This window comes from Flavobacterium psychrotrophum (assembly GCF_003403075.1).
GTDB lineage: Bacteria > Bacteroidota > Bacteroidia > Flavobacteriales > Flavobacteriaceae > Flavobacterium > Flavobacterium psychrotrophum.
In genome coordinates, this window is sequence record NZ_CP031557.1 from 2,248,256 (window position 1) to 2,305,926 (window position 57,671).

Sequence of the window (57,671 nt, forward strand, 5' to 3'; positions counted from 1 at the left end):
CTGCCCTTTGTCCAGGCAATATATCTCAAAAAAAACACCGTTAGTATCTGTTGCCGTGCGGTATAAAATTTCACCTGAACCCACAAATTTAACAAGGTTTGATGCAAGTTCTGAAACTACGATGTCAATTTCACCGGTTTTTTGTGAACTGAAACCGGCAGCAACAGTAAGGTTATGAATTTCACGTTTTACAAAAGAAACATAGCTTTTATCTTCAATCCTATAACTGTAAAACGTATTATCCATTCTTCCATTTTATTATCGTTACCGTTGTTCCTTGTCCAACGGCAGATTGTATATTAAATTCATTAACCAGCCTTTTAGTTCCCGGCAGCCCTAATCCAAGGCTTTTACCGGTGCTGTAACCGTCTTTCATAGCAAGGTCAACATCGACAATACCAGGCCCTTTATCACTAAAAATAAGGCGTATTCCAGGCTGCCTGCCATCATTTACTGATTCTATACCAACTATGCCACCGCCACCATATTTCAGCAGGTTACGCACTAGTTCGCTCGCTGCTGTAATAAGTTTTGTCTGGTTCAGTATCCCCATACCAATTTTTACAGCAGCTTCTTTTACCTTGTTGCGAAACGGAACTACATCCTGCTCTCGCACAATAACAACATCTTCCTTATTCAGTATCGTTGTCATCATGGGTATCGCTTTCATTGTCACTCAATATTATTTTGGAACGCAACAGCTCCATACCTTTTTCAACATTAAGTGCCGTAGATACCCCTGTAAGGGTTAACCCAAGCTCAACCAAAGTTATGGCAACCGCAGGCTGCATGCCCACAATGACCGATTCTGCGCCCATTATTTTAGACATTACTCCAATATTACCCAATATCCTTCCCATAAAGGAATCAATGATGGAAACCGAAGAAATATCAATAAGTACGCCCTTGGATTCATGCTTTTTTACCGAATTAACAAGGTCTGTTTCAAGGTTTTCGGCCAACTGGTCATACAAATCTACCTGTATGGTAACCAGTAAAAAATCGCCCATTTTTAAAATAGGTATTCTGTCCATTTCTATCGATTAATTATTTTCTTTTAGTAACCTGAATTTGCAACATGTGGAAAGCTGTTTGCAGCGCGCTCGCCAATGTAGATTTAGTCATAATACCTGACAGGTCGATTCCTAAATGCACTACTATCTGGGCAATTTCCGGCCTTATACCGCTAATAATACACTCAGCACCTAAAAGACGCGTGGCGCTAACGGTTTTAATAAGATGTTGTGCAACAAGGGTATCTACTGCAGGAACTCCGGAAATGTCAAGTATCGCTATAGTGCTGCCAGTTTCTACTATCTGTTGTAACAGGCTTTCCATAACAACCTGCGTCCTGGCACTGTCAAGGGTTCCAATAATAGGCAGGGCCACAATACCATCCCAAACCCTTATTACCGGGGTTGAAATTTCGGTAATTTCATCAGTTTGTCGCATAATCACGTCCTCACGCCCTTTAATAAAGCCTTCAAAAGTTAGTACTGCCATATTATCAATGATCTTACTAATTTTAAGACTATCAGTATATAATATTGCAGGTTCTGAAATATTCTGGGATAAGATTTCTAAAAGCGCTTCCTTGAATCCAAACATATAAAGGGCGGTTTCCCGTGGCGAAAAGCCCTGTTTAGCACGCGAAACGGAAATACCCATAAGTACTTCGTTAACTTTTTCAAAGGCATCGGCATTTCTGTCTTCAAGTGTGGCAGTATTTATGGAACTGAGAAAAGATTCTACCAGTTCTTTAGAATCATCAATCTGGTCGTCTACATTAAAATACCCTTCATCCTCCTTTTGTTTAGTTATCCATAAATCAAGGATAGCCCCGCCATTGCCTTTTAAAATCTCAATTGTAGTTTTTTCCATTATGTATGTTTGATTGTATAAGGATTTAATACCAAATATAAGGAATTTGGCGGGAGGCTGCGTCATGAAATTATGAATATTTCTTACAACTTACACACCTGTATTTAGTAACACAGTAATATAGAGCAGATATAGTCAAACTATTGAAGCTAACTAGGGAAGACTATCGCTTGGTCTTCCCCAATTTATGTTAAGGATATCGAAAAAGCGATTATTAAACCCTCCATTAAACGTACATTTAATATAACAGAATTGGCCCGATCCAATGCTATATGGATAAACTCCAGTGACGGTAAGATTGTAGTGCTAACCTAAAATCCCAAATAACAACAATAATAATCTATGTTACAACCCGAAAATATACTGTGCCGTGAGGATAAAAACTGTAAGGATTCTAATGACCGTTTCTTTGCCGATGTTCTTGACGGACTTCAAAGCATTCCTAAAACATTAGAGTCAAAATACTTTTATGATGAGAAAGGAGATGTCCTGTTTCAACAAATAATGGGCATGCCTGAATATTATCTTACCCGGTGTGAACTGGATATTTTTAAAAACCAGACAAGATTATTAAATGGCTATATAGCGGCAGATAATTCACCTTTCGACCTTATTGAATTGGGCGCCGGCGATGCTACAAAGTCATCGTATTTGTTAAAAAATCTGGTCGAAACAGATACAGACTTTACCTATATGCCTATCGATATTTCCGGAAATATACTTTCTGTACTCAATAAACGATTAACTGCTGAAATACCTGGCCTGGATATCATAACCCTTGAAGGGGAATATTTCGATATGCTTGAGCAAGCCACACATATTTCTGCACGAAGAAAAGTCTTAATGTTTTTGGGAGGCAACATTGGCAACATGGAAAAAGACGAAGCCTTGTCGTTTTGCATGAAACTTAGGGAGTATTTAAATCCGGGTGATATTTTGCTGATTGGTTTTGACCTTAAAAAGCATCCGCAAACCATATTAGATGCTTATAATGATAAGCAGGGTATAACGGCAGCTTTTAACCTCAACCTCCTCACACGTATCAACCGCGAACTTGGCGCAAATTTCGATATTCAGGATTTTGAACACTATCAAAATTACGATCCGCTTACAGGCGCCTGCAGGAGCTATCTGGTCAGCCTTAAAAAGCAAACTGTGATTATTGATGATAAAGTAATTAACTTCGAAAAAGATGAAGCCATTTACATGGAAGTATCCCAAAAGTTTTCTAAAAATGATATAGCCATGATGGCAGAGGAGTCCGGCTTTTATATAGGCGGAGCTGCTTATGATAATAAAGGGTGGTTTACCGATTCAATATGGATTGCTAAATAATAATTTCAATGGAAAATAATACCATACACCTACTAACTCCTGAAAAGCTTTTACAGCGCTACAACAGCGTACGGAACCATACTGAGGTAATTTGTAAACCTCTGGAAATAGAAGACTATGTAGTACAACCCATTGCCGATGTGAGCCCTCCGAAATGGCACATGGGGCATACTACATGGTTTTTTGAAACCTTTATTCTTTTACCTAATTTCAAGGGGTACAGGGAATTTAATCCGCAATACAATTTTGTTTTCAACAGCTATTATGAAAGTGTCGGGGCACGTATTTTACGTACCGACCGGGGCAACCTCAGCCGTCCGTCAATTACTGATGTGTACCGATACAGGGCGTATGTAGATGAACAAATGGAAGTTTTTTTAAACAAGGGTCTTTATGATGATAAGCTTTTAGCATTGATTGAACTCGGCCTGAACCACGAACAGCAGCACCAGGAATTATTATATAGTGATATAAAATACATACTGGGGCACAACCCTCTTTTCCCTGCCTATACAGATGGAAATGTTTTTCAGGAATCGTTAGTAGACGACATAAAGTATGTTGACATTAATGCCGGGATATATGAAATAGGATATAAAGGTGAAGGCTTTTGTTTTGACAATGAGCTGGGCAGGCATAAGGTATATCTCGATACATTTCAGATAGCCAGCTCACCTGTAACCAATGCTGAATATCTTGATTTTATTATTAACGGCGGATATACTGATTTTCGTCATTGGCATTCGGAAGGCTGGGAATGGGTGAAGCAAACCGGAACCAAAGCGCCGCTATACTGGCATGAGGTTGATAACCAATGGAAATATTATACCCTAAATGGTATTAAGGATGTTGATCTTTTAAAACCCGTTTGCCATATTAATTTCTATGAAGCGTCTGCCTTTGCTTCCTGGAAAGGAATGCGCCTGCCAACCGAAGCCGAGTGGGAAGTAGCATCCGGGTTGTTTAACTGGGGCGAACGGTGGGAATGGACAAACAGTGCTTATCTGCCATACCCCGGGTTTAGTAAAGAACCGGGTGCTATTGGCGAATACAACGGTAAATTTATGGTAAGCCAAATGGTGTTGCGTGGTGCATCTGTAGCCACACCGGCGGGGCATAGCCGTAATACATATAGAAATTTTTTCCATCCGAAGCACCAATGGCAGTTTACCGGTATACGCCTGGCAAAATAAGTAATAATACTTTATCTTAGTAAGCCATAAACTGGCTAATCGATGGAATTTAATTTTGATGAAATAACAGACCGAAGAAACACCAATTCTATAAAATGGGATGCTGCTCCCTCTTCTGATATACTGCCAATGTGGGTAGCCGATATGGATTTTAAAGCTGCCCCTGCAATTATAGAAGCGTTGCAAAAGCGTGTTACCCATGGTGTTTTTGGCTACACACAAATGCCTTCCCGTTTTTATGATGCTATTATTAACTGGTGGCAAACACAACACAATTTCAGCCTTCAAAAAGACTGGGTAATACCCACATCCGGTGTTATTCCTGCCCTATCTGCTATTATCCGGTCATTGGTAAATAAAGGTGGTAAAGTAATCATACAGCCACCCGTGTACAATCACTTTTACACAACGCTCGAAAACTGTGGCTGTGAGGTTTTGGAAAATAACCTAATTTACAGTGATGGCAATTATTCTATAGATTTTAACGACTTGGAATTAAAGGCTTCAAATACGGATGCAAAGTTACTTTTACTCAGCAATCCTCACAATCCGGTTGGGAGAGTATGGACGTTTGACGAATTACAGAAAATTGGAGATATATGCCTCAGGCATAATGTAATCGTAATTTCTGATGAAATACATGCCGACCTTACATTAAGGGGTTTCAAACATACACCTTATGCATCAATTGGTAAAAAATATGCTAATAATTCAATCACGTTAAGCTCACCCAGTAAAGCCTTTAATCTTGCAGGATTGCAGGTGGGATACCTCTTTACAGAAAATGCGGGCTTCAGGGAACAGATTCAAAAAACGCTGTTAGTTCAGGAAATGGAACTGCTTAGCCCTTTTGCTATTGAAGCACTTATTGCAGCTTATAACGACGGCACACAATGGCTTGATGCTGTAAAAGTATATCTATATGACAATTACCTATATCTAAAATCATTTGTTGAAGAACAACTGCCACAGCTTAAAGTTATACCGTTACAGGCTACTTACTTAGTGTGGCTTGACTGTTGTAATATCCCGGAACCAGCTTCAACACTAACCGAAAAATTATTAAATGAGCATAAGCTTTGGTTAAATGCTGGTAGTATGTATGGTAGTGTAGGAGCGCATTTCTTGAGGATTAATATCGCCTGCCCCCGTCAAACATTGAGGGAAGGGTTGGGCAGATTGCTCAAAGCTTTCAGTTAAGTTATGCATTTTTAATTTACGATATTAAAGCAACATATGGTCGCAAAATCATCTAACAACAAAACCCAAAAAGAAAACTGATAAAAGTGCTTCAAAAAATACTTTGCTTTAACAGATTTTAAATTTACTTTTTTAAGTACTCAAGTTAATGCAGATTTAACTATAATGTCTTTTTCATCAGTATATCAGTCTGTTCCTCATCGCCCATTTTAAATATATGTGTGTCAAAAGCAACAAAGCCATTCTTTTCATAAAAACGTACCGCCTTTGTATTTTGTTCCCATACACCCAGCCATATAAATTCTTTATTTAACTGCCTTGAAATCTCCAGTGCTTTTTCAAAAAGCACTTGTCCGACCTTTTTTCCATGGAAATCCTTCAACACATAAATACGCTCAATCTCAAGGGCACTATTACCCTGAAGTTCTGTCTGGGCTTTTCCTGTGTTTAGTTTTAAGTAGCCTACCGGGGTATCCTGTTCATAAGCAATAAAGAAATAAGATTCAGGATTGGATAGCTCATGTTCTATTTTTTCAGCACTGAAACTTTTTTCAAGGTAGTTTTGGATTATTTCCTCATTATTACTTTCGGCAAATGTTTCATAAAAAGTCCTTTTACCCAATTGCTGTAAAAAGATACTGGCTTCAGGCCCTGCTTGGTTTAAAATAATATCATTCATACTAATTACTGTTCAAGGTTCAAGGTAAATCTCATTTTCTCTTTTCCTACGCCACCGATTCGCTTGTAGAATTTTATGGCTTTTTCATTAAAATCGGGGGTTTGCCATTGCATATTGATACAACCATTGGCTTCTCCTGCTTGTTTGACTTTATCCATAAGAACCGCACCTATGCCATAATTCCTGTACTCATCTTCAAGATACAGGCAGTCAAGGTAAATAAACTTCTGGGCATCCCAGGTTGAAAAATCAAATGTATAAGTAGCATACCCGATAATAGTACCTGATACTTCAACTACCAGGCAATTCAACTGGCGGTTGTCAGAAAACAGGGCATACTGAAGCCTTTCTTTTTTCCCTTCGACCAGATACGCTGCCCTTTCATAGGCCGCATGTTTTTCGCATAAAATAACCAGCTTGTCCAAATCTGTTTCTTTACAATCTCTTATTATATAATCCATCTTAACTTATTTTATTGGTTCGTATTCCTTTACGAAACCCCATATTTTTAATATTCAGTTCCGCTACAAAAGTTGCAGCCAGTATTAATCCGCCCCCGATAAACAGCCGCCATGACAAATCTTCGTTTAATATAAAAAAAGCGGCTATAGCTCCAAAAACAGGTTCAAAAAGATAAATAATGGCAACCCGTTCTGCAGGTATATATTTTTGTGCCATCATTGAAACCGTATACATAAAAGCTGTGGTAAAAACAGCACAATATATAACAGCCATCCAAAAGTTATTATTAGCAGGAACCCAGCTTCCGGCAGGCTCAGTCACGGCAAAACATAAACTTAGTACAGTGCATGCGGCAAACATAGGCACTACTGTTGTAATAATATTGCCCTTAGTAGCTTGCTTTTCGACCAGTATGAGGTACATACTGAAACCAAAAGTCCCCAGGATTGTGTAAATAGCACCCTGATTGATGGTAAATGTGTCTGAAACTGAAATGATACATAACCCGGCTAATGCGACTAGCGATGCAATCCATATCTTAGCTGATACGCTCATTTTATACACGCCCCATTTTAGCACAGGAACCATAACCACACATATACCTGCAATAAAGGTGCATTGTGAGGCCGGAAGATATTTGAGCCCTAACGTCTGAAGCATAATTCCGGCGGTAAGCGGCAGGGCGAGTTTTACACCTCCAAGCAGGCTTTCACTACTGGTCTCTTTAAAATACTTGTAAAAACAGGCGCATAGGATAACGGTAGCCAATGAAAAGCGATAAAATAAAAAGATATAGAGAGATGACTCCTGCACGGCGAGTTTTGTAACTGAGAATGATATGCCCCAAAGGGCAGTTCCCAAAGACAAAAGGATTAGGTATATATTTTTTTTAGGCATATAGCTTAATTAATTTAATTCATAAAAACACAAAAATCCACTCAACTAATGTTTATATTGCATCAATGGACATACAGCAATTAAAATATTTTCTTGCGTTGGCTAAGGAACTTCACTTTTGGAATACCGCCGCAAAAATGAACATCACCCAGTCAGCACTAAGCCGCCAGATACAGTCTTTAGAAAGCGAGCTGGGGCTACAGTTGTTTTACCGCAACAAGCGCAGCGTTAAACTCACCCCGGCGGGGAAATTCCTGCAAGACAAATGGAGTGAAGAGATAAATCAGCTCGAATCAATGCACAGGCTTGCCCGTCAAATACACTTGGGAGAGCAAGGAACTATCCGTATTGCCCACCCGGATTCTATATCTTCCTCTATTTTGCCCGACTTTGTTTCTAAAGTCACAAATGCTTTCCCAAAGCTTCAGTTAGAACTCCTCCAACTCCCTTATGAGAGTCAGGAAGACTACCTGAAGAACTACAGGATAGACCTGACTTTCACGAGAGATATTACACCATCATCAAATATCAGCAGCCGGAAAATTCACTCCGAAAATCTTTGCCTTGCTGTACCTGAAAACCATACTTTTAGTGCATTAAAACACATTAGCCCAAAAAATCTTGAAGGACAAAAATTTCTTCTGACCACCGGCGACTACAACAGCAGCTATAATACACTGGTTACACAGGTGCTCAAATCTTACAATGTAGTACCGGAAAGCTATATACGGTGCGAGTTTGGCTCTACCATCATGTCGATGATCAAAAAAGGGCTTGGCATATCAATATTGCCCCAGTCCTATCAACTCCATGAAGTTGCCGGTATACGCTTCATCCCTTTGCCTTTTATGACAGATTTATATATCAACTGGCGAAAAGATGACCCTAACCCGATATTGAACAATCTACTGGAACTGGCGTAGCCTGCTTAAGGAGCATTTCTATATGCGGAATGCCGTCTTCATCATAAGGTTCTCCAACGGGTTCAAACCCGAGAGAATTATAGAATCCTTGTAGATGTGCCTGGGCACTGATGCGCATAGCCGGATTTTGAAACAGGCTGGTACAGGCAGTTATTGATTCTTCCATAAGCTGCTTTCCAAGTTTAAGCCCACGATAAGCAGGCGCAATTACTACCCTGCCAATAGAGGCTTCCTGATACGATATACCTTGCGGTAATAAACGGGTATAACCTGCAAGCTCTCCATCTGCATAACACATCAGGTGATAGCCTTTCAGGTCTTTATTGTCCATATCCTGATAGGGACAATTTTGTTCTACTACAAAGACTTCACTACGCAGGCGGAGAATTTTGTACAACTCTTTAATAGTAAGTCCATCAAATGGCTTAACGATATATTCAATGTTCATAATAGATATCTTAATTCAGGACAAAATTAAAACATGCAATAATGACAAAAAATGCTATTTTATTATAATCTGATTTGTTTTTTGCATTAATTAAATTTTCAAGCACGTTATCACTATTGAGAAATTCAATTGTGTCAATATTATCATGTTAGTCCTATTTACGGTTTTAATTAATTTCACAAACTGGATATACCAATTAAATTGACCCCCTCTCGCCAGAGCAAATTGACCCCTTAGAGTTGTTGACAAAAAAGAGTAAAAGTTGTAGTTCGTTGCAGGCTTTAAAAACGGTAGTTTTTAGTCCTGGTTATTCACTAATATTTTTACAAAAATACATTATCTGATTTAGATTTTCTTCTCCTTAAAGATTCACCATAGAGTTCCAGCCTTAAATAGTGATGAACAATACGGTCAAGTACTGCGTCAGCTATGGTTTTCTCACCGATTATATCATACCATTGCTTTACCGGTATTTGGGAAGTAAGCATCGTAGAGCGTTTCTGGTGGCGGTCTTCTATAATATCAAGCAGTATAAGCCTTGACTGGGGGTCGAAGGGTTGCAGTCCAAAGTCGTCGAGTATCAGCAGGTCTACACGTTCTATACGCTTAAGTTCAGCCAGTAAGGTGCCTTTTGCCTTGGCTAGTTTAAGCTGCCCCATAAATTTAGCGGTGTTGACGTACATTACTTTAAAGCTGTTTTGGCAAGCCTGGTAGCCCAGTGCTGTTGCGAGGTAGCTTTTGCCTGTACCGGTAGATCCGGTAATAAATATATCCTTATGTTCTTTTATAAAGTCAAGGCCTGCAAGCCTGTGGAACTGGTTTTTATCCAGACCCCGGTCAATAGCATAATCTACCTCTTCCAACGAAGCTTTGTAACGGAAGCCCGCTGCCTTAATGGCCCGTTCTATATTTCGGTTACGTCGGTCATCCCATTCGCTGGCTATTAAAAAAGCTATGAACTGGTCTGGTGTAAGCGATTCTTTTAGGGAAGTTTCCAGATTGGTTTTAAAGGCATCATACATGCCATATAAGCGCAACTGGCGCATCTTGTCTAACGTTTCATTATTCATGGTCTTTATTATTTTAATAGTAATGATTATTGGTAATATTCTCTTCCACGGATGTTATTGTGCGGGGGTATTTCTGTTAACTCTTCTTCAGCCTGAAGCTGGTCAAGGCGCTTGCGCAGTATCTCCGTAATTGTACTGGCTAAGGTTCATTGCCCAACGGCAGGCATTGGTAAGCCTTTCGGCGCCTACACGTCTTGAAAAGCTTAAGATACCCGAACAGGATTTATAAGCCTGCTCGGGATAGGGTTTAAGTTCCAGTACTTTGCTTATATAAAGAGCTACATCCTCGTGTATGGCCTGTGCCTGCTGTATAAACTTCTCGGGGCTCCATTCGGTAAGGAAGCGGTGTTGTGAGGCAAGGTGGTCTTCATTGGTTGTGTAGTGGTATTTGCTCCTTATTCGCTCATGGCAGGCAATCATGGTATACTGATAATAAACCTTTACCAATGCCGTTGTGTAAAGTATCTTTACCTTTTTGCCGATGTAGGTATAAGGTACGCTGTAGTAATGTATGTCTTCCCCCAGACGTATGTAGCCGTTTTTCATAACGGTAACCATTACCTGCTTGTGAACCTGATAATCAATAGGGTTTAAAGCAGATAAGGCTTCGCGCTCTATCTCCTCGAACTGTTCCCTACGGGAGTAGCTGCGCCCGGAGAAAGGCTTGTTATTATGCATTTCAAGTGCTGGGAGTATTGATTCGTTAAGGGATACAAGAGTATCGAAGCTATGACCTTCCAGACGGGTGTAAATGCTGCGGTAGATTAGTTTTACTGCACCTTCTACTAAAGACTTGTCACGGGGTTTATAAACACGTGCAGGCACTATAGTAACGCCGTAGTGTTCAGCAAAAGCAGCAAATTCATCATTAAGCACTGCTTCATATTTGCTGCCCCGTGTTACTGCCGAACGAAGGTTGTCCGGCACGATGGCCTTTGGCACACCACCAAAGTAACGCAACGCATTTTGGCAGGCAAGGATCAGGTCTTCTTTACGCTGGCTATCCACGGCTTCCACGTAGGTAAGCTGGCTACAGCCCAGTATGGCAACAAAAACCTCTACATCGCGTGCAGCCTCACCCTGGCCAACCTTCAGCTTGCTGCCAGCAAAATCAATATACATCTTATCGCCCGCCTTGTGCTCCACATGCATGACTGGCCGGGCGAGTTGCAGGTAAGTATGGATGGCATTATTAAAACTGGAACGGCTATAACCATCTGGATATCTCTCAAGGTATTCCTTATAGAGCAGTTCCCTGGTCATACCTTTCTTTTTAAGCCTTTTACATAGCTCAGGCAGTAATGGCTCTAACTCCTGCATACGTGGGCTGCTATGGATTTTGGCAACAGGAGTAGTAAAAATGATAGAGAGTTCGCTGTCGCTTTTGGCGCTAAAGGCCTCAAAATCTATATCCAGACCGTTCCAGATGCGGACATATTTCTTGATTGTGTTGCGGGAGGTGCCCACCATCCCGTGGATTGTTTTGATCCCCGTCCCCTGGCAATACAGGCGGATGATCTGTCTTAATTTATTCATTTTTATCGGCTTATTGGACATTCTTACGCAGGTTTAGGTTTATCAAAACGCTAAACTAAACCTTGTTCCAAAGCCGACAACGGGCTACTTTTTTAAACTCTTTTGAGGGGGCATTTTCAATTGGCCACAGGGGTCAATTTGCTCTGGCGGAAAGGGGTCATTTTCAGCCGGCGAAAGGGGTCTTTTTGAATCGGTCAAGAGGGGTCAGTTTACACTGGTTTGTCCAGCTCAGGCAGTAATGGCTCTAACTCCTGCATACGTGGGCTGCTATGGATTTTGGCAACAGGAGTAGTAAAAATGATAGAGAGTTCGCTGTCGCTTTTGGCGCTAAAGGCCTCAAAATCTATATCCAGACCGTTCCAGATGCGGACATATTTCTTGATTGTGTTGCGGGAGGTGCCCACCATCCCGTGGATTGTTTTGATCCCCGTCCCCTGGCAATACAGGCGGATGATCTGTCTTAATTTATTCATTTTTATCGGCTTATTGGACATTCTTACGCAGGTTTAGGTTTATCAAAACGCTAAACTAAACCTTGTTCCAAAGCCGACAACGGGCTACTTTTTTAAACTCTTTTGAGGGGTCATTTTCAATTGGCCACAGGGGTCAATTTGCTCTGGCGGAAAGGGGTCATTTTCAGCCGACGAAAGAGGTCTTTTTGAATCGGTCAAGAGGGGTCAGTTTACACTGGTTTGTCCACTATATGAACGTTTAGTACAGGCAGAGAAAGATAAGGTAGCTTATTTGGAAAAGCTTATAAAAAATTAGAACTTCACTAGATTTAACTATCTGAGTAAGAAGCCTTAAAATTGTCATTGATTTTTAGGCTTCTTACAAGCAAAATGCACTGCAGTTTTAATTATTTTTATCTATAGTTCATCGATTTTTACAATTTGTAAATTGTATATATTTCATCTATAATAGCATTTGTTTCGGATTTAATTTTATCGAATAAATCCTCAAGATCAGGCTCTATGAAACATTCTAAATGTTCTAATCTACTGGCATACAACGAAAAAATTTCTAAACCGGATGATATTGCCATACCAAATAATTTATGGCCAAGCTTTTTTATCTCAGTTAGAGATTGATCTTTAATGTAGATTTCTAATTTTGAAATAGACTCTAATAATTCATTTTTTACTGTGGTAAGCGCCTTTTCTAATATATCCTTATCATCGCCAAAATATCCTTCAAAGTTATAGGGATTAAAATGCATAGGTTCATTAAATGGCTCAGAGGTATTTACACTTTCAGAGTTGTCGTTTTTGGATATCCATTTGTTAAAAATAAAATCAATATTCTCCTCTTTAATTGGCTTAACAACAAAATCATCCATGCCTGCAGCAATACATTTTTCTTTTTCTCCTTTTACATTACCTGCGGTTAATGCAACGATGGGTACATGTAACTCTTTATTTATATCCCTAATTGCTTTTGTTGCTTCAAAACCGTCCATTTCGGGCATTTGCACGTCCATGAAAATAAGATCGGGAGTTTTACCTGCATAAAACTTTACGGCTTCTATTCCGTTTACAGCTTCTATCACTATAGCGTTAGTGGCTATTTTTTTAATAATAGAACGAACGAGCATCATGTTTACGGGATTGTCTTCGGCAACTAAAATTGTAAAGTTATCAGTTGATGTACTTTTTACTTGTTCCTGTGAGTTTACAGAACCCTTACGACTGAGATGTGACAAAGCATTATATATTTCCTGGAGTTTTATAGGCTTTAAAATACGGTTTTTAACATCTAAGCGTTCGCATGCATCAATGATTTTGGAATCGTCAGATGAACTATGAAGCAAAATTATTGAAAGTTTATCCGACGAAAATGTGTTTCTTATTTTTTCTATTGTCTCTACACCATCCATAAAGGGCATATGATAATCCATGAATATTACATCGTATACATCACTTTCAGATAGTAATTGCAAGGCCTCAAAGCCATTAGCCGCCTCTGTAGAATTAATATTATAGAGCAATAACATTTGAGACAGTATATGGCGGTTATTTTCATTATCATCAACAATTAACGCATGCTTTATTTTTTCTATACCTTCCCAATTAATTGGATCACCATTTTCTGATTTAAAAGTAACATCAAAATAGAATATGCTCCCTGCGTTTGGGGTGCTGTCCAATTGCAAATAACTATTCATTAACGCCAACAATTTATTCGAAATGTTTAAACCAAGCCCTGTTCCACCATACTTTTTTGTAGTAGAGCTATCCTCTTGTGCAAAAGCCTCGAATATTTTAATTTGTTTTTCTGGCTTTATACCTATCCCTGTGTCTCTAACAGCAAAGCGCAAGGTTGTTTCACCAATGTTCTCTGATATTGGTTCAATTTTAAGCTCAATTTCTCCCTTTTCAGTAAATTTAGATGCGTTGCCTAATAAATTAACCAGTATTTGTTTAAGCCGTATAGAGTCGGCATAAATAAATCTGGGCAGGTCAGGAGAAATGTTTAGCAACATTTCCAGTTTTTTAGTTTGCACCTGGTAAGCAATTATATCGGCTGCCTGCCCCGCTATGTCATAAAGGTCGCATTTCTCATAATCTAGCTCAAGCTTTCCGGCTTCAATTTTAGAAAAGTCGAGAATGTCATTTATAATACTCAATAAAGCATTTGCAGACTGGTTAACTATTGACAGATACTGGTATTGCGTTTGGTCAAGTTTTGTCTTTAAAACAAGATCTGTAAAGCCAATCACACCATTTAATGGTGTGCGTATTTCGTGGCTCATATTAGCCAAGAATTCAGACTTTGCAATATTCGCCATCTCTGCGTTTAACTTCGCGACTTTAAGTTCTTCGCGCTGCCGTATAATTTGTGTTATGTTTTGCGTAAAAATCATTATCCCACCAACTTTCTCAGCGGAAGAATACCACGGTCTCATTTCCCATGTTATGTATTGAGTTTCGTTATCTCCGGGTGCGTTATAAGTGTCCTCGTCTTTTCTCTCTACTGTCCCAGCCATTACACGCTGATGAAGTTTTTTGCTCTCATCGTCTATATCCTTAAATATCTCATAGTATGATGCTCCTATGATATCATGCCCTTGCAGGCTATAATCCTCAATCCATCGGTTACTTACTGCAATGTATCGCATATCTGTATCAAGCATTGCAACAGATGCGGGAGTATGCTCTACAAATGCAGATAGTCGTGCTTTCTCAACCGTTAAAGCTTTTTCTATAATTGTACGTTGTGTTATATCATTTGCGATACCAAGGTAACCAATTGTGTTATAATCAACATCCCGTATGGCAGTTACCACAAGCGAGACTATTTTTCTTGATCCGTCTTTTTTTACATAAGTCCATTGCCTTTGTTCAGAGCCAACTTTTTCCGGTATTTGTACAAATACGCTAAACCCTTCTATAGGAAAACCAAATTCCATGCTTAGTTCTTTACTCCTTTCCTGCACCTCTTTGGGGCAATGAATAATAGCCGGGGTATGTTTACCTATAACTTCGCTTTCGGTGTAGCCCAGTAATTTCTCTGCTCCTGAGTTAAATACGGTAATTAGCCCATTAATATCTGTAGCTATAACACTTACCTCAGATGCAGCCTGTAAAACATCGTTAAATAATTTTTGAGAACTTTGTAATGCAATGCTGGAAAGCTTTGCCTTGTTGATATCCTGAAAAGTGCCATACAATCGTTTACACACCCCATTTTCAAACTCAGCACTTCCTAATGCCCTCACCCATATTTCTTCTCCTTGCAAATTAATGATTTGCAACTCTAAGTCCCACGATTGACCAGTCTGAACAGCAATACTTACCGCTTTGGCAATCATATTCCTACTGTCTCCTTCTTTATAGAAATCTATTGATGTTTTTAATATTGGCTGGTAATCTTCCGATACCCCGTGAATTTCTTTGGTAACTTTTGTCCATGAAATTTTCTGTTTTTGCACATCCATCTCCCAGCCACCTACACGCGCAACGTTGTTTGTTTGCTCCAGCGTTTCTTTGGTCTTCCTTAAATCCTCTTCAAGCTTTATACGTTCAGTAATATCAACTGCATTGCCTATTATGTAATCTTTGCCCTCAACGCCTTTCTCAAGTACATTATTATACAGCCAAATTACAAAATTCCCGTCTTTACAACAGGTAAGCATTTGTCCTCGTGCAAAACCATCAATCTTAATTTTGTTTAAATATTCTTTAACAAGCTGATGGCGTGACTGTGGTACAATATTATAAAGGCTGAGTTGCAGCATTTCATCTTTAGTGTATCCCAAGTTTGCCGCCCCTGCTTCGTTTACCGATGTAAATTTACCCAAAAGATCATGGGTACACATAAGCCCCTGCGAGTTTTCAAAAAATATACGAGACCTTTCTTCACTTGCCAGTAATTCTAATTCATTAGCTTTTTCTTTTGTAATATCTCTTGCTATAGCAAATATATTGCCCGTTTTTGGCTCTGGCGTAGCTACCCATTGTAATGTTTTATAACTACCGGCAACGGTTTTAAAACGGTGTGTAAAATTTATTGTTTTAAAGCCGTTTGAAAGTTTTTTAATTTCATTTTCAGTTATTTCAACATCTTCAGGGTGAATAAATTCAAAAAAAGAGCTTTTTAATAATATCTTATCCTCCCATCCAAGTGCTTTTTTAAAAGCGGGGTTTACTTTTTTAAAAAAACCATCGGTACCTGCAACACAAATAAGATCGTAAGAAAGGTTAAATAAATCTTTAAAACTTTTCATTTCATCTTTTACTCTTCTTTCAGATATTAAGACCATGATTTGCTGGGAGAGTAATAGCAAGGCTTTCTTTTGATTTTCGTTCAGCACCCTCGGAATGCGATCAATAACGCATAAAGTTCCCAAAGCAAAGCCATCGGAGTCTATAATTGGTTGCCCGGCATAGAAAGATATGTTTGGGTCTTCTGTTACAAGTATATTATCCTTAAAACGCTTATCTTTAGTTGCATCCTCAACTTCAAAAATTCCATCTTGTAGTATTGCATATTGACAAAAAGACAGTTCCCTGCTAGTCTGGTCTACATTTAAACCGACTTTTGATTTAAACCACTGACGGTTTTCATCGATTAAAGAAATTAGAGCAATCGGTACATCACAAATTAGGGAAGCCATCTCCGTGAACCTGTCGAACTCGTCATCTTGTAAAGTATCAAGGATTTCATAATTTTTTAAAACCCAGATTCTCATTTGCTCGTTATCAGGTTTGGGATATTGTTCCATCAAAAATATGTTTTAAGTAGTTTATATAAATATAAATTATTTAAACGACAAAAAAACACTTTCAACATATTTCTTAGTAAATCTTTCTTCTTTCAATTACTCAATTCTTAATCCTTTTATAACAATAAATCAGTCCTTAAAAAACATATTTAAAATTAAAAAAAATTATGTGGCAACTGTTACAGGTTCTGTTTATATTGTACAAATTATTTATAGTGTAAAGCTATCTGTCCTATTTGTCCTAAAATTTTAAATGAATCTTTAAATGAAAGTTTAGACCCGTCTACATGTACCCAACGGTTTAAAGGTTTTTCACAAAGCATGGCCTGGGCTTCCCTATTACCGTATAGTTTTTTCATTCTCATAAATATCTCTACGTCAAACAGCCACCTTGTAATAAATTTTTTCTGGAATGTTTGCATCACCACATCCTTTGTCATAATTTTAGCACCGCATTGTGTGTCTCTAAATTCCATACCCAATGTTTTTCTAATATATAGATTAATGCCTTTGCTAATAATTTTTCGTGCACCATCTTTAGCAATATTAGCCCCCATACGTGCAATGCGCGAACCACTCACTATTTTATAATTTGAATGCGATATCGTTGTAACAAGGTCTGTAAAATCATCAAAATTTGTGGATAGGTCGGCATCTAAAAAACCTATATAATCAAATTGTGCCTGTTTTGCCAAATGCAGCATCCCAAGCCTAACGGCCTCAGCTTTACCTCCATTTCTTTCACAATTGTATATACTTATATGCTCTTCATTTCCTTTACGAAGTTCCTGTAATACACCAAGTGTATTATCTTTACTTCCATCGTTAACGAAACAAAGATGATAGCCAAGATTAGTATGTACAAAGCTTTTAAATTCTTCACTAAGCAAGCGCGATTCTTCATTATAACAAGGAATAACAATACCGACACATGTGGTTTGAATAAACTGATTTTTACATTCAATTTTTTTAGCCGGACTTGTACCTCCAATAAGCTTTCTGACACGAATACCAATTTCATTAATGCTTAACGGTTTTTTCATGTAATCGTTTGCGCCAAGCTCAAAGCCTCTCTCAATTATCTCTTCGTCAAGATTACCTGATAGTACCATGATTGGAGTACTATCCCTTCGTGTATTTCTTAAATAGAATATTAAATCTAAGCCTGGAGCTTTTTCAGCAAAAGTAATAGGCTCATAAATAACTTCTCCTTCGGGAGCTGTAGGCATATTCATATCAGCAATTATAAGATCCGGTTCAAAAAAATCAAAAACCTCTATGGCAGTAATTACATTTTCTGCCCTTGCTACGTCATATCCTAAATCTGTTAAAGCTTTTTCTAATGAAAGCAGTACTAATTCCTGGTCATCAACAATTAAAATTTTCATGATACTATTATTTTTTAGTTTTAGATTGCATGACAAATATATTCTGATAATAAAAGAGTTATGTTGTTTTTTAGACCAACGTACTGTTTTCATTCGACGAATAGCAAAGTTCTAGAGACATATTAATTAATATAAGCTCCTTAATTTTTTTATCTTTACATAACAATAGCTAAACGTTTGTGAAGGAAACTACTAACAAATATTTAATAGCCGCACTTTTAATAGGTTTGGCTTTTCATGGAGCATTAATCTTCTTTACCATCGAGAATACCTACGATGCTCTTATTCATTTGTTTTTTGCAAATCATTATGCACACAGTTGGTTTGAACCGTGGAATTATAGCTGGTACACGGGCTTTACCGTTATGGGATATCCGCCGCTTATACACCAAGCTATTGGTATTTTATCCTTAGTGGGCGGATTGAAATTTGGGCTTTTTACCGCAGCCATTATAGGAATTATTCTTTTTATTACCGGGGTTTTCCGGTTTACGCTCGTCATGACGGGTAGCAGAAAGGTAGCGGGCTATGCATCTCTTATTGCTGTATTTTCGTCATCTTTTGTAGAAACCCTGCACATTTTTGGGCAATTACCCAGTATTATAGGCATATCGGTACTTATGCATGCCATGCCCGAAATATACCTCTGGCTGCGCACCGGGCGCAAGCATTATCTTTTTACATCGCTCTCGCTTATAGCTGTTACGGTAACATCGCACCACGTTACCCCTATATTTGGCATGGTGTTTTTTATATTCCCACTTATTGGTATGGCGGTTATGGATAATGCCCGCGACCAGGTTATCTCTTATAAAGAAATTAAACTGCCCCTGTTTATAAAAACATTATGGAAGCAGCTTAAGCGGATCATTCTTTTTGGAGGAGGTTCTGGCGTACTAATAGTGCTTTGTATTTTTCCGTATTGGATAAATTCTAAAAAAAACCCTATTACGCAGGTCCCCATACCACACGGTAGCCGAGATAACTTTTTAGAGGTAGCCTCTTCAGGCCTGATGTTTTTTGTAATACCATGGGGCATTGCTATGTTTTTATTACCTTATATTTTATACAGGTATTACAGCAGGCGCTATATTTTCTTTGGGCTGTCGTTATCACTGCTCACTGTATTGGGCACTGGCGGCACTACACCTATACCTTTAAAACTACTGGGTTCTAATGCTTTTAATATACTTACGCTGGATAGATTTACTCTTTGGGCGTCTATAATAAGCTTACCGATGGTGGGCGAATTTGTGTATCGCCTTACCGAGGGCGACCTCAAGCAGGCCATACAGGAGCGCTTTGGTACTGTATATCATCGTGTAGTAGCGGCCATTTTTGCCGGTGCATTTTTGTTTATGGCACTGTTTACAGTAACGCTAAGCTATTTCAGGCCGTTTCAGCCACAAAAAATAAATATGTTGCCCATAGTTAACTTTCTTAACCAGGATCAGCATGATAAGTGGCGTTTTTTACCACTTGGCTTTGGCGACCAGATGGCTTATCTTTCTACCCAAACCCGTGCCATGACGGTAGACGGCAACTACCACAGTGCACGCAGGCTACCTGAACTTACCAGCCGTGCGGTAGAACGCTTAGAGAACTCAAAGTTCAGGGGGCTTGAAGGTATAGGCTCGTTACAGCAGTTCTTAACCGTGCCTGAAAAGTATAACCTTAAATACGTGTTTAGCAATGATAAATTTTATGACCCCATACTGTACTTTTGCGGTTGGCACCGCCTTACGCAACTGGAAAATGGTATTATGGTTTGGGAAAAACTTAATGTGCAGCCACTGCCTAAAGTGTTGCCTATAGAAGACGTGCCTGTATATTTAAAACTTATGTGGGGCATTATACCAATACTTACCGTTATTATTGCCTTTATACTAAATATACAAATGATATGGGTGCAGGCTCTTAAAATACGACTACTACCAACACCCACATTTTTTAATTATGTGTTGCCTTACAACGGCTACTATAAACGGCTTATTCCTACTATTAAGATATGGACTGCCATATTGTTTTTAGCGATAACATTTGCGCTTTACAAAGCGTATGTAGAAAATAAAGCACAAATAAGTGCGCAAAATGTTGTACAATCATACTATGACGCGCTCGATTTTAAAGAGTTTGAACGTGCACATTCCTATATTGTGCCTGATAGCACTTACACTGTATCTCAGTTTATGCTTGAGATGTCGGTGTCCGACGGTATATTAAACTCTTATGGGAAACTGGATGCGATAGAAACTAAAATACTTGAGCAAACCGAAAACAGTGTAAAGCTAAAAGCTGTTACCAAATGGATAACGCCGCTTGAAATTATCAGTAAAGAGTATGTGCATGAGGTAGTTAAAAGAAAAGGAAAATGGTGGATAGTACCCGATGAAAAAGACCCGGATATACCGCCAGACCAGTTTTTTTCGGATAATATTACCGGCTTTTATAAACATGGCAGGCGCCGCATTACCACACAGCAAACCTACCATGACGATGTGCTGAAGCAGCCGGAACTGGAAATCCTTTCGGCAAAACTTATTAAACTGGACAACTCTTATATAATCATTGGCGAATTGCAAAATATAGATAATGTACCGGCAGACGTTGTGCTTAAATCTACTTTATACGACAAGGCAAACCAAAAACTGGCATCTTTTAATGCCAAATATGTAATAAAGCATAAATTAATGCCAAAAGAAGTTACCTCATATCGGGTCGATTTCGAAGGAATAGCCTGGCTTGATAAAAAAACAGCAAAGCCTGAAACTTTTAACCCGAATGAGTTTACGCCGGCAGATATTAACGGGATGCCTGTAAATTTTGACGTGCAAAGCGCCGGAAATGTGGCTATTAAAGATTTATATAACGATGTATCGTTAAGCGATTTACATTTTACAAACGAACAAATAAGCGGCACACTGTTTGATTTTGGCCTGCAGGAAGTAACCGTGCCAGAGCTTTTAGTTACCTACTACAACAGTAAAAAAGAACTTATATATGTAGATCATTTTTTTATACGTGAAGGTGTACGGATACAGCGCAAACAACGTTTTAAATATCAGTTTGCAAACCTTACAAAGCTTCAGCTTGTAAAGTCAGATTTGCAGCATTGCTTTGTAAATGGCATACCCAATGCCGATATGGCTGCTGCAACAGTGCCCAACCGCAATGTAGCACATGAAAAAGAAGGCCTGCAAAAAATAGATGGAAGGGGCTTTAGCTATATTAAAGTAGAGATAAATAACTTTGTAGGCAACATACAATAAATGCTTAATAAAAAACACTACATACTTGCCATTGCTGCCTGCACGCTTTTTCTCTTCTCTTTTGCTGCCCTTACACAAAAGCAGCAAAGTACAGTAAGCACTGTACCTCCTTCAGGAAAAATATATACGGCGGGCGACCAAATTACATTCGCAATAAATTGCAATTGTGATGCCACGTATGCACCTACCCTAATTTTAAAATCGTCCTACGGAACCATCATTGTTTCTGCTGTAAAAGTAGCAGACAATAGCATGGTTTATAACGTTCCTGATTTCTTTTCACGCAAAACGGGGCTGGTGCACTGGGAACTTGTGGGCGATGAAAACATTATAAAGCAGGGCTTTTTTACTATAGTGCCAGAGAGCAGTGTTACCCATGTAGAAAATTACCTGGGCCCACGCAGCATGCTTACCGGAGACCGCCACTATACCATGATGGTAGCCGCCCCTACCGATAAGTTTGACAACCCAAAACCTGAGGGAACACCGGTTATTATTAAAAGCCAGTTTTTAGATAACATAAATTTTGTAACTTATCCGGTAAAAGATTTTATTGCCTGGAAGCGATTGTTTTCTCCTGAGAAATCGGGTAAGCTGATTACATCAATAGAGTGTGGCGGAGAAGAAAGCAAAGAAACAGAAACCGATGTGTACCCTAACCTACCGGTAGATTTTAAAATTGGCTACTATCGCAACCACAGGTTTGCCGATGGTAACCAGCTTACGGTACTGGCCACATCAGAAATGCGTGATAAATTTGGCAATGTAGTGTCAGATGGTACAACCGTAGTGTTTGTTGTGCACAATAACCAGGGAGCTACGTTAAAAACCTTTGGCACAACCATAAACGGCGTTGCCGAAGGTAAAATACCTGCGCCCGAGCATTGGGATATATTTCGGGTAAAAGCTTTTGTAAACGGCATGGGTGAAAGTCCCGAAATACAGATATCATATATGCCCGTTAAAGTGGCGATTAAGCATTCGTATAATGAAAAAGCACAAACACTTACCGTAGGGCCAATCAATAGCTTTATGGGGCAACACGCACCAGACGGTACTACCGTAAAGATCTTACTTTTATATAAAAATAAAGCCGTAGCAACCCTTGAGGAATATACCCGCAAAGGCTTTGTATCGTTTAAACTGCCAAAAGAAGAATATCCTGAAAAACAATATGAGCTTACAATAAGCATATTAGGCAACCGCCTGAAAACCCAACTCACTACAGATGTCAAAAATAAATAACAAAAATATATACCGCATAGCCTTAATATCTACATTTATAGCGGGTAATCTTTTAGTGCTTTTTGCTCTTAGCAAAATTTTAGGCTATTTTAATTCCGGTGCAGACCGCACCGGAATGCTGCACCTGGAAAAAGAAACAGTAACTACCTACCTGCCTAAGGTAATATGGGGCAGTCTTAAAAATCCAGGTCGTCCTATGGAGCAACAAACCCTGGGAGAAATTGAAAAAGACTACCTGTTTGCCTGGCATATAAAAAACAATGCCCTTAAAAATAATGTAAAAGAAGGTATTGAAGATTTTTATACTGATAGCACACGAGTAGACCTTTACCGCATTGTAAATTACAATAAAAAAAATAAGGTTACTGTAGAAAGCACAACCCTGGAACATCATCCTGTTTTGGATTTTTATAGCGCAGATGGGCAGCTTGTAGTGTTTACAGATAAAAACGTGATAGAATATCAACACATTTTTAAGGATAAAAATCGCATAGCCCAAACTAAAGATACCGCTACATATAAAGTAATGATGCTGCTGGAAGATGGTTTTTGGCGCATTCGGCATCTTAAGCGTATGGATAAAGAACCTCTTTTAAAAGCAACTTTGCCTTTATTACCTGTGTATACCGTTAAGGGTAAAAAAGTACTTAAAGAAGGTAAAGAATTTACTATAAAAGGCATAAACTACTACCCTAAAAATTCGCCTTGGGATTTATATGGCGATAATTTTAATACTGATACCATTGCGGCTGATTTTGATATAATAAAAGGCTCGGGACTTAACACAGTGCGTATTTTTGTGCCTTATGAAGATTTTGGTAAGGCTCAGATAGATACAGTTAAACAAAACAAGCTCGAAAAAGTAATGAATATTGCTGATGAAAAAAAACTCGCGGTAATAGTTACACTTTTTGACTTTTACGGCGATTACAGCCTTGAGAGCTGGACGCTTACCCACCGGCACGCCGAAAAAATTATTACAGCTTTAAAAGATCATTCGGCATTATTGGCATGGGATATAAAAAACGAGCCTGATCTCGACTTTAATTCCCGCGGGGAAGAAAATGTAATTGCGTGGCTGCAAAATATCCTGCCTTACATCAAGCAATGGGATCCAAACCACCTTGTTACCATAGGCTGGTCTAATCCTGATAGCGCTGTATTGCTAGCACCGCAGGTAGACATAGTATCGTACCATTATTACCAAAATATAGATTATTTTGCCGCTAAAAATGACAAGCTGGATGCCGAGGTTAAAAACCCACTGTTGGTAGAAGAGTTTGGGCAGTCATCTTACAATGGTTTCTGGAACTGGTTTGGCGATGATAAAGATGACCAGGCTGAATATCATAAAAAAATGCAAGCCATTTTTAAAGAAAAACAACTTGCATTTGCTTCGTGGACCTTATATGATTTTCCTTCTGTACCTGATGCCGTTGTAGGTAAAAAGCCCTGGGTAAAAAACAAGCAAAAGGAGTTTGGCTTTATAGATGTAGAAGGTAAAAAGAAACCTTCTTTTTTACATATTTCCAAGTAGTGCTTGTTCATTAATCTTTTTGCCGCGTAGCTCATTAAAATGTGCTATATACATATCTGTTATTTTTTCCATACTAAGTGCTTCGGCAGCATTATAATTTGCCATTGCTATACTCCTTCGGTAACCGTCGTTTGTAAGAATATTTTCCATAGCCTGTGCCATAGATAATGCATCTCCTGGTGTAAAAAACTCACCACGGTATCCTTCATCTTCTACCAAATGGGCAAGATCTCCTAGGTTAGGCATTACCACAGCTTTGCCATAGCTTCCCGCCTGGTGTAATACACCGCTGCTGCCTGTAGTACTTGTATAAGGAAATACTACTACGGCACTTTCGGTAAATATCCGTTCTACTTCATTCTCTTCAACATAACCGGTAAAAACCAGTCCGGGAATATGGCTGTATTTCTGTTTTACGCTTTCAAGATATCCGGGTGTGTTGGGGCTATCGGTACCCGCTATTACCACTTCTATATCATTCATACCTTTAGCACGCAGCATTTCGGCTGCTTCTATCATTGTTTCTACTTTTTTGTAGGTACCAAATTTGCCAAAAGCCATTATTTTTTTTGGTCCGGCCGGTAAACTAAAGTTGGGCGATTTAGCCTTTTCAAAACTGCCATGAGGCATAAGTATAACATTATTAGCATGGTACTTATTTTTAATTATTTCCATATATTTGTTTATCGTCACAGCAGCAAGATTAGAAGCTAGTAAGCATCTTGTAAGGCTAGTGCCTATAGCATTATACACTTTACTCATAATCTTGCTTTTACTAAAACCGGCCTGCTCCAGGTCTACAGTTTCCATAATGTTATGTAGCAATGTAATGTTTTTAATGCCTGTTATGCGGGTAAGCATTGGCAACATAAGACCTAGGGCTGCAGGTATTTTCTTATCGCCAAATTTTACAAACTGCAGGTTAAACAATACTGCATCTGGTTTTTCTTTTAGTATCTCTTTCATTACTGTAAACAGGTTTGCGCAGTTATTAAAAGACCAACATTCTTTAACTATAACCTTGTCTGCATTTTCAAAGTCCAGTTGTTTTGGCTGCTTAGTTTTATCAGTAAGCAGAACAAGTTCTGTAACTTCCTCTTTATTTACAAAATTTTTAACCAAATGGTAACCATATTCATTAAGGGTTACTTTACTAGGTGGGAACGAGGTAACAACTGCTATTTTCATGATCTATATTTTTAAATTCTTAGATCAAAGGTATTTGTAACTACCTCATAGCGTGATGATTTTTCGATAAGCTGCCCAGTTAGTTTCGACGAACGATCTTTTTGTTTTGATAAAAGAAATATCCAAGCTGAAAGAATAACAAGATAGCCATTGCTATTACCTGCATTACAACAACCTGATGTAATGAGTTGTGATACATAACTATAAGCACTATTTGTGTAAAACCAAGTAAGCCAGAGATAATAACGGGTACATAATGGCCAAGCGAAAGAAAATAGTAGGCAAATATATTAGCTATAGCAAATACTGATGTAGCCAGAGCATAGAGCCATAGTAATGATGCTACAGAGATATACTCGCTGCCAAATAATATGTTTACCGCAAGTGTAGGAAACAAAAGAGAACCAAGTATAATGGCGGCGGACAGACACGCTATGTACCCCACATATTTTAATAATATAGGCTGGGTATCCATACCTTCTTTTTTAAGCCGTATTACTTTAGGCAATAGCATCATTACAAACATCCATGCTACAAAATATACTACGCGCCCAATTAGTGCTAAAGAGGCATACAGGCCCGCATCGCGTGCCGGGAAGTAATGCTTTACCAGTAGTATGTCGCTATTGTTTATAATAATTTGAGTAAATTCATAAAAAGCGGTAAGTGCAAAAAATGCTAAAATTGGCTTCATATCAAAATGATGCTCTTTTAGCGAAATACCTTTTGTTATTATATGTTTTTGAAAGGGGTATAATCCAGCTATCAGCGAAATTAAAATACCACCCGCTACAACTATACTACTATCAATATTTGTAAAAGACAAAACAACTGCCAGGGTAAAAATAAGCCGGGAAAACATTTCGGCCTGATAGGTAGTAGCTAATTTTTTTAAGTCTTCGCGGCCTTGTAGTATACCACGATTAAGGCTTATTAAAAAGTAAAGGGGCAACCCTGCGCCGAATATAATAAACATTTGTTGGGACTGTGTGTGTAATACATCCTTTAATGTATGGCTTAACAAAATTACTCCACCTGCCAAGGCCGAACCCAGAAGCATGGCAATTTTAAAGAATTGCTGAATAAATATTTTACTGTCTGGCCCCTCAAGCAATACGGTATATTTAGCGGTTACAATTTGAAACGTCATGCCTACAAAAGATAGTATGAGTAATAATGTTATAAGCACTGCCGCGTCGGCAAAGGCCTCCGGCCCCAGTATACGACCAAGCAAAAGATTGTATATATAGTTGCCCGCATTTACAATAAGTGTAGAGAGCATAAATACCTTTTCTTTCGTTAGTGCTTTATTTTGCGCCATGGTTGCAATAATTGATTTCATTGTTTTGTATTTTTATTATTGGTAATTGTAATTGTATCAGGCAAATATCTTATAAATATTTACCAAAGAACAATTCTCTTCGATGAACAGACGTTTTCTTTAGATGAAATATCACCGCATAATCCTTAACTTGCAGTCATGCAAATTCAACTAATCATGAGCCAATCTAAAACACTATTCACATTAATTATAAGCTTTTTTACCGTTATCTGTTTTTCCCAGGATATGCAGGAGGGATTTACTTATCTGGAGAAAGGTGAATTCGCCAAAGCTGAAGTATTTTTCAAAGAAGTTTTAAAAACATATCCTGATAACAAAACAGCAAACTTGTGTTATGGCCGCGCCATGGGCCTTAATGGTAATCCTGATGAGGCCACGCAACTTTTTGATAAAATGCTAAAGCAATATCCCGGAGATTTTGAACTGGAGCTAAACTACGCAGAGTCTTTATTATGGAACAAACGATATGCCGATGGGAAAGAATATTATGGGCGCCTTGCGGCAGATCATCCGGATAGTTTTCCAGCGTTACTGGGCTATGCTAATACGCTGAGCAACCTTAAAGAATATCCTGAAGCGCTTGATTATGTAAACCGTGCACTGGCAGTGTCGCCAGGTAATGATAACGCCCTTGTATCGCGCAAGTATGTAAGGCTTGGCTATGCTGCAAAGCTGGTACAGAAACGCGACTATGATGGTGCTCTTGGAATGCTTAACGACAACCTTATAGATTTTCCGGGAGATAAAGATACCCTGATGAATAAGGCTAATATTTACTTAATGACTAAACAAGGGGCAAATGCCGAGCAAACATATAGAGAACTTGCTACTACTCCCGAGGATAGTATTACAGCTTTAAATGGAATTGCTCTTGCTTTACATACTTGTAAAAAAGATAAAAAAGCTTTAAGCTGGGCAGTATTAGCCCTTAAAAAGGCCGATAACTTACATAACGAAAAGCTTATAAATCTGAGCCGTGAGCGATATATACAAGCACTTATATGGAATAAAAGATATAGTGAGGCAGAAAAGGAAATAGTTATTGAGACGGAAAAATATCCTAATGAAAATCGTGTGCTGGCATTATCTGCAACTCTGGGCATGTACAAAAGTAATTTTAATCAAAGTATAAGCGACTACCAAAACATACTGGTAAACGATTCTTTATCTTTTGATGGTAACCTGGGTATTGCAAACGCTTATTTTGCTAAGGGAGATCCCTATAATGCTTACAACGCTGTTAATAAAACGCTCACCATTTTTGAAAACCAAAAAGATGCAACTGGTTTTTTAGTTAAGCTTAGCCAGGCTTATGCTCCATATGTAGAAGAAAAGATAGGCCATTCGCTAGATAATGGTAATAACCGCGCAAACCTTACTGCTACGACACTGCATTTCCCGGTTAGTTTTAAGTGGGCATTCTCTGCTTTTTATCAATACCGTAAAACAGAAAATACTTTTACAAATCGCAGCGCAGAAACTAACGATTTCAAAATTGCTGCTCAATACCAGTTTGCACCTAAGGTAAGTGCTAACGTATCTGTAGGAACATCATCTGCAAGCTCTTATGCAAATAACTATTCTCAGGCACTTGTAGACGTTTTTATAAAAGCCAAACCGTTTAAACTTCAGGATCTTGAGGCGGGTTACAAACGCGATGTACAAAACTTTAACGCTGATTTAGTTAACAGCGAAATTACTGCCGATAATCTTTACCTAAATTATAATATGGGCACAAATATAAAGTTAGGATGGTTTACACAGTATTTTTACACTTCACAATCAGATGGCAATAAACGTAATTTGTTGTTTACATCATTATATTACAGCTTTATGTCAGATCCGGTTTTAAAGTTTGGTATTAATTACCAATACATATCTTTTAAATATCAGGTGCCGGAAACCTATTTTAGCCCGGCACGATTTAATGTAGTTGAGGTATTTACCGATTTTATAAAAGATGAACAGGTAGCCGAGGCGGAAAATATCTATTTTGGTCTTACCGCAGCAGCAGGTTATCAGTGGATAGAAAACAATAGTAAACAAGGTACCTACAGATTACAGGGTAAAATAGGTTATAAATTTAGCGACCGACTTATTGCAAACTTATATGGACTGCATAGTAATATAGCATCGGCTACAGCCGCCGGTTTTACTTATACTGAATTTGGAATCAGATTTAAATGGTATCTTACTTCTAAACCATTGTTTTTTAAAACAGGCAGTTAACTTCTGTTCATCGAAATTATTATGCTCCTTGCCTACGGAAAACAAATATCTAACGAAAACGTTGTAAGCTGTTGTTTTGTATTGTTAAATTTGATTTAGTATAAAAATATTATCATGACAAGATCTCTTAACATATTACTTATAGAGAATGATGATGTAGAAGTAATGAAGTTTAACCGAGTTTTAAAATCTATGAATATAGACTAATTTATTGCCGAAGCAAATGATCTACAGACAACAATGTTAGAACAATCTCAAAATAATACAAATCAGGTGTTGCCGGTTACCTTGTAAAACCTCTTAAGCATGAAGATTACAACAAAAGTGTAAAAAGTGTTTTGAACTACTGGAATTATAGTATTAAATTATAATTATTTCAGATCTTATTTCCTGTTCCCTTTTTATTTCAATTTTTCAAATAGACAATACAACTATCAAAGCAAAAAATATGAAAATCATACAAGCTTTTAAGACAAAAAATACTGATTGGCAATATTTTAAGGAAAAAGTTGCACTTAAAAATCCTATAGTATTTGTATTTGCAAATAGAATATTACTTGAAGATGAAAATATACTGGGCAGTATAACGGATGAATTTCCTTACGAGCATATTGTATATGGTTCTACTGCAGGAGAAATATTTAATACCTCAGTACTTAATGATTCAGTTACTGTTATCGCAATTGAATTTGAAAAAAGTTTTTTTGTAATAAAGAAAGAGAATATTTTTAAATACGATAAAGACACCAAGCGGGTTGCAGAAGCCTTAACATCGCAAATGCCTCAAGAAAATTTAAAACATTTATTTGTATTATCTGAAGGAAGTTTTGTAAACGGAACGTTACTCATAAATAGTATTGAAGAGGTTATTGATCATAATACCAGTGTTACAGGCGCATTGTGTGGAGACGATTCACGTTTTGAGAGAACCATTGCGTCATACAACGAGAAACCCATGGAAGGCGAAATTGTATTGATAGGTTTTTATGGTGAATCTTTAGAAATTAGCTCTGCCAGTTACGGTGGATGGCAGCCTTTTGGTCCAGAAAGGCTTATAACAAAATCCAAGGGCAATATACTTTATGAAATAGATGGTCAGCCCGCCCTTAAGCTGTACAAAAAATATCTTGGAGACAAAGCTGATAATATTGCTGAATCTACCCTTTTGTATCCGTTAAACATCCTCGTTCCGGGAAAAAGTGAACCTGTTGTACGCACAATATTATCTATCGATACTAATAGCGATTCTATGACATTTGCTGGTGATGTACCACAGGGTTCTCTCGCGCAGCTAATGATGGTATCACCGCAAGGAATTGCTCACGGCGCAGCCATCGCTGCAAAACATGCAATGGAAGGCAGGAAACAGAAACCGGAGCTTGCATTAGTAATAAGTTGTATAGGCCGTAAATTGGTTATGGGGCAGCGTGCCGAAGAAGAAATAGAGCAGGTAGGCGAAATTATAGGTGAAGAAATTCCCATGGCTGGATTCTATTCATATGGAGAAATAGCACCATTTTTGGGCAGTTCTAATTGCGAGTTGCATAATCAAACTATGACCCTAACGTTAATTAGCGAATAATGAACTCACTACTTCAGAGACAAATAAGAAAGTATTTACGGAATGACGATTTTAGTACTTTGTTTAAGTACATTAGCGACACTTATTATGCATATGACGATAATATTAATATGCTGCAAAGGGCTATGAAAATTAGTTCTGACGAACTTTTTGAAGCTAACCAAAAATTAAGAGTTGAAGCAGAAAGCCTTAAAGAAATAAATAGTAACCTTGAGGGTATCTTAAAAGAGATTAAAAGTGATGGTAGTAAAGATAGTAACTTAAACTTTAGCCATGTAGACCTTTTAAAAAAACAATCTGAAGAAATTATAAAGATTAATCAGCAACAAGAAAAATTAGTACAAACACTTGAGTTACAAAATCAGGCATTAAATGAATATGCACATGTAGTTTCTCACGATCTCAAAGCTCCACTAAGGAGTATAAATGCTCTAATTAGTTGGTATATAGAAGATAATGAATCCTTATTGAGCGAAGATAATAAGCAGTCCTTAAATCTCATATTATTTAATGTGGAAAAGATGGATTTACTTATAAAAGGTATTTTAGATTATTCATCTATAGACGATAGGGAAACGGATGAAAATAATGTGGATCTAAACTATGTAGTAGAAGAGATAAAAAGCACGCTGGTTTTACAAAAATCTTTTCAAATAAAAATTAATAACTATTTACCTACGGTTAATGGAAATGTTTTTCGCTTTAAACAGTTGTTTCAAAATATAATTGAAAATGCAGTAAAATATAACGATAAGGAGGTGGGAATAATAGAAATTGGAAGTGTCGAAAAAGATACAGAAATAGAATTTTATATAAAAGATAATGGTAAAGGTATTCCTGAAGCTTATTTTCAAAAGATATTTAATATTTTTACCAAACTCGAAAATAATGACCAGTCTTCAGGTATTGGACTCTCCATTGTAAAAAAAATCATATTACAATATGGTGGTCGTATATGGCTGGAAAGTAAAGAAAATATTGGAACAACTTTTTTCTTTACAATATTAAAATAATTAAGATACAGCCCGGATAGCAAAGAAGTCAGCGGAATTGTTTTTTAACAATTCCGCTGACTTCTTTAATTTAATGAATCTAGTTACACTAAATTTAATCATTGGCTTACAAATAGGCATTTTGCATACTAAAATTCTTCTATATTTGAATAAACCACTCATCGACACATCTTTGCACATAACCTAAGCATATTTATAAACCAACGAAAATATAAATGTTATCTTTTACTAATTGCTAATTTCGGTTCAACAAATAAGTAAATTAAAAAATCATGAAACGTTTATTACTCTTACTCACAATGGTATACGGAATGTCTTCTTATGCTCAAGGATATCAGTTTTTAAGCCCTTATGACTCAAGCGGTGTACCTACAATGATGGAAACACCAGATATAATTAGCAGCACTACAATGACACTTATAAACAACGCGCTGCCAGAAAACCATCCGGTGCCTGTTTATAACCCACAATATATTACCGCTGGTTATGATACTGATTTGCAAGTAATGTCTACAGCAGAGGTGTGGGTAACTTTTGTAACCGAAGGCGCTGGATATAAAAACGTACTGGGATTTTATACCTACGATCTTAGTAATCCGCCCACAACCATTCCCGCAAATGCTGCTATCACAATTATTTTTCCTAATGCATCTTTACCAAACAGTGGTGGTAACCTGGCCTCGGGCAGTAAAGTAAAAATAGGAACATTTCCGCCCAATACAGGTATAGGTTGGGTGCTTTTAGCAAACGCCTGGAACGGCACCACTGTGGGAGCAGGAGCCTGGAAGCTTTTTTCAAATCCTAATTTTAACCCTGAAGCCGATGTTACTTTAAGGCACCATAATGTACTGCTTAATGATCCTGATAACCAAAGGCTAATATTGGGTTTTGAGGATGTAAAACGAGATCTTGCTTCATGCGACAATGATTTTAATGACGCAATATTTTATGTTACAGCAAATCCATACTCTGCTTTAAGAACCTATAACACGGCAGATATTGCAGATGCGGCACCAGTGTCTTCTGGAAATGATGGCGGTCTTGAGAGTAATGGTAGCCTTGCTAATTTAGTTGCACGTAGAAATTTTAAACGCATTAAAAACAACACTTTTTTAAATAAAAAAGAATCTCAATCCTCATTTGCACCCATTGCATCAAGTTTTCAAAGAAATGCAAATACTAATAGTGCTAATTTACAATCTTTTTTCCCTGTAACAGGTATGTATAGTACAGAAACAGCTTTTGAATCAAGTCCTGAAGATCTTATCGGGATTACGAATGCTGATCAGATATTTTCTGTCGATTATTACCAAGGTACAGATCGTGTTGCTGCGGGGCTTGTAACCGCCACAACAGGTAGTGTTTATGACCATAGCAAAATGATATGTGACAGGCTTAATGGTTCTTCCTTAGAAGATATACGTACAATAACATTACAAGGCCACGAAATTATTATGGTAAAACTTAGAAGAGCTAGTGGTGTTACAGAATATGCGCTAACCTTTAGTGTAGAGCAAACACAAACTACTAACTTGCTACGCAGCTACTGGAACATAGCCCAGTACCCTGCAGGAGATTACCTAAACTTTCAAGTATGGGGTAGCACAATGGGACAGGTAAGCAGTATTGTTAATTTTATCCTAGACCAATTAGACCAGGAAGCCATTGTAACAAGTGATGTTATTGAAAACAGGATACCATCTGTATTTGTAAAAAAAGGTTTTTATAAAAATGGTCAACTTTCGCTCGAAATTATTAATAAATCATCGTCTACAATACTAAACTTTAACGGCAATAGAAAGCAAACAGAATTAAGCCAAACAGAAATCCTTACAGAAACAGTAAGTCTTGATGGAAATTACAACCAAAACTTAACTGTAGATACAAACGGTATATTCGATATTGGATTCTCAATAGTAGCTGACAACTCTCCAAGAGAAGACGGCCTTTACCTTGCAGATGGCCCATGGGGAGTAGATTATAATACAGATGAAACAACCATAAATAATTTCAATATAGAAGCATATACCCCTCAGGCATCAGTAAACGGCATATACCCTATAGAAAGAAATGCGGCACTTACAGGAGAGGTAAAAGGCACTGTAAACCTTTTTAGGAACCTGCTACCTGGTGAACTTGCACTTGATGCAACAGTATATGAAGCACTTAACTTTGACCTTGTAAGCAGCCATGCTGTAGAAGTGGTGATGGTAACAGAAGGTCTTACAGACTGGACTAGCCGTCTTAAATTTGAACTGCCCGCACAGCAAAGCATGGGTGCAAAAAGTATATTGCTTAATGATTTTGTAAGTGCTAACGGTGAGACATTTAATGGCCAGCTTATAAAAGGTTTTGTATTCTCAGTTATTGGTAACTATAGCACTTTTGAGCCATTTAGCATTAATTTATCTAACATGAAACTAGACAATTATAGTTTAGGCGTTAAAGACGTAAAAGCTACCTCTTCCGGTAAATTTTATAACTATCCAAATCCGTTTAACAGCACTACTACACTTTTATTACCAGCACCTTCGGATAAAATTAGTGTACAGGTATTAGACCTTACGGGAAGAGAGCTTGTTAGTAGAGAACTAAAATCCGAAAATGGTATTGAAGTAAAACTTGATAACCTAAACCTTCCATCCGGTACCTACATAATAAGAGCCGTTACTAATGATAATAAAGTATATCAATCTAAATGTATTGTTAAGTAACAAAAGGCGTTTTACAATCATTAGAAACTGTGCAAGGCTTGTTGCTATTGCCATAAAAGACACTACCTAACCTAAAGATGGTTGTAACATTGTGGCATTAGTAGTTCCCTGAGGTTGCTATTATATACAAATTGGATTAGGTGGTTTTAATTCATTTATAATTCAAAAAATCTTAGTCCACGTAGAAAAGTCCTTCTGTATGTGTTTACATTATACGGTGTTAACAAGGGAGATATGCTTAAAATTTATACAAACTTAAATTATATTATAGCAAGAATTAATTTTATATAACACATATTTATAGGATTACGAAAAAACGCGGCAAGTTTCCAACCTCTCTTTCAATAATATTTTCATTACATAAAAATCTTTATTGTTTATTTAATATGCACATATCTAATTACAGAGTAAAACACCACATGCATTGCCAAAATTATATTGTGCCTAACTAAGCTGTAGCATTGTAATCTGTGAATAACATTTGGAAGTTCTAATTATAAAAATTATGTATGCAACAACTAAAATACGCTTCTTGCAAAATACTTTACTCTTTACTGTATTTTTAATATCCTACTTAGTTATCTATGGATGGTTTAATAATATAGAGGTTTTAAAAAGCATAATACCCGGTTATATTTCGATGAAATTTAATACGGCTTTATGTTTTATTTTTTTAAGCATTTCAATCCTGATTGAAAGTAACGCTAAACAACTAACATTTCTAAGCTCCATATTAAATGTTTCGGTACTTATTATAGCGGCTACGTCATATTCGCAGGAATTATTTGATTTAGATTTCGGGATAGATCAATTAATTATAGCAGACAATAACGCCATAGAGGCTAACGAAGCTTTTCCCGGCCGTATGTCGCCTATAACTTCCATACTTTTCATTATAATGACTTTAAGCTCCATATTTATAAAAGCCAAAAAAAAACTTCTTTATATGCAATATGCCCTGCATTTTGTAACCTTAATGTCAGTTATAGCCACAATAGGTTACATATTTCATGCACCGGATTTTTATACTTTAAATTTTATGACCTCAATGGCCGTACACACTTCAGTAGCGTTTTTTCTGTTGTCAGTCAGCACTTCATTAATAAATCCTCATTTAGGTTTAGCAGGTATCTTTACAGGAGAGCAAGTAGGCAACGTCATGGCCCGCCGTTTATTTTTACAAATGTTTAGTGCTACATTTATAATTATCCTCTTACAATACCTTGGGCATAAATATAATTTAGTAACTATAGAATTTCATATGGCAACGTTTGCAATAGCTGCAATTATAGTAAACCTTTTCATTATATGTGAAACAACAGTTATGCTGAACAGAAAGGAGACTAAAAAGCGCATGGCTCAAGAAAATTTTAGGCTGGTTGTTGAGTCGGCTCCAAATGCCCTTATTAAATTTGATACAAAAGGTAATATTGTGATGATAAATAAGCAGGCAGAAAAAATGTTTGGTTATGACCGTGAACTTTTTATTAGAAAAAGTATAGATATGCTTGTCCCGGACAGCGTTTCGCCTCATTATTACAAAAACATGGATTACTACAATTTAAAGCCTGAATCAAGTTATTTTGGAGCTAGCCGTGATTTGTATGCAGTACGCAGTGATGGCACGAAGTTTCCTGTAGAAATTGATCTTAATCCTATTACGACAGAAGGAGGCGCAATGGTTTTAGCTTCAATAATAGATATAACTGAACGGAAAAAGAATGAGAATATAATTACTAATCAAATGATTGAACTACAGATGAAAAATAAGGAAATGGAGGAGTTTAATTATATAGCCTCACATGACCTGCAAGAACCTTTACGTACGCTCTCAAACTATGTGACGCTTATCGAAGAAGATTATGGCAACGAGTTATGTGACGAATTAAAATTACATCTGAAAACCATGGACAATGCAGTATCGCGAATGTCACTATTGGTTCATTCCATATTAGATTTTGGCAGGTTAGGGCGCGATAAACTACTTAGTATCGAAAATTGTAACGGAATTGTCCAAAATGTTATTGAAGACCTTGGCACCTTAATACATGATGCACAGGCTGTAATAAAAATAGATGGAACATTGCCTACCATTAATGTTTACCAAACTGAGTTAAGGCAACTATTTCAAAATCTTATAAACAATGCTGTAAAATTTCGACGTGTTGACGCACCGCCTGAAATAACCATAGGAGCGATAAAAAAGGAGCGTTTTTATGAATTCTACGTGAAAGACAACGGGATTGGAATTAACCCTAAACATTACGAACGAATTTTTCACATATTTCAGAGGTTAGTCAAACAAGATCAATATGAAGGCCACGGTATAGGGTTAGCCAATTGCCGAAAAATTGCCGAAATGCATGGAGGTAAAATATGGGTAGAATCTATACCCGGATATGGAAGCACTTTTAAATTTACAATATCAAATTTAGCATTATGAAACAAAAACTTGATTGTATTATGCTTGTTGATGACAACAAGGTAGATAACTTTTTTCATGAAAGAGTGATAAAAAAATATAACCCTGCAATTAAAGTAATAACTAAAGAATCAGCAGAAGAAGGGCTCGATTATTTACGCAATAAAGACTGTGATCAAGATAATCATCCTGACATTATATTTTTAGATATAAATATGCCTGGAATGAACGGTTGGGAGTTCCTTGAAGAATATAAAAATCTGGATAAAAATTTACAATGTAGGTTAATTGTAATAATGCTTACAACTTCAAAAAATCCGGATGATATTGAGATGGCAAAAAAGCACAATATTCTTTCCGGGTTTAAAACCAAGCCATTAGATAAAGAAATACTCGACAAAGTCTTTGAAAAATATTACAGTGACATCTAAAAATTTTGAAGAACTCAGCTTTTAAACTTCCAACTTTTCATGAATAGTTATGGCAGTGTTACAATATTATTAATAAAAACAAATTACTATAAGTTATTAAGAAACGTCAAAACAGGTATCAAGTGTTCGATAGAAATCCCACTCACTCCACTTTTAAAATCCGTTAAGCATTGATTATCAATTGTTTTAACGGATTTTAAATTTTTATTTCCCTTGTGTTTCCCTGCAAAACGAAATTTTACAAAAACGCCCAAAATCTCCGGTTCAAATTCAGTGCGGTTTTCATTCGAAAAAAACTGCATCGATTTTGTATCACAAATAGCATTAAAATACTGATTTATAAACCTGTAAATACAGTTTACATCTTGAAAAAAGAAGAGTGACCAAAATGGTAATGCCTATTTTAAACGACTCTCTGTACTTTATCGCAGGGATGATAACCATTACCTCTGTTTTTTTCATATGGCTGACATTTATTAGTCAACTTTTTTAGGACGAGACAAAATATCAATTTGCCCATTATAATAAAAAGACCATTTTAGTGGCAATAATAAGTAACAAAGCGGATTAAATATTATTTGACTCAGAAAGCCCTCCTGAATGAAAGTGTAAATATACTACCCTCACCCATTGTACTTTTTACCGTTATAGTGCCGCCCTGAGCTTCCATAAATTCCTTACTGATTGCCAGGCCTAATCCTGTACCTTCTTTCTGGCTCCCGGGTACCCTGAAGTACTTATCAAATATTTTGCTTATATAGTTATCATCAATCCCAATACCATTGTCTTTTACCTTTATCAGTACTTCATTTTTCAATTTTTCCGCTGAAATTTTTACCTGTCCGTTTTCATAAGAATAACGCAGCGCGTTAGAAATGAGATTAGAAATTATCCAGGTAGTTTTCTCTTTATCAGCTATTATATCAGGGAAACCATTTTCAATTGCTGTAATAACCTTAATGTTCTTCGCTGCTGATTCGGTCCTGTTGGCTTCCATCGCATCTTTTACAATAGATTCTACATCACAAGATTCTGAACGTATGCTTGTTTTACCAATTTCTACCTGCGTAATATTTAACAGCTCGCCTGTTGTGCGCAATAAACGGGTAGTATCTTCTTTAATACTTCCAACCAGGTTCTTTTGTTCTTCATTTAATATTCCGGTCTGTTCGTTTTCTAAAAGTTGCAGGCTTAGTTTCATGCTTGCAATAGGTGTCTTAAACTCATGCGAGACCATTGCGATGAAATTAGTCTTGGCAAAATCAAGCTCTTTGTAAGCTGTTATATTGCGCAAAATTATAAAAGCACCAATTTCTTTAGATTCTGTTTCTCCCGTAGGCAGAATACTAATGGGTACGAGTTGCTTTTCAAAATAACTTTCCTTGTTGTCGGCAAAGATTTTTAAAGGTTCCGGCCGCTTGGGCTGCTCTGCGGTGCGGTGTTGCATTAAAGAACGCATAAGGTCGTTATGCAGTGCAATATCGCTCGCAGGCTTCCCAATTACATTCTCTTTTTTTAAACCGGAGGTTCTTAATGCCTGTTCATTAATAAACAACACATGGTCTTTTTCGTCCAGTCCTATTACAGGATCGTGCAGGTTGTTGATGAGGGTTTCCACACGCATTTTTTCCATGGTTATTTTTGCAAGGTTACTAACACTGTATTCCTGTAATTTTTCAGCCATGGAATTAAAGGATTTCGCAAGCGCAGTGAACTCATTATGCCCTTTAAAATGCAGGCGTTGCCCATAGTTTTTAGCGGCAATCTGGCCTATGCTTTCTGTAAGGTCGCGTATAGGGTTAGCAATATAACCGGGGAGGTTTACAAGCAAAGTAAAACCGATAATAAGGCAAAATGAGCTTGTTATTGAAATCCATAATACAGAATTCTTCGCTGTTTTTTCTGCTACATTGCTCTTACGTTTTATGGCATCCATGTTCAACTTCATGATGCTGTTGATGTCCGTCCGCACTTTTGCCAGTAACACAGTATTATTACTATCCTTAACCAGTTCGTCAAAATCTTCCTGCAAATCTGTAGTAAGTTCTTTTTCGCCCACTTCGGTAATGTTGTTTCTTTGCAGGTCCAGGGTTTCCTGAAATTTTTCCAGTGCTTTATTCTCACCAGCTACATTATCAAGTAGCTTGTACATGTTTCTGGAATATTCAAGAGACTGGTAATTGGCTGTCAGGATATTTTCAGTGTCATCTGCAAGCAAATTTACCTGCCGAACCGAGAATGCCGACAGTATTAATGTAAGGAAAAAAAGTATGGTAAGAGCTATGATTAGCTTTGTTTTTATTTTCATGATTAACTTAAGATAATTAAATCTGTATCGCTTGATGAGAGTTTAGTGAGCAGGGCATTAAATATATTAGTAGACAAAATTACCTTAAACAAGGTAAGATGCGGCTTGCCAATACATATTGTGGTAATTTTTCTTTCTTCTGCCTGTTTTGTTATGGCAGTCGCTACCCGGGAGTGCTGTACTTTAATAATTTCGGCACCCAGTTCGGTAGCCAGTTTAAAATTGTTTATAAGATGACGTTGCTTGTCAAGGGCAATCCTGTCCGGTTCTTCGGCAGGTGTTTCCACATACAGCAAAAACCATTTACTATGGTAGTAATTAGCCAGCCTTGCCGTTTTACGTATAACGGTTTTAGCTGTTACATGATTGCTGCTTATACACGCCATAAAACGCTCTTGTTTAAAATTTTTGAGACCTGTAACTTCACTCTCTACCTTTCGCTCTACCTGGCTGGCTACTTCCTTAAGGGCCAGCTCACGCAGTTGCAATATATGCTCTGCCTTGAAAAAGTTACTTAGTGCATTAGATATTTTGTCAGCAGTGTAGATTTTGCCTTCTTTTAGTCGGGTAATCAGTTCATCTGCCGTAAGGTCTATATTAACCACTTCATCAGCAGCTTTTAGCGCACTATCGGGTACACGCTCTTTAACTTCTATACCGGTTATTTCGTACACATCTTCATTAAGGCTTTCAATATGTTGTATATTCAGGGCGCTGATTACATTTATGCCCGCTTCCAGTATTTCCATTACATCCTGCCAGCGTTTTTCGTTCTTGCTGCCTTCAATATTGGTATGGGCAAGTTCATCAACAATAACCACCTCGGGGCGCAGGTTAATAATGGCCTGCACATCCAGTTCTTCAAGGTACTTGCCTTTATAAAAAATAGACCTGCGCGGTATTACCGGCAAGCCATCTAAAAGATCGTGGGTTTCTTTTCTGTTGTGGGTTTCAATATAGCCAATTTTTACATCTATACCGTTGCGCAGTAAGCTGTGCGCTTCCTGTAGCATGCGAAAAGTTTTGCCTACACCGGCACTCATGCCGATGTAGACTTTAAACTTGCCCCGCCTTGATTTTTGTATCAGGTCGAGAAAATGCCTTACATTATTTTCCTTTTCTGTATCCACTATAACCTAAAGTTAACTGCAAGTGTTATCCTGTTCTCTGATTTTTTAAGATCAGGCCTCCAGCCATTGGTAGGAGTATCTACCCAACCATCAGGGCTTGTGGTACCTCCTGGTCCGGCAAAATAAGGCATATTACTACTCCTGTAGCCGTATTCAAGCCTAAAGGTAACAAAGTCATTTGGCATAACATCAAATGTAGCCGTTCCCTGGAACATTTTCAGGTCTTTACCCTCTGCCAGTGCATCATTAAAATCATTATCGGCTACAGGTGATGGTGAAAAGGCAAGATAAGTACCCGGATTTGTAAGTACATCTCCACGGAGTGTTATTGCCATCTTATTTTTATTGAACCACACACGGTTTGCTAATGATGTCCCTATAAAGTGATTGTCTTTTGCCTTTAACCCACCTCCGCTCTGGAAGCCGTAGTGCGTGTTTAAACTAAAGGCAGCCTGAGAAATACCTGTACTTTCTTTGTCTTTAAAATAACGCGCTACAACACTATTGTCATGGTGGAAACGTTTTGCATCTTTGTTGTTACGAGTATCCTGCCCGTTAAGGTAAAAGTTAGCCACAAGCTGCAGGTCTTCATTAGGGCGGTAGTAGCTCGATGAACCAATACCAAGACCCTGGTTCCAGCCGTTATATGTTTGCCACCCGTTAAGTAACCAGATTTCCTGCTTGAATTTTTTTGAAGGATAAAACTGCGCCCTGGCTCCCTGAAAGTAGAATGGTGTAAAATCACATACACTGCTACGCTGGTAATTCCAGTTTTCGCCCAATACATAACTTTCAAGGCCTATGTAGCTCATGAAAATACCCATTTCAACATTAAGGCCATAGGCCACATCAAAATGGTAACCGGCTGCTGCCTCACGTATATATTTAAGGTTGTTAACACTGGTATTGCGTCCATGACCCACAGTACCGTCAAGATCCTGTACAATAGAGGCCATTTGGCCATATTGCAGCCATAAACGGCCAATGATGTTTTTGTAGTTGGTTTCCAAACCAATACTTGCCATGTTGATGGTAAACTCATTACTGCGCCCTATAGCCGAAGAGATGGTATGGGTATTGTCTTTTGGTTTGTGGAAATCGTAATTGTAGTACGCATCTACATATGCCACCCCGGTTATAATAGTTTCTCCGTCTTTGTCCTGTAACTGTAGCGGAAAATTGGTCTGCCTGTTCTGGCCGTTTATCCAGCTCAGGTCCATACCTTCAAAAGGGATTTTTTTTGTTGCTGTAGAATCAATTTGCGCCTGCAGGCCAAGTGCCGCAGTAAGGGTTAATGCTAAAGTGCTTAGCGTTCTCATGTTCTGGTGTATTAAAATTTGTTAGTTATTAATTTATTTGTCAAGTGCCAGGTTAAGTTCTAACACGTTAATTACAGCTGGCCCAAGAAGCGGCTTCTCGGTATGTTCATCAACTGTTTTTTGTACTATCGCCTCACTCAGGTTACGGGCTTTTGCCACGCGTTTTACCTGTACCTTTGCCGCTTGGGGCGAAATATGCGGGTCAAGGCCGCTACCGCTTGCGGTTACCATTTCAGCAGGGATATCTTTTTTTTCTATCCCCGGGTTTTTAATTAGAAAGGAGTCGATACGGGTTTGCACCTGGGCAAGATAATCTGCATTAGACGGGCCTTTATTACTACCTGCCGATCCGGCTGCGTTATAATCAACAGCGCTGGGGCGGGGCCAAAAATATTCTTCTTTAGTAAACGCCTGTGCTATATTAGTATAGTAGGTTTTACCGTTTGCTGTAATCTGGTTACCCTTGCCACGGTTGGGCATTATCTGTGCCGCCCCATATACAATCATTGTATATACACCGGAAAAGCAAATGATGCCCAGCAGCGTTATTTTTAAAGTCTGGAAAATTGTTTTCATCTTAAATCGTTTTTAAATAAATACAGCCACAAGAAGGTCAATCAGTTTGATGCCTATAAAAGGGGCTATGATACCTCCCAGGCCATAAATGAGCAGGTTGCGGCGCAGTAGCGCAGAAGCGCCTATGGGTTTATAGGCCACGCCTTTTAGTGCAAGTGGAATCAGCAATGGAATTACAATAGCATTAAATATCACTGCCGATAATATGGCGCTCTCCGGGCTGTGCAGGTTCATAATGTTAAGCCCCTGTAGTGCCGGTATGGCTGCTATAAACAATGCAGGTATTATGGCAAAGTACTTGGCTACATCATTAGCAATACTAAAGGTGGTAAGTGTTCCACGTGTCATTAGCAATTGCTTGCCTATCTCTACAATTTCAATAAGCTTGGTAGGGTCGTTATCAAGGTCTACCATGTTACCGGCCTCTTTAGCTGCCTGTGTTCCGCTGTTCATAGCTACACCCACATCTGCCTGGGCTAGTGCCGGGGCATCGTTAGTACCGTCGCCCATCATGGCTACAAGCTTGCCTTTGGCCTGCTCTGCCTTGATGTAGTTCATCTTATCTTCAGGCCTTGCTTCGGCAATAAAATCATCTACACCTGCCTTTTCGGCAATATACTTAGCGGTAAGCGGGTTATCTCCGGTAACCATAACCGTTTTTACACCCATTTTGCGCAGGCGGTCAAACCGTTCAGAGATACCCGTTTTTATAATGTCCTGTAATTCTATTACGCCTAGTACCTGTTCGTTTTTGCTTACTACCAGTGGCGTGCCTCCATTACCCGAAACCTCATGGATTTTTTTGGTAACAGATTCAGGAAACGGGTTACCTGCTTTTTCTACCAGGTTTTTGATAGCGTCATAAGCCCCTTTACGAATGCGGATACCATCAAAATCGATGCCTGAGCTACGGGTTTCGGCGGTAAACTTTATGAATGTAGGTTGCTTTATGTTATAGCTTTTAGGGTCTTTACCGGCCAGTTCGATTATGGATTTACCTTCCGGAGTGTCATCGCTCAGCGAGCTTAATACTGCCGCATCAATAAAATCGCTGCCCACAACGCCTTTTGCAAGATGAAAGTGTGTCGCTTTACGGTTGCCTATAGTTATGGTACCTGTTTTATCAAGTAACAGTACATCTATATCTCCCGCGGTTTCTACTGCCTTACCCGACTTTGTAATTACGTTGGCGCGCAAGGCACGGTCCATACCCGCAATGCCAATTGCCGAAAGCAGTCCACCTATAGTGGTAGGTATAAGGCAAACAAACAAGGATATAAACGCCGCTATAGTAATAGGGGCATTAGCAAAATCTGCAAAAGGCTTAAGGGTAACGCACACTATTATAAACACCAGCGTAAAACCGGCCAGTAGTATGGTAAGCGCAATTTCGTTAGGGGTTTTCTGGCGACTGGCACCTTCTACAAGTGCAATCATCTTATCAAGAAAACTCTCGCCGGCATTAGTAGTAACCTGTACTTTTATTTTATCAGAAAGTACTTTTGTTCCTCCTGTAACAGAGCTTTTATCGCCACCTGCCTCACGAATTACCGGTGCGCTCTCGCCTGTTATGGCACTTTCGTCAATCGTAGCAAGGCCTTCTATTATCTCACCATCGGTAGGGATAATATCGCCCGGCTCGCAAACAAATACATCGCCTTTTTTGAGTGATGATGAAGGTACGATTTGTACTTCGTCTACATACATCTCCCCTACCGGCTCTACTTTTTTAGCCGGGGTTTCCTCGCGCGTTTTCCTAAGGCTATCCGCCTGCGCCTTGCCACGTGCCTCAGCTATGGCTTCGGCAAAGTTGGCAAAGAGCAGCGTAAAAAACAATATTAGAAAAACAACAAAATTGTATGTAAAGGTGCCTTGTCCTGTTTCTCCGGTTAGTATCCAGATACACACAAAGAACATTACCAGGGTACCAACTTCAACCGTAAACATAATAGGGTTGTGCACCAGTGTTTTAGGGTTAAGCTTTACAAACGATTCCTTAAGGGCATCTTTTACAAGGGCCTTTTGGAACAGTGATTTATTTTTAGCGCTCATTTTATATCAGTTATGAAAGTGAAAAGTATTCTGCAATAGGGCCTAACGCCAGTGCAGGGAAGAAAGACAGCGCTACGATTATGGCAATTACTGCAAATACCATAAGGCCGAATGTGGACGTATCTGTTTTAAGGGTACCCGCGCTCTCAGGGATATGTTTTCTAGATGCCAGGATACCTGCTATGGCGATTGGCCCAATGATTGGCAAAAATCGTGATAGCAACAGTACTACACCGGTAGTGATGTTCCACCAGGGGTTGCTGTCGCCAAGGCCTTCAAAACCACTACCATTGTTGGCTGCCGATGAGGTAAACTCATATAGTATCTCACTAAAGCCATGGAAGCCGGGATTGTTCAGCGTGCTGGCGCCATACTCGGCAAAATGGGTAGAAAGTGCCGTTCCTGCCAGTATAAGCAAGGTGTGTAGTAGGGCAATTATCATGGCAATCTTCATTTCGCGGGCTTCAATTTTTTTACCTAAAAACTCAGGCGTGCGCCCCACCATAAGCCCACTGATAAATACCGCAAGTATTATGAAGATGTAGAAGTTAAGCAAGCCTACACCGCAACCTCCGTAAAAGCAGTTGACCATCATGCCCAGCATTTGGGTCATACCCGAAAGTGGCATACTGCTATCGTGCATTGAGTTGACAGAACCTGTAGAGATAACTGTGGTAGCAATACTCCAATATCCTGAAGCTGCTGCCCCAAAGCGGGTTTCTTTACCTTCTGTAGCTCCGGCCGAAGTATCAATACCCATTTGACTGATGGCAGGGTTGCCCTGCATCTCTGTAATAACTGTAGGGACAACCAATAACAGGAAGCCAACGGTCATTACACCAAATATCATATAGGATAAACGCCTGCGTTTAAGGTAGAAGCCCAATGCGAATATCATGGCAAACGGAATAACCATCTGGGCTATCATTTCTACCATATTTGTAAAATAGTTAGGGTTCTCTAACGGGTGTGCCGAGTTAGCACCAAAAAAACCACCACCGTTAGTACCCAGATGTTTGATGGCTACAAATGCCGCCGCAGGCCCGGTAGATACCTGTGCGGTTTTACCTTCCAGCGTAACCATATCCTGCTTGCCATCAAAAGTCATTGGCGTGCCACTAAATACAAGAATCAGGGCTACTACAATTGATAGCGGCAGTAAAATACGTGTACACGATTTTATGAAGTATACATAGAAATTGCCTAATTTTTGGGTCGTTTTTTCGCGTAGTGCATTAAACAATATTGCCGCTGCCGCCATACCTGTGGCTGCTGAAACAAACTGTAAAAACATAAGGAACAGCTGGCTAAGATAGCTTACGCCGGTTTCGCCGGAGTAATGTTGCAGGTTGCAGTTTACTACAAACGATATTGAAGTATTAAAAGCCAGGTCGGGGCTCATGTTAGGGTTTTGGTCAGGATTTAGTGGTAACCACCCCTGGCACATAAGTACTGCCATACCTAATACGAACCAGATAAAGTTGAATGAAAGCATTACCTTAAGATGCTTCTTCCAGTCCATTTCTTCGTCTGGATCTATACCGCCTATGCGGTAAAATAATTTTTCAAACGGGTTAAAAATGCCATTTAAAAATGTAGCATTACCCAGGTAGACCCTTGCAATATACCTGCCCAGCGGAACGCCAATAAGTAGCGTAAGGGCAAACATAAAGAAGATTCCGATAATTTCTGTGTTCATGGAACTATTGGTTAAATATTAAAACTTCTGCGGTTTTATAAGCACGTAGCAGATATAGCCGAAAACAAAAAGCGAAAGGATAAATAATGCGGTCATAACAATTATATTTTATCAAAATAATCAATGGCTTTGTAGCATAAGGTAAAAAGCACAACGCCCGAAGCAATAAGGATGAGTGTAGATATCATATGCTTTGATTAAACGCCGGTGGCATTAATTTGTGAAACATATTCTTTGCTTAGCTGCGGAGGGAAAAGATTAGCTACCCTGCAGTTGCGTATCTCCATAAAAGTGGAAACCGAAAATACGTAAACGTTGCCTATGGCATTTTTGGTTTCGTTGCTGCCGGTAGTAAAGAGTAGTTCGGCAATTTCAAGACACTTACGGGCCCTGTTAATATTTCCCTGCTTAATAAAGGCTTTTGTTATCTCAGCAAATTGGGCAGCTTTTGTACTAACTGTCTTTACATGATTTTTCATTTTGAAATGTATTTTTTGTTTTCCTTCTATTAGGCAAAATACATACCTCAAAACATAACAAAATACAATTCACTGATTTATAGAGCAATAAAATAAAAACAGGCTTTGTGCCAAAAAAAAACCTATCATAATGAAAAAATCATTTTCATTATGATAGGTTTTTCCAAAAGGCTAATGTTTTAGTAGTAGCCGGAATATTACCAAAGACTATTGCAGCTTGTACTCATCTACCTTACGGTAAAGTGTTGCAATACCTATCTTTAAAAGCTTTGCAGCATCAGATTTGTTTCCATTGGTATAGTTAAGCACCTTTTGTATGTGCAATTTTTCGGCTGATGCCAGAGAGAATGCAGATAATACATTTGTGTTGTTTCCTGGCTCTAACTGTTCTTTTATTTCAGATGGCAGGTTATCAATCTGTAATTCGCAGGTATTTTCCAGGGTTACGCTACGTTCAATAACATTGCGCAGTTCCCGTATGTTACCGGGCCAGTCATAATACCGTAACAGCTGGATTATTTTACCGGCCATTGGTTTAATAGCCTTATTATTCTTTTCTGCAAATTGCTGCAGGAAATGATTGGCGAGCAATTCAATATCTGAAACACGATCCCTTAAAGGCGGCAGGTGAATCTTAAAAACGGATAGCCTGTAATAAAGATCCATCCTGAATTTTCCGCGTTCAATTTCCTCTTTAAGATTACGGTTTGTAGCGGCTATGATACGGATATTTGTTTTTTGGGGTTTGGTATCACCTACCGGTAAAAACTCCCCTGTTTCGAGCACACGCAATAGCTTCGCCTGCAAGTCAAGTGGCATCTCTCCTATTTCGTCAAGAAACACCGTGCCTTTGTCGGCCTCCAGCAGTAACCCTTTTTTGTTTCTTAAAGCACCTGTAAAAGCGCCTTCTTTATGGCCAAAAAGCTCGCTTTCAAGAAGGTCATGACTAATGGCAGAACAATTTATAGCTAAAAAATTTTCTGACTTTCGGTTACTGTTTTGGTGTATGGCATTAGCAAAAACTTCTTTACCTGTACCCGTTTCACCTGTAAGCAACACCGTAATGTCTGAACTGCTGGCTTTCTTTGCAAGATCACTGGCTTCTGCAATTTCTGCCGATACACCTATTATTTTCCCAAAAGAGAATGTGGTATCTAACCGGGCCTCAAGGCGGGCAACTTTTTTTGTAAGATGGCTTTTTTCTATAGCATTATGTATCAGCGGTATGATTTTGTTATTTTCATCGCCTTTTACAATATAATTAAACGCTCCATTCTTTATGGCCTGTACACCATCAGGAATGTTGCCGTATGCTGTAATTAATATCACTTCGGTTCCGGGGGAGCGCGCTATAATTTCAGGCACAAGATCTACGCCATTGCCATCCGGCAGCCTCACATCGCATAGCACAACGTCAAATTCCCCTTTTTCGACTTTTTTCAGTCCTGATTTACAATCTGCGGCTTCTTCAACTTCAAAACCTTCCAGCCTTATAATACGCGCAGTAAGGTTACGAAGTTTTTCCTCATCATCTATTATTAGTATTTTTTTCATTTGGAGGCCTGTTATATTATTTTACAAATGCCGCTACTGCATTCTGTACAAAGTACTGTAATTTATTTAGTAGTAAGATTTTTTTCGATTAAAATTTTGGTAATGTGCTTTTACTCATTACACACTTCAACTTTATTACTGATACTAATTATCATTCAGCGGCAAAATTGTTTACTACCTACACTAAATTAAATGGTGCCGGATTATCTCCGGCACCATTTAATTTAGTATCATTTGAAACATTAGTAAGGTAAGTATCGACACGGTAGCTATTTGTATCGTGAGGATCAACTTGTTTTTCTTTTGAAAGGATTTATCCGCTTCTTCCATAATGGAAAAAAAGTGCGAATGAAACTTTTTATATCTTTTCATTACGTTGATAATTTAATAGTTGCAGAAATGCACAAAATAGTGAAAGCGCCATGGCACATAATAAATCTATTGAGGCAGGATATGCACCATACCAAAGAAAATGGCTGTGCACATTGTTATAAACCCTACTATTGCGGCCAGTGCTACTGCAAATACTTTTACTATTGTATAGAGTTTTTTAACCATGATGTATTTATTTTAAAGTATTTAACTGCAATCCGGCTACAGTATCCATACCCATCTGTTCCTCAGTTTTTTTTGCTACCCTGTCTAAAGCTATTACGTAAGCGGCAATCCTTGGTGAAATGGTGTATAGTTCGGCTGTGGAGAAAACTTCGTGGAAACTTTTTTGAAGTACCTGTTCCATTCGGAAATTTACCTGGGCAACATCCCATTTTTGGTTAAGGGAATTTTGCAGCCATTCAAAGTAAGATACCGTTACCCCACCTGCATTAGCCAATACATCAGGAACAACCAGTACATGGTTTGATTTAAGTATGATATCCGCATCAGACGAAACTGGACCGTTAGCTACTTCTACAATTAACATTGCTTTAATGTTGCCGGCATTTTCATCGGTTATTGCATTTTCCATCGCAGCAGGAATAAGAACATCTACAGGCAATTCAAGTAATTCTTCATGCTGTATAACATTTGCTTTAGTGTATCCTGCAAAGCTTTTATTCTCATTGTAATAAACAATAAGCTCAGGAATATTGAGCCCGTAAATATTGCATAAGGCAGTGTTTACATCGCTTACTGCTACTATCTTCATTCCTTTTTCATATAAAAACAGTGCAGTATACATGCCAACATTACCAAAACCCTGTATCGCTACCTTTGCGCCCATCGGGTTTATTTTCATGTGCTCCAGGGCAAGCAGCGTTATAATGCTTACGCCACGGCCTGTTGCCTCTACACGCCCTACAGAGCCACCATGCTTAAGGTGTTTACCGGTTACAACACCGGGCATTTTTTTGCCATGTATCTTCGAAAACTCGTCCATCAGCCATCCCATTTCATCGGCACCTGTGCCCATATCGGGGGCAGGTACATCTTTATCGGGGCCGAACACATGCGCAAGCTTACTGGTATATGCCCTGGTAATACGTTCCAGTTCGGCTTTAGAGTAATCAAGCGGGTTGCAAATAACACCGCCTTTAGCCCCGCCAAACGGAATACCGTTAACGGCTGTTTTCCAGGTCATCCATGCCGCAAGAGCTTTAACCTCGTCAAGGTTTACACAGGTATTATAACGTATGCCACCTTTAGACGGGCCTAATACAGTTGAGTGTACCACACGGAAACCTTCAAAAGATTTCAATTGCCCGTTATCCAGCTCTATATCAAAATTTACCTTAACAATTTTTTCCGGTGTTTGTAATTTCTGGCGTAGGACATCGCTAACGTGTAATAAATCAGCAGCTTTATTAAAACGGTCAAGCATGCTCTCAAATGGGTTATGCTTTATTATTTCTGTATTCATTTTTAGATTTGTTTAAAACTGATTTCTAATAGGCAAATGATATACCGAAATAACCTAAAAAACACAAATCTTTGATTTTAAGAAACTTAACCCCATTGTTTTTTTTAGGTACAATCCCCGACCTATCAAATTGATAATTAGATTTCCAATTTGATATTCCTTGTGCTGGTTTATATCTAAACCCGGTTTGGGCTATTTAATGAAAATCAATCAATTTCTTTGACCGAACCTGAATTTTACAATCCATTTTTTTCTAGAAGATAACATAATAATAAAATTTAAAGTAGTCATATAGCGGAATACTCTTAATGATGCCATTATCGCTCCTGCATCTTTAATAAAAACGCTTACTGACCATAAAATAGCAGACGAAGAACATAAAACGTATAGATACAAAAGATGGCGCATAAGCAGAACGCATTTCAAAGAAATAGTACCTATATTAAAGGACGTCCTAATAACATGTAAACTGCCCCCAAAAAGCCAGACACTATTTGGGGGCAGTTCAATTTACAGGCTTTTTATTTCCCCTGCAATCACAAAAGTTTTAAAAAACAACCAAAATATCCGTTGCAGAAGCGATACAGTTTTCATTCCGAAAAAAGTAATGAGTCAGTAGACTTATAGTGTTTCTCTCGCAGCGGCTTTATCAGTCAGGAAAAGTAATTTACCATCTACTGGCTTTAATAACTGCGTTGGATATTTTTCGGGGTTATACTCCCCATGTAAAACTTCATGTAAGGCATGTGCTTTATTTTCGCCAAAGGTAACCACTACAATCTCATTAGCCCTGTTAATAAGGGGTGCTGTTAAGGTAATGCGGTACATACTTTGTGGCGCAAGATAATAAGCATCTACCCATTTTTTATCTTCTTTTAGTACAGCTTCACCCGGAAAAAGCGATGCGGTATGCCCGTCATCACCCATGCCTAATAAAATAAGGTCAAACTTTCCATCCTTGCCTGCAATATCTCTTATAGATTTTTCATATTCGATGGCATAATCTCCTGGTGTAACACCATCTTTATACATATGGAATATGTTACCTTTTGGTATAGGAACATGATTAAGAAGCGATTCAGCCGACATTTTAGCATTGCTTAAATCGTCTTCAAGAGGAACCCAGCGTTCATCTCCCCAAAAAACAAAAACCTTATTCCAGTCTATTTTTGACAGATATTCCGGTGTAGCCAAAAGCTTATATAAACCAACAGGCGATGAGCCACCCGTTAAGGCCACTACAAATTGGTTACGCTCCTGTATTGCATTTTGCGCAGCTGCTACAAAAATTTCAGCTGCGTGGATTGCTATTTCTTCTTTAGTATTAAATATAGTTACCATCGGCTACTTTTTCTTTTACTTCTTTATACGTGTTAGATATCCAGGCATGTCCCTGGCGTGCAAGTAATGCATCGGCAGCTTCCGGCCCCCAGCTTCCGGCATGGTATTTATGCAAATTTGAAACTTTATCGGCCTCCCAGGCCTCCTGAATGGTGGTTACTACATCCCAGGCCTCTTCCACCTGATCTGAACGCATAAAAAGCGTAGGGTCTCCCAGCAAAGCATCCTGTAGTAGTGTCTCATAAGCTTCAGGCGATTTAGTACTGCACGAAAAATAATCAAATACCATCTCTGCCGGTTTTAAAGACAGCGATAAACCGGTTTTTTTTGTCATAAATTGTAACCTTATATCCATAGCCGGCTGAATATTTATAATCAAACGGTTAGGAAGCAGCGCATCATTACCCGAAGAGAATGTTGAGTGTGGCACCTCTTTAAACTGAATTACTATAGACGATTGTTTTTCCTGCATCCTTTTACCGGTGCGAACATAAAAGGGCACATCCTGCCAGCGGGCATTATCTAAATAAAATTTTATGGCTACAAATGTTTCTGTAACAGAATCTGTGGCAACGCCTTTTTCGGTATGGTATCCCTGTACGCTTTTTCCATTTATAGAACCTGCATCATACTGGCCTCTAACAGTATAATGATCTACCTCTTGTGGTGTTATGCGGCGTATCGATTTCAATACATCGGCCTTGCGATTTCGTATTTCATCTGCCTGTAAAGAACTGGGTGCCTCCATGGCTACCATAGTTAAAATTTGAAGCAGGTGGTTTTGTATCATATCTTTTAAAGCCCCGGTGCCTTCATAAAAGCCACCGCGATCTTCTACCCCAACTTCCTCGGCAACTGTAATTTGTACTGAATCGATAAATTTACTGTTCCAGAGCGGCTCAAACATAATATTGCTAAAGCGGAAAGCAAGTATGTTTTGTACCGTTTCTTTACCTAAATAATGGTCTATACGGTAAATTTGCTTTTCCTGAAATGTTTGTGCTAATAGTTCATTAAGCGCTACTGCCGAAGCCTTATTGTAACCAAATGGCTTTTCTACAATAATACGGTCCTGATCCGGATTAGCAGCAAGGCTAAATTTATTGATATTGTTAGATATTGTAGCAATAAATGATGGCGCTATAGACAGGTAGAAAAGGCGGTTAGCACGCTCGCCAAAAATAACATCAGTTTTATCTAATTCAAGTTTTAGATCACTATACGAATCTTCACTATCTATATTGTACTGAAAATAAGTTATGTTAGCCGCAAACTGCTGGTAAGCTTCATCAGACGTTATTTTGTTTCTCGAAAATTCTGCCAGGTTGGTTTTTACGTAGTCCCGAAATAATTCGTCACTATTATCTGCCCTGCCTAATGCTACGATCTTAAACTTTTCGGGCATGCGCCCATCAAGGTAAAGATTATAAAATGCAGGAAAAAGCTTTCTTTTTGCCAAATCGCCCGTTGCCCCAAAAATAAGGATAATGGTTGGCTTTATTTTTTTGATGTTAGTCATCTTGTTCGATTAGAATTTATTCGTTCCACTCTGTATGGAAGGTTCCGGCAGCATCTGTACGTTCGTAAGTATGCGCCCCAAAATAATCGCGTTGTGCCTGAATTATGTTTGTAGGCAAATTTTGAGACCTGTAAGCATCAAAATAAGCTAAAGCATTCATTAAGCCTGCAACAGGTAATCCCTGTTTAACGGCAAATTGTACTGTGTTTCTTATATTAGCCTGGTTGCTGTTTAATTGGCCAGCAATAGCATCATCTAAAAGCAGGTTTTTAAGGTCTGTATTTTTAGCATATGCTTTTCTAAAATCTTCGAGAACCGTAGCACGAATAATGCAGCCACCACGCCATATTTTTGTAACCGTTTCTAAATTTAAATCGTAATTATATTCGTTAGAAGCGGTAGTTAGCAATGCTAATCCTTGTGCGTAAGTAATTAGTATCGAAAAGTAAAGTGCACCTTTAAGCGATTCTAAAACCTCTGGCAGGTTAACCTCTGCAGTTTCGGTATCCCAAATAAGTTTGGTAGCGGCTTCAATTCTTTCGGGTTTATTTTTAGACATATCCCTCATAGTAACCGCGGCATCTATAGTAGGTAGCGGCACCTGTAAATCCATGGCGTTTTGAGACGTCCATTTCCCTGTGCCTTTAGATCGTGCCCAGTCAGATATTACATTGATAAGCTTCTGTCCGTCAGTATCTGTTTTTTTAAGGATATGACCTGTAATTTCAATCAGGTAAGATTGAAGTTCGGTAGTATTCCAGTCTTCAAAAGCCCTTTGAATGGTATCGTCATCCAGGTTGTAGCCACGTTTCATAAGGTCATACACCTCAGAAATAAGCTGCATAATACCATACTCGATACCATTATGTGCCATTTTTACATAATTACCGGCAGACCCGTTACCTAAGTATTCTACACAAGGCTCTCCATCTACTTTTGCAGCAATAGCTTCAAAAATAGGACGTAACCTTTCATACGCCTTTTTATCGCCACCCGGCATAAGGCTAGGCCCAAAACGGGCACCTTTTTCGCCTCCTGAAATACCCATGCCAAAAAAGTGGATTCCCTGGGCAGATAATTCTGTAAATCGACGGTCGGTATCGGTAAAGTAAGTATTACCACCATCTATTATAATATCGCCTTTATCTAAAAATGGTAAAAGGCTTTGTATAGCGCTATCTACCGGTTTACCGGCAGGCACTAATAACATAATTGCCCTTGGTTGCTGTATTAGCGCTACAAATGCTGCTACATCTGTAGTTGCTTTTATGGTATGTTTTGAACCGGCTTCCTGCTCCAGCGAACTGGCTTTTACGGTATCTAAATCTAAACCCGCTACAGCAAAATCATGGTCGGCCATGTTTAAAAGCAGGTTACGGCCCATTACACCCAGGCCAACAATACCAAAATCAAATGTGCTCATATATACTTTATTGTTGTGTTATTCTTAAATGCTGCAAATACTAAGTATTTAGGGCATTTAAGACGTTTATTAATTATAGTTTAAATAGTAGTGTAAAGGTACTAAAAAGGCGGGAAATTTATTAATAAACTTCCCGCCTTTACTATTCTGACTTATTATTAATTCAGGCTGATGATTGCATCTTTCAATGCTTTTGCAGCAGCAGCAGGATCTTCGGCACCATAGATAGCTCCACCCGCAACAGCAACTTCTGCACCGGCAGCAACCACATCTTTAATAGTGTTGATGTTTACACCACCTGCTACAGAGAATGGTACTTTAGCATCAATACCTTCGCTAATAAGCGTTTGTACCGAGTAGCCCGGTAATGCCTGCTCGTCAAGACCGGCGTGTAGCTCAACAAAAGCAACACCAAAAGCGGTTACCTCTTGCGCCCTTTGTACCCTGTTTTTTACGCCAATAGTATCTACCACTACTTTTCTGCCGTATTTTTTAGCAGCTTCCACAGCACCTTTAACGGTGGCATCATCTACAGTTCCCATTACGGTAACTAAATCAGCTCCTGCTTTAAATGCCATTTCTGCTTCTAAGGCACCTGTATCGGCAGTTTTCATATCAGCAAAAACCAATTTATCAGGAAAAGTTTCCTTCATGGCTGTAACAACCCTAAGCCCTTCAGCCTTAATAAGTGGCGTACCTAATTCTATAATATCTACATATGGAGCTACTTTATGTGCCAGTTCTAATGCTGCTTCTGTAGTAAGTAAATCAATTGCGACTTGTAATTTTGTCATGTCTAAAAATATTTGAAAAATTAATTATAAATGTTATTCAAGATTGGCGTGTTTAGGCCACAGGTCTTCTTTAGTTAATCCGGATTCCTGCCACAGTGTCATAAAAATGCTTTCAAGAACAAATAGTGTAAATTGTTCGAACAGACTCCCTGCATACTGGCTTGAAACTGACACCCCAAAATCTGTTTTTGTAGCAGCGTTTATAAGTATAACCTGGTCTGCTAATGCTGCTAATTTGCTTTGCGCATCTGCGGTAATGGCTACTACCCTGGCCTTCTGTTTCTTTGCTTTTTCTGCCGCTGATAGTACTGTAGCAGTTGTTCCTGAACCGGATGCAACAAGTAATACATCTCCCTGTAATATTGCGGGGGTAATAACTTCTCCCACAACATATACTGTGTAACCTAAATGCATAAAACGCATTGCAGCCATTTTTAAGGCAAGGCCACTTCTGCCGGCTGCCATTACAAAAATTCGGTTAGCACTTTTTATCTCTTCAACCAGCGCATTAACCTCTGTCGGGTTTATCTGCTTTGCAAGTTTTAGGTTCTCTTCTAAAATAGTATGCAGGTTTTCGGTAATTAATTTGTTGTTGACCATAGTGTTTATGCTTATAGACGTTATACGCACAGAAATTGCATACAGAATCATCATTTATACTATAAAATAGATGTAAATGATAAGCTGATTAAACTAAAAAGTTATAATGCAACGGGTACTGTACATCATTAAATAGGTGTTATTTACTGATGCAAAGTTAATGGGCAGCTAAAGGGGGAATGTTATACAAACAAGACTACGCGGTATAAATTTGCGCCAGTTCGTTTTGAAGTTCTGTAGGTGTTTCTTTAAGTTTAGCCTTTACGAACTTATTAAGTGCCGATGGCGAACTAAAGCCCAGGTCGAAAGCTATTTCTTTGTGTGAAAGGTCGCTAAACAACAATTGCCGCTTAATTTCAGAAAGTATGCGGTTATGAATGGCATTTATAGCAGTTTCGCCACAATGCTTTTTTGTTATTTCATTAAGTTTTTTAGGGGTAATTAAAAGCTTTGAAGCATAGTATTGCACGGTACGCTCGCTCTTATACTCCTGGTTTAGCAGCTTTTTAAAACCTATATACGTGTTCTGGTTAGCATCGTGCGTGTCATGTTGCAGCACAGGATGCTGGCCATGAATTATTTCTATAAGCCCTAAGAGAAATACCTTGATATAAAAACGCGCCTGTTCTTTTTTTACCAGGCTTGGGGCGTTATAAATGTCTTGTATATCTTTGATTAGTGGTAGCGATTTCTCAAATTCCGGATTAGAAAGTACGGTACAATTAAGGTGTGTAGCAAGGTTTACGTTGTATACACTAAGTTCGTTTTTCAGTATATCAGAACAAAAAAGTACTTCTTCAAACAATATAATTTTTCCGTTAAGGTCATCACTTAGATTTGAGACAAAATGAACCTGGTCTGGGAAGATAATGGATATTTTTCCTGACTTTAGTAAATGTATCTTGTCCTCAATATGGATATCTATTTTTCCGGTTTCAACTATAATAATACAAAAATGGTCTTTTTTATGAGGTTGCAGATAGTTTTCAAGGTGTTTACTGCTTAAATCAAAAACGCGAAACGACAAATTTCTATCCTCTTCTTTTTGGATATTATTCTTGATTTCTAACCTTTTTACATCCATGGAAAATTGTTTGTTGTTATGCAGTAGATTGTCTGTATCAAAATCAGGATTTACTTTCCCATAGACAAATCAGGAAAATGCATCCCAAAATGTGACAACCAGAAATTTCGTGCTACACTTTTGTGGAAACTAATCTGCGCCTGATCAAAAGTTGTTTTCATCGAGCATTAAGCAGCAAATATATATAAAAGTTTAGCGTCAGTTGCTCATGAATGAGATTTCATTATATATCACAAAGTATTCAGCGTATTATTTTTGGTCATTCAACTGTCTGTGTAGTATTGCGTACGTGGTTTCAATATATATAGATAAGGCCTTTATGCAGCGTAATATCAATAAAAAAAGCTGCCCTTATCCATCATTCAAACAGGGGCAGCCAATATATTTATATAGTATCTTACTATTAATTAATTGTTATTTAATGTATTAACAAACAATATGGTACTGATTATTTTACAACAAATTCGATAGTAGCATCTTGTAGCGATTGCGAGCTAACCGTAAGTTTTATAGCTCCCGCCTCTCTTGAGCTTTTAACAATAACCAGCGCCTGCCCTTTCCATGCTTTGTGGTGGTTTGCTATATAAGGATCATTATCTTTAAGATTTGCATTTGCTACACCTACAATAGTACCTGCACCCTGCAAATTAAATGTAAGGTCATTTTCAGCATTGGGGTCGCGGTTACCTTGTAAATCGGTTAGGTCAATTCTTATATAAGAGAGGTC

Annotated in this window: 44 protein-coding genes (2 of these 44 running past the window's edge); 13 read left to right on the forward strand and 31 right to left on the reverse strand. The window is 38.4% G+C overall.

All coding sequences use genetic code 11. The annotated features are described in order from the left end of the window. The 4 genes in view from DYH63_RS09825 to DYH63_RS09840 are tightly spaced (at most 13 nt apart) and all read right to left on the reverse strand, a layout consistent with a single transcriptional unit that may run on beyond the window. Window positions 1–246, reverse strand: partial view of a SpoIIE family protein phosphatase gene (locus tag DYH63_RS09825; RefSeq protein WP_116788637.1) — the start only. Its footprint begins 768 nt before the window's first position; only the first 246 of its 1,014 coding nucleotides appear in the window; it begins with the start codon at window positions 244–246; its stop codon lies off the left edge, out of view. Beyond that, the gene (locus DYH63_RS09830; RefSeq protein WP_240409092.1) at window positions 239–670 is read right to left on the reverse strand and encodes an anti-sigma regulatory factor; all 432 of its coding nucleotides are present in this window, start codon (window positions 668–670) and stop codon (window positions 239–241) included. Before DYH63_RS09830 ends, DYH63_RS09825 begins: the two co-directional genes overlap by 8 nt. Next, window positions 633–1,034, reverse strand: a complete 402-nt coding sequence (locus DYH63_RS09835; RefSeq protein ID WP_116788639.1) for an STAS domain-containing protein — start codon at window positions 1,032–1,034, stop codon at window positions 633–635. Before DYH63_RS09835 ends, DYH63_RS09830 begins: the two co-directional genes overlap by 38 nt. 13 nt (window positions 1,035–1,047) lie before the next feature. Further along, complete coding sequence (locus DYH63_RS09840; protein ID WP_116788640.1) at window positions 1,048–1,881, reverse strand: STAS domain-containing protein; 834 nt, start codon at window positions 1,879–1,881, stop codon at window positions 1,048–1,050. A gap of 342 nt (window positions 1,882–2,223) precedes the next feature. Between DYH63_RS09840 and DYH63_RS09845 the strand changes: the two genes are divergently transcribed. Genes DYH63_RS09845 through DYH63_RS09855 form a run of 3 tightly spaced genes read left to right on the forward strand, consistent with a single transcriptional unit; the run spans window position 2,224 to window position 5,609 of the window. Further along, window positions 2,224–3,216, forward strand: a complete 993-nt coding sequence (locus tag DYH63_RS09845; protein WP_116788641.1) for an L-histidine N(alpha)-methyltransferase — start codon at window positions 2,224–2,226, stop codon at window positions 3,214–3,216. Between the two features lie 8 nt (window positions 3,217–3,224). Further along, window positions 3,225–4,409: an ergothioneine biosynthesis protein EgtB gene (egtB, locus tag DYH63_RS09850; protein WP_116788642.1), complete on the forward strand. Its 1,185-nt coding sequence runs from the start codon at window positions 3,225–3,227 to the stop codon at window positions 4,407–4,409. A 42-nt stretch (window positions 4,410–4,451) separates the two neighbouring features. Further along, window positions 4,452–5,609, forward strand: coding sequence for a MalY/PatB family protein (locus DYH63_RS09855; RefSeq protein WP_116788643.1), 1,158 nt, complete (start codon window positions 4,452–4,454; stop codon window positions 5,607–5,609). Between the two features lie 160 nt (window positions 5,610–5,769). Here DYH63_RS09855 and DYH63_RS09860 read toward each other — a convergent pair whose 3' ends face one another. The 3 genes from DYH63_RS09860 to DYH63_RS09870 are packed head-to-tail and all read right to left on the reverse strand — an operon-like array spanning window position 5,770 to window position 7,647. Continuing rightward, window positions 5,770–6,288: a GNAT family N-acetyltransferase gene (locus DYH63_RS09860; RefSeq protein ID WP_116788644.1), complete on the reverse strand. Its 519-nt coding sequence runs from the start codon at window positions 6,286–6,288 to the stop codon at window positions 5,770–5,772. 5 nt (window positions 6,289–6,293) lie between these two features. Then, entirely contained in the window at window positions 6,294–6,749 is a 456-nt protein-coding gene (locus tag DYH63_RS09865; RefSeq protein WP_116788645.1) for a GNAT family N-acetyltransferase, read from the reverse strand. 1 nt (window position 6,750) lies between these two features. Then, entirely contained in the window at window positions 6,751–7,647 is an 897-nt protein-coding gene (locus DYH63_RS09870) for a DMT family transporter (RefSeq protein WP_116788646.1), read from the reverse strand. A 65-nt stretch (window positions 7,648–7,712) separates the two neighbouring features. Here DYH63_RS09870 and DYH63_RS09875 point away from each other — a divergent pair, with 65 nt between their 5' ends. Beyond that, window positions 7,713–8,570, forward strand: a complete 858-nt coding sequence (locus DYH63_RS09875) for a LysR family transcriptional regulator (protein ID WP_116788647.1) — start codon at window positions 7,713–7,715, stop codon at window positions 8,568–8,570. Here DYH63_RS09875 and DYH63_RS09880 read toward each other — a convergent pair. The 6 genes from DYH63_RS09880 to DYH63_RS09910 all read right to left on the reverse strand — a co-directional run bounded on the left by DYH63_RS09880 (window position 8,533) and on the right by DYH63_RS09910 (window position 18,236). Further along, on the reverse strand, window positions 8,533–9,018 hold the full coding sequence (locus tag DYH63_RS09880; RefSeq protein ID WP_116788648.1) for a GNAT family N-acetyltransferase: 486 nt from the start codon (window positions 9,016–9,018) through the stop codon (window positions 8,533–8,535). The genes DYH63_RS09875 and DYH63_RS09880 overlap by 38 nt on opposite strands. A gap of 323 nt (window positions 9,019–9,341) precedes the next feature. Then, window positions 9,342–10,088, reverse strand: a complete 747-nt coding sequence (gene istB / locus DYH63_RS09885) for an IS21-like element helper ATPase IstB (protein WP_116787229.1) — start codon at window positions 10,086–10,088, stop codon at window positions 9,342–9,344. Between the two features lie 102 nt (window positions 10,089–10,190). After that, complete coding sequence (istA, locus tag DYH63_RS09890; RefSeq protein ID WP_205528256.1) at window positions 10,191–11,624, reverse strand: IS21 family transposase; 1,434 nt, start codon at window positions 11,622–11,624, stop codon at window positions 10,191–10,193. Window positions 11,625–11,833: 209 nt separating this feature from the next. Continuing rightward, the gene (locus DYH63_RS09895) at window positions 11,834–12,097 is read right to left on the reverse strand and encodes a helix-turn-helix domain-containing protein (RefSeq protein WP_162926984.1); all 264 of its coding nucleotides are present in this window, start codon (window positions 12,095–12,097) and stop codon (window positions 11,834–11,836) included. Window positions 12,098–12,510: 413 nt separating this feature from the next. Next, entirely contained in the window at window positions 12,511–16,848 is a 4,338-nt protein-coding gene (locus tag DYH63_RS09905; protein WP_116788650.1) for a PAS domain S-box protein, read from the reverse strand. 206 nt (window positions 16,849–17,054) lie between these two features. Beyond that, entirely contained in the window at window positions 17,055–18,236 is a 1,182-nt protein-coding gene (locus DYH63_RS09910; protein WP_116788651.1) for a glycosyltransferase, read from the reverse strand. Window positions 18,237–18,415: 179 nt separating this feature from the next. On the opposite strand from DYH63_RS09910, the gene DYH63_RS09915 reads away from it, so the two are divergent. The 3 genes from DYH63_RS09915 to DYH63_RS09925 are packed head-to-tail and all read left to right on the forward strand — an operon-like array spanning window position 18,416 to window position 24,287. Further along, complete coding sequence (locus tag DYH63_RS09915; RefSeq protein WP_116788652.1) at window positions 18,416–21,505, forward strand: putative glycosyltransferase family protein; 3,090 nt, start codon at window positions 18,416–18,418, stop codon at window positions 21,503–21,505. Further along, on the forward strand, window positions 21,506–22,750 hold the full coding sequence (locus DYH63_RS09920; RefSeq protein WP_116788653.1) for a hypothetical protein: 1,245 nt from the start codon (window positions 21,506–21,508) through the stop codon (window positions 22,748–22,750). Next, window positions 22,734–24,287, forward strand: a complete 1,554-nt coding sequence (locus DYH63_RS09925; RefSeq protein WP_116788654.1) for a glycoside hydrolase family 2 TIM barrel-domain containing protein — start codon at window positions 22,734–22,736, stop codon at window positions 24,285–24,287. Before DYH63_RS09920 ends, DYH63_RS09925 begins: the two co-directional genes overlap by 17 nt. Here the strand turns inward: DYH63_RS09925 and DYH63_RS09930 are convergent. Further along, window positions 24,270–25,475, reverse strand: coding sequence for a glycosyltransferase (locus tag DYH63_RS09930; protein ID WP_116788655.1), 1,206 nt, complete (start codon window positions 25,473–25,475; stop codon window positions 24,270–24,272). The two genes, DYH63_RS09925 and DYH63_RS09930, sit on opposite strands and share 18 nt — an antisense overlap. A 79-nt stretch (window positions 25,476–25,554) precedes the next feature. Next, entirely contained in the window at window positions 25,555–26,817 is a 1,263-nt protein-coding gene (locus tag DYH63_RS09935; RefSeq protein ID WP_116788656.1) for an oligosaccharide flippase family protein, read from the reverse strand. Between the two features lie 156 nt (window positions 26,818–26,973). Between DYH63_RS09935 and DYH63_RS09940 the strand changes: the two genes are divergently transcribed. The 6 genes from DYH63_RS09940 to DYH63_RS09975 all read left to right on the forward strand — a co-directional run bounded on the left by DYH63_RS09940 (window position 26,974) and on the right by DYH63_RS09975 (window position 37,208). Further along, a complete protein-coding gene (locus tag DYH63_RS09940; RefSeq protein WP_240409093.1) occupies window positions 26,974–29,046 on the forward strand; it encodes a tetratricopeptide repeat protein in 2,073 nt (690 codons plus the stop codon). 448 nt (window positions 29,047–29,494) lie between these two features. Next, complete coding sequence (locus DYH63_RS09950) at window positions 29,495–30,628, forward strand: FIST signal transduction protein (protein ID WP_116788657.1); 1,134 nt, start codon at window positions 29,495–29,497, stop codon at window positions 30,626–30,628. After that, on the forward strand, window positions 30,628–31,641 hold the full coding sequence (locus DYH63_RS09955; protein ID WP_116788658.1) for a sensor histidine kinase: 1,014 nt from the start codon (window positions 30,628–30,630) through the stop codon (window positions 31,639–31,641). Before DYH63_RS09950 ends, DYH63_RS09955 begins: the two co-directional genes overlap by 1 nt. A 272-nt stretch (window positions 31,642–31,913) precedes the next feature. Beyond that, the gene (locus tag DYH63_RS09965) at window positions 31,914–34,355 is read left to right on the forward strand and encodes a DUF4114 domain-containing protein (RefSeq protein WP_116788660.1); all 2,442 of its coding nucleotides are present in this window, start codon (window positions 31,914–31,916) and stop codon (window positions 34,353–34,355) included. A gap of 505 nt (window positions 34,356–34,860) precedes the next feature. Beyond that, a complete protein-coding gene (locus DYH63_RS09970; protein WP_116788661.1) occupies window positions 34,861–36,798 on the forward strand; it encodes a sensor histidine kinase in 1,938 nt (645 codons plus the stop codon). Then, entirely contained in the window at window positions 36,795–37,208 is a 414-nt protein-coding gene (locus DYH63_RS09975; RefSeq protein ID WP_205528309.1) for a response regulator, read from the forward strand. Before DYH63_RS09970 ends, DYH63_RS09975 begins: the two co-directional genes overlap by 4 nt. 583 nt (window positions 37,209–37,791) lie before the next feature. Here DYH63_RS09975 and DYH63_RS09985 read toward each other — a convergent pair. The 16 genes from DYH63_RS09985 to DYH63_RS10065 all read right to left on the reverse strand — a co-directional run. Continuing rightward, a complete protein-coding gene (locus DYH63_RS09985; RefSeq protein ID WP_116788664.1) occupies window positions 37,792–39,516 on the reverse strand; it encodes an ATP-binding protein in 1,725 nt (574 codons plus the stop codon). Window positions 39,517–39,518: 2 nt separating this feature from the next. Next, window positions 39,519–40,646: a sensor protein KdpD gene (locus tag DYH63_RS09990; RefSeq protein ID WP_116788665.1), complete on the reverse strand. Its 1,128-nt coding sequence runs from the start codon at window positions 40,644–40,646 to the stop codon at window positions 39,519–39,521. After that, the gene (locus DYH63_RS09995; RefSeq protein WP_116788666.1) at window positions 40,646–41,965 is read right to left on the reverse strand and encodes an outer membrane beta-barrel protein; all 1,320 of its coding nucleotides are present in this window, start codon (window positions 41,963–41,965) and stop codon (window positions 40,646–40,648) included. Before DYH63_RS09995 ends, DYH63_RS09990 begins: the two co-directional genes overlap by 1 nt. 33 nt (window positions 41,966–41,998) lie before the next feature. Beyond that, the gene (locus DYH63_RS10000; RefSeq protein ID WP_116788667.1) at window positions 41,999–42,541 is read right to left on the reverse strand and encodes a K(+)-transporting ATPase subunit C; all 543 of its coding nucleotides are present in this window, start codon (window positions 42,539–42,541) and stop codon (window positions 41,999–42,001) included. Between the two features lie 12 nt (window positions 42,542–42,553). Beyond that, window positions 42,554–44,593, reverse strand: coding sequence for a potassium-transporting ATPase subunit KdpB (kdpB, locus tag DYH63_RS10005; protein ID WP_116788668.1), 2,040 nt, complete (start codon window positions 44,591–44,593; stop codon window positions 42,554–42,556). A 10-nt stretch (window positions 44,594–44,603) separates the two neighbouring features. Continuing rightward, the gene (gene kdpA, locus DYH63_RS10010) at window positions 44,604–46,292 is read right to left on the reverse strand and encodes a potassium-transporting ATPase subunit KdpA (RefSeq protein ID WP_116788669.1); all 1,689 of its coding nucleotides are present in this window, start codon (window positions 46,290–46,292) and stop codon (window positions 44,604–44,606) included. A gap of 197 nt (window positions 46,293–46,489) precedes the next feature. Further along, window positions 46,490–46,771 carry a DUF7674 family protein gene (locus DYH63_RS10020; RefSeq protein ID WP_116788670.1) on the reverse strand — a complete coding sequence of 94 codons (282 nt, stop codon included), beginning with the start codon at window positions 46,769–46,771 and terminating at the stop codon, window positions 46,490–46,492. A 207-nt stretch (window positions 46,772–46,978) separates the two neighbouring features. Then, complete coding sequence (locus tag DYH63_RS10025; protein ID WP_116788671.1) at window positions 46,979–48,325, reverse strand: sigma-54-dependent transcriptional regulator; 1,347 nt, start codon at window positions 48,323–48,325, stop codon at window positions 46,979–46,981. A 565-nt stretch (window positions 48,326–48,890) separates the two neighbouring features. Further along, window positions 48,891–50,183 (reverse strand): Glu/Leu/Phe/Val family dehydrogenase, encoded by a 1,293-nt coding sequence (locus DYH63_RS10030; protein WP_240409094.1) that lies wholly within the window; start codon window positions 50,181–50,183, stop codon window positions 48,891–48,893. Between the two features lie 621 nt (window positions 50,184–50,804). Then, on the reverse strand, window positions 50,805–51,524 hold the full coding sequence (gene pgl / locus DYH63_RS10035) for a 6-phosphogluconolactonase (RefSeq protein ID WP_116788672.1): 720 nt from the start codon (window positions 51,522–51,524) through the stop codon (window positions 50,805–50,807). Next, entirely contained in the window at window positions 51,508–53,043 is a 1,536-nt protein-coding gene (zwf, locus tag DYH63_RS10040; protein ID WP_116788673.1) for a glucose-6-phosphate dehydrogenase, read from the reverse strand. The genes pgl and zwf overlap by 17 nt, the downstream gene beginning before the upstream one ends. Window positions 53,044–53,059: 16 nt before the next feature. After that, the gene (gene gnd, locus DYH63_RS10045; RefSeq protein WP_116788674.1) at window positions 53,060–54,466 is read right to left on the reverse strand and encodes an NADP-dependent phosphogluconate dehydrogenase; all 1,407 of its coding nucleotides are present in this window, start codon (window positions 54,464–54,466) and stop codon (window positions 53,060–53,062) included. Window positions 54,467–54,624: 158 nt separating this feature from the next. Continuing rightward, window positions 54,625–55,260, reverse strand: coding sequence for a 3-hexulose-6-phosphate synthase (hxlA, locus tag DYH63_RS10050; protein ID WP_116788675.1), 636 nt, complete (start codon window positions 55,258–55,260; stop codon window positions 54,625–54,627). A gap of 33 nt (window positions 55,261–55,293) precedes the next feature. After that, a complete protein-coding gene (gene hxlB, locus DYH63_RS10055; protein ID WP_116790799.1) occupies window positions 55,294–55,860 on the reverse strand; it encodes a 6-phospho-3-hexuloisomerase in 567 nt (188 codons plus the stop codon). Window positions 55,861–56,056: 196 nt separating this feature from the next. Beyond that, a complete protein-coding gene (locus DYH63_RS10060; RefSeq protein WP_116788676.1) occupies window positions 56,057–56,944 on the reverse strand; it encodes an AraC family transcriptional regulator in 888 nt (295 codons plus the stop codon). A 448-nt stretch (window positions 56,945–57,392) separates the two neighbouring features. Beyond that, window positions 57,393–57,671 carry the end of a glycoside hydrolase family 2 TIM barrel-domain containing protein gene (locus DYH63_RS10065; protein WP_116788677.1) on the reverse strand. The gene runs 2,124 nt beyond the window's last position, so the window shows 279 of its 2,403 coding nt (coding positions 2,125–2,403); its start codon lies beyond the right edge, outside the window — the gene reads right to left on this strand; it ends in the stop codon at window positions 57,393–57,395.

Bases quoted from the DNA above. Each gene is read 5' to 3' on its own strand.
- DYH63_RS09830 (WP_240409092.1), bottom strand. From the start codon at position 670: ATGAAAGCGATACCCATGATGACAACGATACTGAATAAGGAAGATGTT.
- DYH63_RS09835 (WP_116788639.1), bottom strand. From the start codon at position 1,034: ATGGACAGAATACCTATTTTAAAAATGGGCGATTTTTTACTGGTTACC.
- DYH63_RS09840 (WP_116788640.1), bottom strand. From the start codon at position 1,881: ATGGAAAAAACTACAATTGAGATTTTAAAAGGCAATGGCGGGGCTATC.
- DYH63_RS09845 (WP_116788641.1), top strand. From the start codon at position 2,224: ATGTTACAACCCGAAAATATACTGTGCCGTGAGGATAAAAACTGTAAG.
- egtB (WP_116788642.1), top strand. From the start codon at position 3,225: ATGGAAAATAATACCATACACCTACTAACTCCTGAAAAGCTTTTACAG.
- DYH63_RS09855 (WP_116788643.1), top strand. From the start codon at position 4,452: ATGGAATTTAATTTTGATGAAATAACAGACCGAAGAAACACCAATTCT.
- DYH63_RS09860 (WP_116788644.1), bottom strand. From the start codon at position 6,288: ATGAATGATATTATTTTAAACCAAGCAGGGCCTGAAGCCAGTATCTTT.
- DYH63_RS09865 (WP_116788645.1), bottom strand. From the start codon at position 6,749: ATGGATTATATAATAAGAGATTGTAAAGAAACAGATTTGGACAAGCTG.
- DYH63_RS09870 (WP_116788646.1), bottom strand. From the start codon at position 7,647: ATGCCTAAAAAAAATATATACCTAATCCTTTTGTCTTTGGGAACTGCC.
- DYH63_RS09875 (WP_116788647.1), top strand. From the start codon at position 7,713: ATGGACATACAGCAATTAAAATATTTTCTTGCGTTGGCTAAGGAACTT.
- DYH63_RS09880 (WP_116788648.1), bottom strand. From the start codon at position 9,018: ATGAACATTGAATATATCGTTAAGCCATTTGATGGACTTACTATTAAA.
- istB (WP_116787229.1), bottom strand. From the start codon at position 10,088: ATGAATAATGAAACGTTAGACAAGATGCGCCAGTTGCGCTTATATGGC.
- istA (WP_205528256.1), bottom strand. From the start codon at position 11,624: ATGAATAAATTAAGACAGATCATCCGCCTGTATTGCCAGGGGACGGGG.
- DYH63_RS09895 (WP_162926984.1), bottom strand. From the start codon at position 12,097: ATGAATAAATTAAGACAGATCATCCGCCTGTATTGCCAGGGGACGGGG.
- DYH63_RS09905 (WP_116788650.1), bottom strand. From the start codon at position 16,848: ATGGAACAATATCCCAAACCTGATAACGAGCAAATGAGAATCTGGGTT.
- DYH63_RS09910 (WP_116788651.1), bottom strand. From the start codon at position 18,236: ATGAAAATTTTAATTGTTGATGACCAGGAATTAGTACTGCTTTCATTA.
- DYH63_RS09920 (WP_116788653.1), top strand. From the start codon at position 21,506: ATGCTTAATAAAAAACACTACATACTTGCCATTGCTGCCTGCACGCTT.
- DYH63_RS09925 (WP_116788654.1), top strand. From the start codon at position 22,734: ATGTCAAAAATAAATAACAAAAATATATACCGCATAGCCTTAATATCT.
- DYH63_RS09930 (WP_116788655.1), bottom strand. From the start codon at position 25,475: ATGAAAATAGCAGTTGTTACCTCGTTCCCACCTAGTAAAGTAACCCTT.
- DYH63_RS09935 (WP_116788656.1), bottom strand. From the start codon at position 26,817: ATGAAATCAATTATTGCAACCATGGCGCAAAATAAAGCACTAACGAAA.
- DYH63_RS09940 (WP_240409093.1), top strand. From the start codon at position 26,974: ATGAGCCAATCTAAAACACTATTCACATTAATTATAAGCTTTTTTACC.
- DYH63_RS09950 (WP_116788657.1), top strand. From the start codon at position 29,495: ATGAAAATCATACAAGCTTTTAAGACAAAAAATACTGATTGGCAATAT.
- DYH63_RS09955 (WP_116788658.1), top strand. From the start codon at position 30,628: ATGAACTCACTACTTCAGAGACAAATAAGAAAGTATTTACGGAATGAC.
- DYH63_RS09965 (WP_116788660.1), top strand. From the start codon at position 31,914: ATGAAACGTTTATTACTCTTACTCACAATGGTATACGGAATGTCTTCT.
- DYH63_RS09970 (WP_116788661.1), top strand. From the start codon at position 34,861: ATGTATGCAACAACTAAAATACGCTTCTTGCAAAATACTTTACTCTTT.
- DYH63_RS09975 (WP_205528309.1), top strand. From the start codon at position 36,795: ATGAAACAAAAACTTGATTGTATTATGCTTGTTGATGACAACAAGGTA.
- DYH63_RS09985 (WP_116788664.1), bottom strand. From the start codon at position 39,516: ATGAAAATAAAAACAAAGCTAATCATAGCTCTTACCATACTTTTTTTC.
- DYH63_RS09995 (WP_116788666.1), bottom strand. From the start codon at position 41,965: ATGAGAACGCTAAGCACTTTAGCATTAACCCTTACTGCGGCACTTGGC.
- DYH63_RS10000 (WP_116788667.1), bottom strand. From the start codon at position 42,541: ATGAAAACAATTTTCCAGACTTTAAAAATAACGCTGCTGGGCATCATT.
- kdpB (WP_116788668.1), bottom strand. From the start codon at position 44,593: ATGAGCGCTAAAAATAAATCACTGTTCCAAAAGGCCCTTGTAAAAGAT.
- kdpA (WP_116788669.1), bottom strand. From the start codon at position 46,292: ATGAACACAGAAATTATCGGAATCTTCTTTATGTTTGCCCTTACGCTA.
- DYH63_RS10020 (WP_116788670.1), bottom strand. From the start codon at position 46,771: ATGAAAAATCATGTAAAGACAGTTAGTACAAAAGCTGCCCAATTTGCT.
- DYH63_RS10025 (WP_116788671.1), bottom strand. From the start codon at position 48,325: ATGAAAAAAATACTAATAATAGATGATGAGGAAAAACTTCGTAACCTT.
- DYH63_RS10030 (WP_240409094.1), bottom strand. From the start codon at position 50,183: ATGAATACAGAAATAATAAAGCATAACCCATTTGAGAGCATGCTTGAC.
- pgl (WP_116788672.1), bottom strand. From the start codon at position 51,524: ATGGTAACTATATTTAATACTAAAGAAGAAATAGCAATCCACGCAGCT.
- zwf (WP_116788673.1), bottom strand. From the start codon at position 53,043: ATGACTAACATCAAAAAAATAAAGCCAACCATTATCCTTATTTTTGGG.
- gnd (WP_116788674.1), bottom strand. From the start codon at position 54,466: ATGAGCACATTTGATTTTGGTATTGTTGGCCTGGGTGTAATGGGCCGT.
- hxlA (WP_116788675.1), bottom strand. From the start codon at position 55,260: ATGACAAAATTACAAGTCGCAATTGATTTACTTACTACAGAAGCAGCA.
- hxlB (WP_116790799.1), bottom strand. From the start codon at position 55,860: ATGGTCAACAACAAATTAATTACCGAAAACCTGCATACTATTTTAGAA.
- DYH63_RS10060 (WP_116788676.1), bottom strand. From the start codon at position 56,944: ATGGATGTAAAAAGGTTAGAAATCAAGAATAATATCCAAAAAGAAGAG.